The following is a 57,671-nucleotide window of genomic DNA, read 5'->3' on the forward strand; positions in this document are numbered from 1 at the left end:
GTTCTTAATACTCCAAGCAGAATACCAGCGTCTGGCTCTTTTACTGATGTCTCTTGTAACCGCATTCGGGTAGAGTTTGCTGTAACAACTAGGTGTTGCCAGACCTTAGGGACAATTGGCTTGATGTTATCATCAGACCATTTAATGAGTTGCTGACTCATAAGTAGTGGAAAGAGTAATTTACAATTTTCTATTCCAATTTGTCTCGCTGCTACTTTTGGATCCAGCACCACTTTCGATTTTTTACCGTATTTTTCTGTAAATTCCGGATTCGACACAAACTCAATAAGACTTGAACTTAGCGGCCTACTTTCAGCTGAAATTTGATGTAACTTGGAAAAGTTCAAAGATGACGAATAAGCAACACTAGCGAAATGGTTAAAATCCGGAAGTTCAGAAAAAAGAGAGCTCATCAATGTTTGTTCAAGCTTTTCGATCATCAACTCGGAAGCTGTATTACACACATCATCTATGACGTAACGTAATGTCTTTTGCTTTGCGACGACTTTTTCACGACGAGCACTGACTCTGTCTTGTTCACATCGCAACAGAATTCGCTGATTGTGAGATATTCGATCATTCTCATCGAAAATAACGCTATCACAATAGCGATTTTCCAAACTTAGCAGTGTGTCTACTGTCGTTTGTTTGAGTTTAAACTTTCGAGAGACCAACCACTTATTGAAGTGTTTTTCTACGTTAATTGAAAGCTTTCTCGATATTTCAATAACTTCAGGGGTGTAAACTTTGTTTGCTAACAACAACCGTGATTTTCCTTGACCTAATCTTTGCTACTCATCGTATTATATCCTAGCTATATATAATTAAGTCAATATTAATAGATATTTAAGATGCGCGAAGAACTTAGACTTTACAAAGTACCTATGGGGATTTAGTTATAGTGCCTTGAGTATGCACCTAGAAAGATTGAGAGCGTTATCTAGCTTTTGATTTGTAAACGAATGTACTTTTCAGGGAAGCTGTATTTAAACTTTCGATTATCAGGCAAGTTTTTTTGCGCTTGTTTGCATACACGACTATCACCGGAAGTCCTAACTTTTTTAATTCGAGCATAGCCTTTTGAATGGCGCATTTCGATCATTAAATCGCAGTACCCTTCAAGTTCGATCGAGCTTTTATTCATTCCTTTGAGGATTGAAGATTTGATTGTCTTTGCAACGGGATTAATTAATGCATCATCACTGAGTACGCTCGGAGACGTAAAGCACAACAAAAATACAAGATATTTCATACTGTTCTCAACTATGTGGTGTTGAAAACAGTATGCAAATTATTATGGCAAGTATGAGGTTAAATTAGTACTAGAGATTAGTAAGCAAACCACGGTTTCAAAAGTTATGCCTTCTTGGAACCTTTAGATTTGAAGCCATTATGAGGAAATACGTTTCGAATACGTTGTTGAATATTCTTAGGAATATCTTTCGTGAACTTCAGGTTATAACCTGAACGCTTTGCGTAAACCTTAAGCTCTCCTTGAAATGCATTGTTATGACCGATTTCTTGAAGGTTGTGCTTAAAGCTAGGTGGTAAATGCCCTTTTACTTGTTCAATCGCACCTTCTTTGAACTTTATCTTCAGTACCGGTCTATCAATTGCGACGAGCCAAAAAACCAATACGGCTCCGATTAAGATTACATACATCATAATGCCACCACTATTGCTGCTTATTTGTCGTCGGAAAGAAGTTTACTCAAATCTTCTTTGAGACTGGTTACTGTTTTGCTGGCCTGCTCACTTCGAGACGCTTCACTAACCAAATACTCTATCGCGTCAGATAACGTACAACCTAGCTCGTTTGCTCGTTGAGATAGCTTTTCCCAAACGCGATAATCAAGATCGATAGATTTCTTTTTAGTATGAACTTGTTCAGCGTTGAAGTGACGTTTACGCTTGGCTCTGATCGCTTGTTTAAGCTTGTTATCAAGCTCTGGCGACATGTTATTTGAGATCCACTCAAGAACCCCTGTAGGTTGGTGTTCTAGCTTCAACAAAGCTTGCACGGCAACATCAGCTTCACTTGAATCAATATGGCAGGTGATCGAATCGCCTTCTTTCCATTTTTTTACCAGGTAGTTCCATTTCCAACCACATTCTAAATTTTCAAGCTGCTGATATTTCATGTCTAATCTCGAGAGTTAACCTAGTGACAGCGTAACCCATAATGGGCTATTTAACAATTTTTGTCTTGAAAGAATAGACCAAGATCATACTTATATTAGCTTAGTGTTTAGTAACTACAACATAGACCTATATGACTCCACTCTTTTTCTATATACTCCCTACCTTATTATCATTATCAGACATTTAAATGACTCAAGTAGATTGGCGACATGTAACGCCTCAGTACGATGAATATAGCGCTCAACTAGAGCAATTCCCTGACATCTCTCCTTTCATATTCTCAGATATTCAACATAGATTTAGAGATGCGCTAACCCGTTTTGTACGCCTATCCAATCTTTCACGAGTTCTACTTGTTAATGCGCCTGACAATTCGATCTATCGTCAACTCATCGTTGAATCTTTAACGTCGGAGTTAAACAACGACGCTCAGCCTGTTATAAAAACCGAATCTTTAAATGCAGCCGCTTTATTTGACCAAGTTCAGTCTAAAGATGGTGAAGTAGTTGCAACAAAGCCGGGACTACTTTCTAAAGCAAACAACGGTTATCTGGTTGTTTCAGCTAATCTGATCCTTGCAAACCCCGGAAGCTGGCTATTATTGAAATCAGCGCTTCTCGGTGAAGCTGTTGAGCCAATTAGCAGTTTTCCTGAGCATCTAAATCAGGCACCTGTCGAAGCACTGACATACAACATTAAGTTAATTGTTGTCGGAGACCGCGCTCAACTTGGTGATCTGGATTATCTAGATGGCGATATTCAAACAGGATTTTGTCTATTCAGTGAAATAGAACAAGATATTAAGCTCTCCAATGAGAGCCTAACGCAATACCTTGGCTATCTTAAATGGTTGCAACGTCGCTATAACCTTCCAACGATAACTCAAGAAGCTTTGGTTGGGATCCTAACGGCAGGCGCAAGAGAAACGGAAGATCAGAGCTACATACCGCTATGTCCGATTTGGCATAACGCGCTGTTGAATGAAGCACTCATCGAAGCAAATGGTGGTGATATTGATATTCACCATATTCAGCAAGCTCAACAACACAAATACAACCGCGAGTCTTACCTTCCTGAACGTGCTCTCGATGATATTCGAGATGGCCAAGTCATCATCGAAACAGAAGGTGAACAAGTAGGACAAGTTAACGGCCTGACGGTCATCGACGTTCCTGGACACCCTATTTCTTATGGTGAACCGGCTCGTATTTCCTGTGTTATTCATTTTGGCGATGGCGACATTACCGATGTAGAACGAAAAGCAGAGCTTGGTGGCAACCTTCACGCTAAAGGCATGATGATTATGCAAGCATTCGTCAGCAGCGCGCTTAACCTTGAAGATCCGTTGCCATATGCTGCTTCTGTTGTGTTTGAGCAATCATACTGCGAAGTTGATGGCGATAGTGCCTCTCTTGCTGAGCTTTGCTCTCTGGTAAGTGCTTTGTCGGAATACCCTATCAATCAACAAATAGCGGTAACCGGTGCTGTCGACCAATTCGGTCGTGTACAAGCCGTTGGTGGGCTAAACGAGAAAATCGAAGGCTTCTACCATGTGTGTAAACATAACGGGCTAACTGGCGAACAAGGTGTGATTCTTCCAAGATCTAACTTAAGACATCTTGCTCTGAAGCCAGACCTAATTGAAAGCATCAAAAACAAAGAATTCCATATTTGGTCTGTCTCTAATGTAGATGAAGCTATTCCTCTTATTATGAACGCACCATTTAGGGACGAAGAACAAGAAAGCGTTCTGAGTAAAATCGCGGAACGTATTGAAAACTTTGAAAGACATGAACACCCAATTGGAATTGTTGGACGCATTAAAAACTGGTTTGTCTAGTACTGATCGGACTTGTTTAGCGTACACCTGTTCACTAATATGCACCTATCAAAAATCGGAGTAATTGATAATGCAAAACAAACGTGATTCTTACACTCGCGAAGAGCTTCTAGCATCAAGCCAAGGCGAACTATGGCCAGAAGGCCCTCAACTTCCAGCACCAAACATGCTAATGATGGATCGCATCACTAAAATGTCTGAAACTGAAGGTGATTTCGGTAAAGGTTTGATTCTTGCTGAGCTGGATATTACTCCTGACCTATGGTTCTTCGATTGCCACTTCCCTGGTGACCCTGTAATGCCTGGTTGTCTTGGCCTAGATGCAATGTGGCAGCTTGTTGGCTTCTACCTTGGTTGGGTTGGCGGTAAAGGCAAAGGCCGTGCTCTAGGTGTTGGTGAAGTTAAATTCACTGGCCAAATCCTACCTACAGCTAAAAAAGTAACTTACGAAATTCACATGAAACGAGTTGTTAACCGTCGCCTAGTAATGGGCCTTGCAGATGGTCGCGTTCTTGTTGATGGTAAAGAGATCTATGTGGCTAAAGATTTGAAAGTTGGTCTTTTCCAAGACACATCAGCATTCTAGTCTAATAGTTTGATTTTTAATAAAGCAGCCAATGGTTGCTTTATTTTTACTTCAATACATTTAGTTATAGTGCGCTAGGTTGTAATTAGGTAGCTCTAAGCAATTATAGTTCCACCAGCGAAACAATCTTAAATCACTTTATAAGCGACCAATTCACGGTTTAGAAGGCGTTGTATAGCTCTCCGAAACTACAAAGCTCCAGTTGTTTAATACAACATGGAGCCTTGACCTTTGAATATGTTTGCCCTATCTACTTATAGAGACCCGAATGCTTATCATCTTTGGCATCACGCCAACCACCTAACCAATATGATTTAGAATCCATTTGGCTATATGGGCAAGCTTCTTGTGACCTGCCATTTAAACCAGCTTTGTAACCTTGAGATTGTGCTCGTTCTAGGCGATCACGCTTTTGTCTCTTCATAGTGCAGTCCTCATACGGGTGTTCGTTTACTAACATACAATGATTACAACTTCGTGGAGTTTGGTTGACTCCAACTTTAAGAATTGACCACTTTTGAGCTTTTCTCAAGGCGAAAAAAAGCCCGAGTTCAGAATTGTGAACTCGGGCTCAAGGGATAAATTATTTAAATTTTCTACGGAACCCTAACAGACCAAGCACGGTCAAACCTAACCAACCTAACCCAGCACCTTGGCGGTCAACTTTTACTGAATCTGTGCTACGAGTCTGGATATCTTTTTCAGTAGCACCGCGAATAGGAACTAACTTTACCGCGACAACTTCTTCGACTGCATTAGATGACGCCCCACCACAATATGAGTTGTGAGACGTTGTGTCATACGGTTGAGTCGTTCCTCCAACTGTACATTTAATAGCAGTAGCAGAGATCACACCAGCATCGTTAATGTCAGTTGCATCAATAATTCGGAACTTGTTGTTTTCTCCAGAAGCATTGCCATCGTTCGTTAGATCATCTAACCACCAAGCCTGGCCATTGAAGATGTTTACACGACGCTCATTTTTCGATGAAGCAACATCATAAGGATAAATAAAACCTCGGTGTCCTCGCTCGCTACCATTAACTTCTCGAGTCGTATCAAAATCAATTTGCCCAACAATCTCGTTGAAGTTGTTAACTGCCTTAGCTTCACCGCTAGAGCCACTAAAGAAGATACCTCCGGTCAAAAATGTAGCTTTCGGATTTGCTGCGTCTTTAACCACAAATATCTTATTGCCGGCACTGCCACTCTCTGGCACATAACCGTTACGCTTAGCATAGCCAACAGCAAACAGGTTCTCGTTAATATCGGTCGCTACAGAGTTACTGTAAAACGCATCGTCATTAGATGATCCAGATTTAACCTCTGCACCACTAATTGCTTTAGTAGTCCAAGTCGAAGTCGCATCAGAAATATCCAGTGAATCACTCACAAAGACACTTGCATTCATGTCTTGTAGGTCACCACTACCATTCACTGTATCGAAACCAACGCCGTATAACTTTCCAGAGTTTGCTACAAGGCCACGCATGCTTCCTTGTGCGAAGTAATCTCCTGTTTGCGGGATATTACCTTGTGACCAAATAAATTGGTGAACTTCTCCGTCCTTCCAGACAGCAGCTTTAGAACTAAATGTAGTGCTAGAAGTCCCTGTTACAGGCCCTTTTATAGATATGCTACCAAAATTATAAACGATATTATCAACAGTCAGAGCTCCCCAGGCGCGAGATTCAGAAGCGGTATTTAGTGGGACAGTAGTAACAGCCTTGTGTCGTATGTCATGACCATTAGACTCTGTACCTAGAACAGCCCCAGTTTCATCGAGGGCATTAATAATAACGTTAAATTGGCTGATCGATGATGTTCCACCTTCGACGAAAGCTTGAGCGTTAACCTGAGTAAGGTCATTTATTTCACGACTCCAAGTATTCCAACGTTTAGCTGCCCAAGAGTTACAAGTATTGTACCTTAATTCACGGTCACAATACTTTTCAAAATCTTTGGATTCCTGAATGTATTGAAATGCTGCATCCATCGCAAATGGAACTTCTTCACGGTAACTAACAGCTTCTTCAAATACTTTTTTGTTATCTCCGGCTCCTTCTTCTGCAAGCCTCACTTCTACAGCAGCTAAAAACTTATTTTCTATTGGGTTTTCGTTAGGAGCGTTCGAGCAATTTATGGCAGTAGAGTCAAAACAACCTAACAATAAATCATCAGTTCCATCGTTCGCAGAACCCGGTTGTATAGCGACACCATAAGACTTTTGGGCATCACCGAGAACTATTGAAGATGGTACATCAAGCTCAATAACCTTATAAAGCGCAGCATTCGCATTAGTTGCAGCAAAAACTAATGCTGCAACTGTTGTTAATTTAAATATAGTACAAGTCATTATTTACTTCTTAACTTTCCTGTTGTAATGCCTCGAGCTCTTCCCAGCGCTCAAAAGCAACTTCAAGCTCCTGCTCTACTGCAGATAGCTTATTTAAAACTGGTTGTGTCTGCTCTACAGATTTTGAGAAGAAGTCTGGATCATTAACTTCTTGCTGCAGAGTTTCAATCTCGGTTTCCAATTCTTCTAGACGCAAAGGTAACGTTTCTAATTCTCGTTGTAGCTTATACGATAACTTCTTAGGTTTAGCTTTAACTGGCGCAGTTTTGGGAGTTTCCTCAACAACTTTCTCCGCCTTTGCTGGCTTTTCAGCCTGACGATACTCAAGTGCTTGTGCTCTTTGTTTCTGAGCATCGTGGTAACCACCAACAAACTCTTCTACTACACCATTACCTTCAAATATCCAACTCGTCATTACCGTGTTATCAACGAACTGACGATCGTGGCTCACGAGAAGCAACGTACCCTCATAGTTGGCAAGCAAATCTTCTAAAAGTTCCAATGTTTCGATATCTAAATCATTGGTAGGCTCATCAAGAATCAACAAGTTATTCGATTTAAGGAAAATACGAGCCAATAACAAGCGGTTTTTCTCACCACCAGACAGCGCTTTAACCGGTGTACGAGCACGTTTAGGAGAGAATAAGAAATCTTGTAAGTAGCTCAGTGCATGACGCTCACGTCCGCCTACAGTTACTTCTTGCTTACCATCAGCCAGGTTATCAATCACCGACTTCTCAGGGTCTAGAATTTCGCGGTATTGGTCAAAGTAAGCGACTTCTAGCTTAGTACCACAATGTAAACGACCTGAATCAGGTTTAAGTTGATCAAGAAGCAGTTTAAGAACTGTACTCTTACCACAACCATTTGGCCCGATAAGTGCGATACGGTCGCCACGCATGATGTTGAAGCTAAAGTCTGTAACGATCTCTTTGCCTTCAAATGCAAAGTTAAGGTTCTCAGCTTCAAATACGATTTTACCTGAACGTGCAGACGTATCGATTTGGATATTCGCTTTACCCTGTACTTCACGACGATCTTGACGCTCTTCGCGAAGCTTTTTAAGGGCACGAACACGGCCTTCATTACGCGTACGACGCGCTTTGATCCCTTGACGGATCCAAACTTCTTCTTGCGCTAGCTTTTTGTCGAATTCAGCGTTTTGCATCTCTTCAACACGTAGCGCTTCTTCTTTTTCTAGCAAGTAGTTGTCGTAGTCACCAGGGAAAGAACTTAGCTTGCCACGGTCAAGATCAACAATGCGTGTTGCCATTGATTTGATAAAAGCACGGTCATGCGAGATAAAGATGATTGAACCACGGAAGTCTTTTAAGAAAGCTTCTAACCATTCGATCGTTGCTACGTCTAGGTGGTTGGTAGGCTCATCAAGCAGTAATACGTCAGGGTCGCATACAAGCGCACGTGCAAGTGCAGCTTTACGTTGCCAACCACCAGACAGTTCCGTCAGTTTGGTGTTGGCTGTTAGTTTAAGAGCAGCAAGAACATTACTTACGCGATCTTCAAAACGCCAAGCATTCGCATGATCCAATTTTTCTTGAACGCGAGTAAGACGGTTCAAATTCTTTTCGCTGGGATCTTCTGCAATGACATCAAGTAAGTTGTGGTATTCCTTAAGCAGCTCACCAATCTCAGCTAAACCACCGGATACGTATTCGTAAACAGAGCCTTGCTCATTACGCGGTGGATCTTGCTCTAAACGAGATACAACCACATCTTGTGTGATCTGCATCTTGCCGTCATCCATGATGATGTTGCCAGACAAAATCTTCATCAACGTTGATTTACCTGCACCATTACGGCCAACCAAACACACACGTTCGTTTTCTTGCAGTGCGAAATCCGCACCGTCTAATAATGGATGATCGCCAAACGCTAATTGCCCATTATGAATTGTAAGTAATGCCATTCTTCTTTAACCAATCGTTAAGTTCTAACAAGCCAAATGGCCAGTTAAGCTCTGAGTGTTGAGACAAATCAGAGATTTCAAATTTGAGCACCGGAATAGTGACCCCGTAACGGGAAAAGAGCTCATCATCCAATGCGATATCCACCACATTGATCTGATGAGTTATATTCAACTGTTCCGTGAGTTTGAATGCCATCTCACATAGATGGCATCCTTCTGTACTGTAGAGAGTCAGCACTATGTATCCTTATACAACCTCTTAATTACTTATGAGTAATCAACCAGCAGTTATGAATGTGCTTGTTGCGAGAAAAATCCAGTGGCAACGTCTTAGACGAGATATTCTGAGCTTTAAGACCCAACTCTTCCAGACCTTCCATATCCATCTTGAAATGACGCTTGTTGTTAGAGAACACAATTGTGCCTTCTTCTCTTAGAATACGCTTTAGGTCTTCCATCAACTGGATGTGGTCACGTTGAACATCAAAAGATTGATCCATACGCTTAGAGTTTGAGAACGTTGGCGGATCAATAAAGATCAAATCGTAAGATCCTTGCTCTTTCGCCAACCATTGTAAGCAGTCAGCTTGAACAAATTGATGTTGACGACCAACGCGACCGTTCAGTTCCATGTTCTCTTTTGCCCACTCAAGATACGTGTTCGACATATCAACAGTCGTTGTAGAGCGAGCGCCACCTACTGCTGCATGAACAGAAGCACTGCCTGTGTAAGCAAACAGGTTCAAGAAGTCTTTACCACCAGCGATCTCACCAATACGACGACGAGTGATCTTATGATCTAAAAACAAACCTGTATCTAGGTAATCATGAAGGTTAACAATCAGCTTAACGCCATATTCGTTTACTTCTAAGTTAGAAGAGTCTTGAGCCATCTTCTGGTATTGAGAACGACCCTTCTGCTTCTGACGAACCTTGAGCACGACATTGTTTGCTTCAACGCCAGTTACTTGAATAGAAGCGCGGATGATATCGGTTAAGCGACGCTTCGCTTTGTCTTCCGGCACATCTTTCGGCGCTGCGTATTCTTGAATCACAAGATGACCTGGGTATACGTCAATCGCTACATTGTATTCTGGTAAGTCTGCATCGTAGATACGGTAGCAATCTAGTTGCTCTTTCTTAGCCCATTTACCGATCTTGCCGATGTTCTTTTTAAGACGGTTCGCGAAATCAGGTGCAATTAGCTGTTCTTGCTCGCCAGTTGGACGCTCAGACATAGGACGGTCTGAAATTGAGTAGTTTTTTTGGTGACACGGTAACGCGCCGTTATTCAGTTTGAACTGTTTATCTGCACGCATACGCAAGCAGCTAAGTAATTCATCAGAACTTGAGAAGATAGAAGCCTTGCAACCGCCAAACTCAGCCTTCAGTTGAGCACCAAATGCTGTGTACAGTGCAATCAAGCCAGGCTCTGTACCTAAACGCTCACCATAAGGAGGGTTGGACACAATCACACCATCATTGAACTCTGCAGGGCGTTTAAGCTTTGCAGCATCACCTACTTCGAATTCAATCAACTCTTCAACGCCAGCACGACGTGCATTGTCACGCGCCGTTTTGATCATGCGCTCATCATTGTCGTAGCCATAGAACTTACATTCTACTTTCTTAACGCCACGACGGCCTTGAACATTAGCTTCTGCTTTAACTTCAGCCCAAAGCTCTGGTTCGAAATCTTCTAGTGACTCAAAACACCATTTCTGACGTTTCACACCAGGTGCCATGTTTGCAGCCATCATCGCCGCTTCAATGACTAACGTACCTGAACCACACATAGGATCTAGGAAAGGTTTCGTTGCATCCCAACCACTACGAAGAAGAATCGCCGCAGCAAGGGTTTCACGCAGTGGTGCGCGACCTGATTCCGGGCGGTAACCACGTTGATGAAGACCAACACCTACCATATCAACACCAAGGATTGCTTTGTCACGATGCAAACGAACATGGATACGAATATCTGGATTTTCTTTGCTAATAGATGGGCGCGGTAAAGACTTCTTCTCGAAGCAATCTACGACGGCATCTTTTACTTTCATTGCACCGTATTGGCTATTCCGGATTTCATTATTCGTACCGTTGAAATCAACAACGAAACGCTTAGTGCTATGGAATTGATTTACCCAATTAACCGCTGTGGTTGATAGGTAAAGATCCATGTCGTCCATACAAGTGAATTCTGAAAGGACACGTACAAATCGAGAAGCCAAACGACTCCACAAACAACAACGATAAATTTGCTCATTAGTGGCTTTGAATTTAACACCTGCTTGAACAGGTTTTGCATTTGTAATCCCTAGTTGGGTTAGTTCTTCAACTAATAAATTCTCAAGGCCGTTTGAGGTAACCGCTAGATATTGATTCATAGTGTTCTTTTATTGGTAAAAATGAGCTCGATTATACCTGAATTTGCTACTAGAGCATCACACTAAACTCGTCTTTTCATTGAATCTTTCGACTAACTGCTTAGCAAATGCTCAGCCATGAAGCGATCGCTTACCCGCACTCCCTTACAACACAACAACGCTCAATCTCACAGAAATAACACTCATCAATAGGCTCAAACCATCGAGTGCATTTATATTCACTCCAATAATGGTATATACCAAGATAAAATTTAGGTTGGAACTTAGCAACAAAAGACCAAGAACAGGGAATAAACAGAGGAAATCCGCTATCGATAGTGGGGAAATCGGTCGAAATTGAGGTTAAAAAAGATACTTTTTTTACAAATTAAATAGGTGAACAACGTCATTCAAATGAATGAACTACGTCATATTTATTGAGATAGGCTTTTTTAGGCACAAAAAAATCGGCTATTAAGCCGATTATGGGGAAGGTATTACAGGTTTATTTATAGCGATGATTGGCGAAATAATGCTCTAGTGATGATTTAGGTTAGAGATTAGAGATTAACCCACCATCGCAATATGCGTTTGATGAAGGATGGCATTCGCGTCAGTCATTCTATCGTGCATGACTTTAATCGAATCTCCAAAGCGTAACCCTTTTGAAGGCGTTAGGAGGAACTCTTCTAAGTCTACAAATGCACATAAGCTCGCACACTCTCCGACTTCTAATACAATGAAGTAACCAAGGTTATGCTCGTTATTCATTTGTACAATATCCCCTTCTTGAGGATATTCATGGCCCGCACCTTGTGAGTCAAAGAACCAGCTTTTAGGCTGTACAGGCTTATGAAAACGCTTTGCGGCCACACAATAAAGTGCAAGCTCGGCTTGTCGCGGCTCAGACAACTCTAAGCCAGAAATTTGTTCTTTGAAGGTTTGGTAAGAAGATGCATCGTCAACAGTGAATTCATTATCTTTAAAAGCGCAGTCCACCAGCTTATTGCGGACCAGATTCGTTTTAAAAATCATATCCTCTCCGAGGTTTAGCATCAATGAACATTGCTGCTCATCGTAATACCAACTCCATGTATCGCTAGGTTTAAGCATCATTTCGTCTCACACTGTTGAACCATTCCGTTAGGTAAAACGCAAAATTACCTCTAATTACAGTAATTTTACTGCGCAACAGGCAAAAAAAAAGAGGAAATGAATTCCTCTTTCTTATCGCTTTTCTCTACAACTCAGTGAGTTACAGTGTCTCTTTTGTCAAGACGGTGCCGGATCATAGCTTAAGCTTTTACGGACTACAGGTTTTTAACGATGTCACGAACAAGGCCTGGGCCTTTGTAGATGAAACCAGAGTAAACTTGTACAAGTTTAGCGCCTGCCATCATTTTCTCTTTTGCAGCAACGTAAGAGTCAACACCACCTACCCCGATGATCGGCAGTTGGTCACCCAGCTCTTCGTGAAGTTTGCGAACAACTTCAGTACTTCGAGATTGAACTGGACGTCCGCTTAGGCCACCCGCTTCGTCGCAATGCTTCATGCCTTCAACGATACTGCGATCCAATGTCGTGTTGGTTGCGATCACACCGTCGATCTTATTTTTGATCAATGATTCGCAAATCTGGCTGATTTCGTCATCACTTAGATCCGGAGCGATCTTAAGAGCAAGCGGAACATATTTGCCATGCTTCGCTTCTAATGCAGATTGCTTGGTTTTTAGTTCAGACAACAGATCATCAAGTGCTTCGCCATATTGTAGCGAACGAAGTCCTGGAGTATTTGGTGAAGAGATATTTACCGCAATGTAACCTGCGTATTGGTATACCTTCTCCATACAGATAATGTAATCTTCTGCGCCCTTTTCAATTGGCGTGTCTTTGTTCTTACCAATATTGATACCTAAGATACCGTCATAGTTAGACTTCTTAACATTCTCAATTAGGTTATCTACGCCTAGGTTGTTAAAACCCATGCGATTGATAATACCTTCGGCTTCAACAAGACGGAACAAACGTGGTTTGTCATTACCGGCTTGTGGGCGAGGAGTAACAGTCCCTACTTCTACAAAACCAAAACCCATTGCACCAAATGCATCAATACATTCGCCGTTTTTGTCTAGGCCGGCAGCAAGGCCAACTGGGTTTTTAAAAGTGAGACCCATGCACTCTACAGGTCGGTGAGGTAATTGTTGGCGATACAAAAGATCAATAGGTGTGCCAGTAAAGCGTTTGAAATTTTGAATTGCAAGATCATGAGCCTTTTCGGCATCAAGTTGAAAAAAGCCAGTTCTGGCTAGACGGTAAAGCATTGTGCCTCCGATAGAAAAAAGCGCCGTGTAAACGGGGCAATATTATTTACTTATTTACCCAACTATTCAATCTATTACTGTCTGTAAGGGTAAGATAATCGAGTTTGCTAACGAATGAGGTTTATTATTAAGCAAACGTTACCGTATACTCCGGTGAATAGCTATTTCATTATTATTCGTGTAACGAGCATAAGTTAACTTGCCCAAGCATAAGTGACTCAACGAAATAATTGGACACGTCATTCACTATTCAGCCAAATGACATTGCTCTGCCAAATAACACTGTTCAGCCAAACGAAAAAGGCAGACCTAATATAGTCTGCCCTTGTTTCTTTTCGTTTTTATCTAATCGCTAGTCTGTCGACATGCAGTTTAGATTCAATAGCATCAATTCACGCAGTGCTACTGAGAACTTAGCAAACTCATGAACTGAACCGACTTTGAATTCGTTCAAGATACTTTCCCAACGATGCAGAGAAACCGAGTTACTTTCCATCCAGTCATCAAGTGCTTTAATCACATCGATATCTGAAGCACAACCGCAGTTAAGTACTTGGCCCGTTAGCTGACGTTGCTGCCAATCCAGATCTTCCCTGAATGCTGCACGTGCCAGCGCTTGCCAGTTGTTGTCTACTGCTTGGCCATTAATTTGCTTCAAGAACCAGTGCAAAGACAGGCGGTCACCAAGGTTAAAGTAAAGCTTAGACGCTTGTTGTACTGTTTTACCTGTTTCGCGAGCCACTGTGGATATATCCAGTGCTGAGTACAAGCTAGACAAACGCGCGACTGAATTAGCCAACTCAGCGTTTACGCCTTGCTCAATCCATAGCTGTGCCATTGCGTTATGCTCTTCTACTTCAGAAGCCACTAGGTTTTCATCCAGTTTCTCTGTGATAGTAAGAACATCGCCTTGGTAAAGTTCAATCAATGCTTTCACTGACTGTTTACCAGTACGGTTTCTTAACAACCAACGAGCCAAACGACGAAGTGTACGGCGAACATGGTAGATCAATTCATATTGAGCTTCAGAACTTGAAACATTGTCCAGTTCACGGATGCTCTTCAGAACTTTACCAAGACCGTAGATTTCACGTGATGCTGCGTAAGCATTTGCAATATCAACGATATTTGCGCCCGTCTCTTCTTGCAGACGAGTAACGAAGTTACAACCCATTTCGTTAACCATTTGGTTAGCCAATGCCGTCGCAATGATTTCAGAGCGTAATGGATGGTTATCCATATGCTGATAATAGTTACGACGTAACGCTGTTGGGAAGTATTGCATAAGCTGTTGAGCATGGAATTCATCATTAGCGATATCATCACTAACAAGATCTTCTTTAAGTACCATTTTACCGTAAGCGACAAGTACAGAAAGCTCTGGTCTTGTTAGGCCTTGGCCCTGCTTTTCACGCTCAAGCAGTGTTTCGTCATCTGGGATGTATTCCAAACCACGATCCAAGTACCCTGCTTTTTCCATTGTATGAATAAAGCGGATTTGCTCTTTTACTAAGCCAACACCTTGATGCTCAGTAACCGAAATAGACTCAGCTTGGCAATATGCGTCGTCTAGTACGATTTCGCCCACTTCATCTTCCATCGATTCAAGCACTTGGTTACGTTGCTTAACGGTTAGATCACCATTAGACACCAAACCATTCAAGAAGATCTTAATGTTTACTTCATTATCTGAACAGTCAACACCGCCAACGTTATCAACGAAATCAGTATTAACGCGGCCACCCGTAAGCGCGTATTCAATACGACCCAATTGAGTCATACCCAAGTTACCGCCTTCACCAACAACCTTAGCTTTCAGGTCACAGCCATCGATACGAAGCACGTCATTTGCACGGTCACCCACATCAGTATGAGTCTCGTTTGAAGACTTAACGTATGTACCGATACCGCCATTCCAAAGAAGATCAACCTGCATAGACAAGATCGCTTTGATCAAGTCATTCGGTGCCATTGATGCTTTCTTGGTCCCCAGCATTTTCTGAATTTCAGGCGTAAGAGAGATAGACTTCGCTCGACGAGAGAAGATACCACCACCTTGAGAGATAAGGTCTTTGTTGTAATCTTCCCAGCTTGATCGAGGTAGATTAAACAAGCGCTCACGCTCTACCCAGCTTGATGCTGATTCTGGATTCGGGTCGATGAAGATATGCATGTGGTTAAACGCAGCTTGTATACGAATATGCTTAGACAACAGCATGCCGTTACCAAACACATCGCCCGCCATATCACCTACACCGATAGCAGTAAAATCCGTTGTTTGACAGTTGATGCCCATTTCACGGAAGTGACGCTTAACAGATTCCCAACCACCTTTCGCGGTGATACCCATCGCTTTATGGTCGTAACCGTTAGAACCACCAGAGGCAAACGCATCACCTAACCAGAAGTTGTATTCATCAGATACTGAGTTTGCTAGATCTGAGAACGTTGCAGTACCTTTATCGGCAGCAACAACCAAGTACGGGTCATCTTCATCGTGACGAACAACACTCTTAGGTGGGATAACCTCGCCTTCAATGATGTTGTCTGATACATCTAGTAATGCACGGATGAAGCGCTTGTAACAACGTTGACCTTCAGCAAAAATTTCATCACGGCCAGACATCATGTGCTGACGCTTACAAACGAAACCACCTTTTGCACCAACCGGTACAATTACTGTGTTCTTAACTTGTTGCGCTTTAACTAGGCCTAGAATCTCAGTACGGAAATCCTCTTGACGATCTGACCAACGTAAACCACCACGGGCGACTTTGCCGCCACGTAAATGCACACCTTCAATGTCTGGTGCATAAACGAAGATCTCAAACGCAGGAACCGGCGCTGGGATGTCTGGAATCTCGCTTGGTCTCATTTTCAGAGCCAACCAAGGTTTAGACTGTTTATTGTCGTCTAACTGATAGTAGTTAGTACGAAGCGTTGCTGTGATCATTTCCATGTAGCGACGAATGATGCGATCATCATCCAAGCTTTCTACATGATCCAACTGTTCAGTGATCTTCTTGATAAGATCTTGTTGGCCTTTCGCGCTGCCCTTCAATTTAGGATCAAAACGCTTGCCGAATAAGCTCACTAACCCTTTTGCTAGATCTGGGTAATGAGACAATGTGTCTTCAATGTATTGTTGACTGAATGGGAAACCAACTTGACGCATGTAACGCGCATACGCACGTAAGATTGAGATTTCACGGCCTGAAAGACCTGCACCTAATACCAAGCGGTTGAAACCATCGCTGTCTAACTCACCCGCCCAAATCGCAGCAAAGGCTTGTTGGAATAGATCGCGAGCTTCACGAAGATCAATCGTCTTGTCACTCTTATGCAGCATCGAGAAGTCAAGGATCCAATAAGTCACCCCATTGGTCTTGCGCACTTCATACGGTGATTCACCAATAACGCGCAGACCGAAGTTTTCAAGCATTGGCATAACATCAGACAGGTGAATCGGCTCATCACTGTGGTAGAACAATTTTAAACGAACGGCTTTAGAGTCTGCCGCCTCTTCTTGAGGACGATAGAAAAGCATGCCAAGTTTGTTGTCTTCACTCAGAGCTTCTAGACGTTCGATATCTGCAACCGCAGAACCAGGCATCATGTCTTCTTTGTACGAACGTGGGAATGCACGCATGTACTCTTTCGATAACGGAAGACCTTTGCTCTCACCGAAGTTAGCAACGATTGATCCAGACAGGCGGTCATCCCACGTAGACGATACTTCCATTAAATTTTGCTCAATTGTTTTCACGTCCACATCCATGTTGTTGTTATCAACACGAACAATATAATGCGTTCTTGCCAGTGGGCTTTCAGAGAAGTATGTCGTGAATTCGACTTCTTCTTTGCAACCGAAGTATTGCTTCAAAATACGTTGGGTTTGACGACGAAGCTCGGTGTTGTAACGATCTTTTGTTACGTAAACCATACAGCTGAAGAAACGGCCAAACGGGTCTTTACGAACAAACAAACGCAGAAGATCGCGATCTTGCATTTGTACTACGCCAGTACCCACTTCAAGTAACTCTTCTTCTCTAGCTTGAAGCAGTTCATCACGCGGATAGTTTTCTAGAATGTTGTGCAGAGCTTTGTAAGAATATGAACCCTTACGGTAACCACTTGCATCTAAGATACGCTCAACTTTCTCTCGAACGAGAGGAATGCTCTCAACCGTTTGGTTATAAACGGCAGAAGTGTAAAGACCCGAAAAGCGGTGCTCACCAATGACCTTACCGTTTTTATCAAACTTCTTGATACCGATGTAATCATTGTAAGCTGGGCGGTGAATGCGTGAAGCCGTGTTGCCCTTGGTAACGATCAGTACATACGGTTTTTTTGCTTCCAAGCGTGCCGAGTCTGAAAACTCAGATAGCTTAACGTTACGTACACGATCTGAATTTGCGAACAAACCAAGGCCTTGCTCCTTGGTCGGTTGTAGCTCAGTATCGCCATTCACAGAAACAAGGTCATATTCCTTGTAACCCATAAACGTAAAGTTGTGCTCGCCTAACCAACGAAGAAACGCGAGAGTTTCATCAAAGCGCTGGCCATCGACTGGAATCGTCTCTTTTTGCTCTTCAACTTGATTAGTGACTTCTTCAAGTCGTTCTACCATTTTCAGCCAATCATTAACCACAAGACCAGTATCGGTAAAGATATCCAGTAGTTCGGTTTTAAGTGCTGTCATTTCAGCTTTGCTGCTAAGACGGTCAACTTCAATATGGAAAAGCGATTGGAAAACACCTTCATTATTGCTGACGCCAACAACACTTCCCTTATCAGAACGGGAGATTTGTGTAGGGTTGTGAAGCATAAGGTGAGAAGAGAGATCGAGGCGAGTTAATGCCATTTTTACAGAATCAACGAGGAATGGGCTATCTGGTACCACTATCTCAACGATAGTGTGAGTCGATTGCCAGCCTTGGCGACTTACTGTCGGGTTAAAAACACGGACAGAAATTTCGTCGGCTTTCTTTTCATTGATGTGATGCCATAAACTAACTACAGCACCGTATAAATCGGATTCGTTTCTCTGAGTTAGGTCGTCTTGAGAAACGTTACTAAACAAGTGTTGAGCAAGTTGAGTTACGAGAGGTCGATGAGCAAGGTCAAGTTTGTCTTGAATCAGTTTGTACACTTTTTCAAGTAAAACTGGAACCACAGTTTCACGTGCGGTCATAGTCACACTCCACAATTAGAATTATATTTTATTATTAGGGGGCTTACTTAAGCTGGTGTTTGAATTGAGCCGTTGAGCTCTTTCCTACTAACGAGTTAAGTAAAGGTAATGCATCCATTTATTGTAAAAGCATTATTGAGAAATGGTTAATTGTTTTGGAGGTGGTAAGAGGTGAAATGTTTGATTATGTGATTAAGATTCCTTTTAACTCACTAGGCACGCCAAGGTTTACAGAGCTTCCAACTTAATAAACTTATTTTTTTGGTCAGTTGTCAGTCTAAATTGCCCTCTAACCCCTATTTGTGTAAGAAATGGTCTGAACCGAGTTGCAGGTAACTGTAGACGCAATCCAGTGGTCGTTATCACTTGAACTTTACTTGCTGCACCAGAATAGCTAGCCAAAAACTGTTGATATGAGATGTTAAGTTGGAAAATATAGCGATTCATACGATACCTGTGTAAATATACAGTGCCGGTGTTTTTTGGCACTTAATAATGTCTGACTGTAGAACTTAGCTTGAATACTTCTCTAGCTTATCGAAAATTCGATGACCCAGAAACAAAAAATCAGTGGCAGATGACCTCTACCACTGATGAATTTTTCTTCATTGGTAAACATTTTATTAGCAAGCCGCTTATTATCAAACAGCTTATTAACAAACAGTTACCTGAATGAGCGACTGACTTAAGCCTCGAGTGCTTTCGTCACTTTCTCAAATAAGTCTTTAGCTAGATTATCCATACCCTTTAAAGCCTCAAGCTGCTTTTTAATCAAAGCTTGGCGTTGATCATCGTACTTACGGAACTTAAGCAAAGGATCAATCAGACGTGATGCTACTTGTGGGTTGCTACTGTTAAGCTCACGTAAGATTTCGCCTGCAAACTCATAGCCCTGACCTGACTTGTCGTGGAACTGAACTGGGTTCATGTTTAAGAATGAACCGACCAAGTTACGAGTACGGTTCGGGTTTTTCAAACTAAACGCTTGGTGTGACATAGACGCCTTGATCACTTCAAGTGCGTTTGAACTTGGGTTCGCTCCTTGAAGAGCAAACCACTTGTCCATGACAAGACCATCGTGTTTCCACTTATCGCTGTAATCCGCCATTAAAGTTTCACGACATGGAAGTTGTGCACTGTTCGCGGCGCCCATTGCTGCCATTGTGTCTGTCATGTTGTTTGCTTGCTGGTACATAGCAACAACCAAGTCATTACCCTTTTCAGTATGAGCTAAATAACTTAGACACACTTTACGCAAAGTACGCTTACCAATCGAATCATGGTCAATCGTGTATTCTGCTAATGCATTGCTGTGGTAAACCGCAGCAAGTTCATCTTCAAGCTCTTTTGCTAACATCACTTTCATTGAATGAAGTACTGACGCAACCGCATCGATGTCGACACGCTCGTACCAACCCGATACTTCATTATGGCTTGGTAGTGAAAGCATCTCTGCAATAAATGCAGGTTCTAACGAATCACTGAGCAATACACCACGGAATGCATCAACCACTTCAGAAGAAAGTGCAAACTTTTGGCCTTGTTGAACGTTATCTACGTTGCTACGGATGTATTTCGCTAGCAGCATTTGCCCTGCATCCCAACGAGAGAATTCGTTGCGAGCATTCACCATCAAGAAGATCAGCTCTTCGTCTGAATAGTTGTATTCAAGTTTCACCGGTGCAGAAAACTCACGCAGCACAGATGGAACTGGTTGCTCGTTTACATTCTCAAACACAAACGTTTGTTCTGCTTCTTTCACATCTAATACATTATGAACTGGCTGACCGTTACATTGTAACTCAATCACATCACCCGACGCTGTGTATAGCTCGATATCTAGAGGGATATGCAGAGCTTGCTTTTCGGTTTGCTCATGAGTTGGCGTTGTTGCTTGGCGAGTCGTTAACGTGTACTCTTTTTTCTCTGCGTCGAAATGGCTTTCAACAGAAAGCGTTGGCGTACCTGATTGGCTATACCATAAACGGAACTGAGACAGATCAACACCCGATGCGTCTTCCATTGCCGCGACGAAATCTTCACATGTTGCTGCCGTGCCATCGTGACGTTCAAAGTATAGCTTCATGCCTTTTTGGAAACCGTCTTCACCCAACAATGTGTGGATCATTCGGATCACTTCACTGCCCTTTTCGTATACCGTCAATGTGTAGAAGTTATTCATTTCTATCACTTTTTCTGGGCGAATTGGGTGAGACATTGGGCTCGCATCTTCTGCGAATTGTGGACCACGAATAATACGAACATTATTGATGCGGTTTACTGCGCGAGAGCCAAGATCAGAAGAGAACTCTTGGTCACGGAAAACCGTTAAACCTTCTTTCAAACTCAGCTGGAACCAATCACGACAAGTGACTCGGTTACCTGTCCAGTTATGGAAATATTCGTGGCCAATAACGGCTTCAATACCTAGGTAGTCGGTATCTGTCGCGGTTTGGTCATTCGCTAAAACGAATTTAGAGTTAAATACATTCAGGCCTTTATTTTCCATCGCACCCATGTTGAAGAAATCAACGGCTACGATCATGTAGATGTCTAAGTCATACTCAAGATTGAAGCGCTCTTCGTCCCACTTCATTGAATTAATCAAAGAAACCATCGCATGGTTTGCTCGGTCGAGGTTACCTTTGTCGACAAAGATTTCTAAGTCAACATTACGACCAGATTGCGTAGTGTATGCATCACGAAGTACATCGAAGTCACCCGCAACTAAAGCAAACAGGTACGCTGGTTTTGGATGTGGGTCTTGCCATTTCACCCAGTGACGGCCGTTTTCAGCTTCGCCTTTGTCGATACGGTTACCATTACTTAATAAGAATGGGTTTTCAGCTTTGTCTGCGATGACCGTTGTCGTGAATTTCGCCAACACATCCGGGCGATCCATATAGTAAGTAATGCGGCGGAAACCTTCAGCTTCACATTGAGTACAGAACGCACCACCCGACTTGTACAAACCTTCAAGTGCGCTGTTCCCTTCAGGGTCAACTTCCGTCACGATCGTTAATGTAAAATCATTCGGAAGATCATTCAAAGTAAGTAGAGTTTCAGACTGTTCGAACTGCGTCCACTCCTTACCTTCAACCAAAATAGACACCAACTTCAAGCCTTCACCCTCAAGTACTAATGTCGAGCTTTCTTTCTCCTGCTTAACACTAGAAACAGCAGTAATGATGGATGCTGAATCGTACAAATCGAAAGTCAGATCGATTTCAGAAATAGTGTGAGATGGTGATTGATAATCTTTACGATATTTGGCTTGAGGTGTATGTGCCATGACGGGTTCCTTTTGATCGTTATACGTAATTATTTTTAACTGTATATATCTAAAGGTTGAGCGCCAATAAAACAAGGGGAATATTAAAAAAAGAAGGCATTGTAGGAAAATGCCTCCATATTTTACTATTTTATGAATAAAATCTGATGGGAACGCCTAATAAATAAGCAACAAACCATATTATAAACGAGTTCAATTTTAGGGCTAAAAATCGGACTTATCGAATACGATTGAGCACCGCAAACATGTCTCCTTCTTCACCTTGAAGCGTCAACACATCACTATTTAATGTGTAACGAGTGCCGTGTTCACCGTTCTCATAAAGTAAAACCAACTGATCACCTTCAGTGTAATACACTCCGCGACGAATGACTTCACCACCTTCTTCATCTGATACTCGGAACATAAAGATAAAGTCAGGTTGAAGCACTAAATCCATTTTTTGAATGTTACTGGCACGTAAATCGCTTCCGGAAAGTTCTGCGCTTGACCATATTCCCGCCAATGCGTTTGGTAAAGCCTTGGTGAACATAACACCGTTAAGGTTCAGCATATTATGGTTACTACTGTAAGCATAAACTTGGGGTTCTGAAGTATTCAAACCCAGAATGAGCGTATCTTCATTGGCGTTATATAAACCTTCCCAATGATAGACACTGTAGTCTTTCTTTTGGATATCAATAGTGAATGAGTAATTTGAATCGAGAGTGAGTTTGATTGCTCTAAAGTTTTCAGTGCCTTGCTCAGGATCTGGATTCATCAAATACCAATCGCCAAGCAACAGAGGAAGGTCAAAATGAGATAGATTACTATCACTTTTTGATTGTTGGCTGCTCGAAGCTACCTCGCTCCCAAAAGCAACAAAACTTAAACAAGATAAAATTAGTAAAATCCATTTCATATGCGCCCCCTCTTTTTCTTTAAGCTTAGGCACATAATGAATAGAAAGCGAAAAAATATGATCCAAGTCACTAAATTTTAAGTGCAAAGTAACTTAAATGTTATTGTTCGACGCAAAATAGAGCAAAATAACCCTGAGTATTGAGTGTTCTTTGCAAGAATCTCAACGGTTACAATCAGGTATTCCTGTCAAATCATAGACACAAAAAAAGCGAGCCTAGGCTCGCTTTTTAAATTTTGCATCTCTAAACAATCACCTTTTAACCGGTATTTGCTCTATTTCTTGAGCATATCCAGCATGATAGCAACTGACTCTTCAAGATAAGCATCCGGGGCTTCATAGTCTTTAGGAATATCATCTAACGTTTTAAATACCTCTGATTTAGCGGCTTTTTGACGTTGGTTGATACGCTCTAGACGAAGCACATCCGCATCATCACTCTCTTGCTGACGTACCTTTTCATTCAAAGAAAGGTCGTTATTGTCTTTATCTGCCTTGTATTTTTCAATATCTTGCGCGATAAAGCCAAATTCCATGTCAGTAGCAATACGAGCTTGATGTTGAGCAGTTAAAGCAACTATCTTTTCATCATTACGCTGTAACACTGAGTAGCTTGCTTTATCAATACTATCCCAAGGCAGAGCATTATCTTCAACACTTTCACCTGTATCTGCTGGATCAATTGGCGTTGGGTACGCAATATCAGGTACTACACCTTTGTTTTGCGTACTGCCACCATTGATTCGGTAGAATTTCTGAATTGTGTATTGAACGTAGCCCAACTCTTTGTCAAACAAATCATAGATATGATTCAAAGAGCGATGTTGTTGCACCGTTCCTTTACCGAAAGAGTTTTCGCCAAGAATAATTGCACGACCGTAATCTTGCATCGCTGCTGCAAAAATCTCAGAAGCTGACGCACTGTAGCGATTCACCAATACCGTTAATGGGCCTTGGTAGCTGATTTCGCCGTCGGTGTCACTGTTCACTTTGACACGACCGTAACTATCGCGAACCTGAACAACGGGTCCCTCTTTGATAAATAAACCAGAGAGTTCGGTTGCTTCAGTCAGTGCACCACCACCGTTGTTTCGAAGATCAACGATAATACCTTCAACACCTTGCTTTTTAAGCTCAGTGATCAGTTTATCAGTATCTTTAGAAAGGCCAACATAGAAACTTGGTACTTCAAGAACACCAATCTTCTTGCCATCTTTCTCGATAACTTCAGATTTAACAGCACGGTCTTCTAAACGAATCTTGTCTCGTACAATTGTGACAACGTGGCTTTTTGCGTCATTACCTTCAGGCAAGATCTGTAGCTTAACTTTGGTCCCTTTCGGGCCCTTAATCAGCTGTACTACGTCGTCTAAGCGCCAGCCGATAACATCAACAACCTCTTCGCCATCTTGGCCAACACCGACAATGCGGTCACCATCGCTCAATTGTTTGCTGTTTGACGCAGGGCCACCAGCAACTAACGAGCGAATAACGGTATAGTCATCAGTCATCTGAAGCACAGCACCAATACCTTCCAAAGATAGATTCATCTCTGATTGGAATTGCTCTGCATTTCTTGGAGAAAGGTAACTGGTATGAGGATCAACTTCACGCGCAAATGCGTTCATGTAGATTTGGAAAGCATCTTCATTATGCGATTGCGTAATACGCTTAATTGCATTGTTGTAACGCTTTTCCAAAACCTCTTGAATCTCTGGCCACTCTTTACCAGTGAGTTTTAGATTCAACGCGTCGTATTTGACACGCTTCCTCCAAAGCTCATTCACTTCGGCGATATCTTTCGGCCACTCTGCTTCACTACGATTGAGCTCAATACTTTCATCAGTATCAAACTTAATCTCAGTATCTAACAACGACAACGCATACTGAAAACGTTCAAAACGCTTCTGCATGGAAAGATTATAAACATCGAAAGCAATCTGGTTATTTCCCGCTTTCAGCTGATCATCAATTTGCACAGATGATGAGGAGAAAAAGTCAATATCAGCTTGAGTGAAGATATTACGATTATAATCCAGCATCTCTAAATAACGATTAAAGATAGCTTGAGAGAAATCATCGTTGAGATTGAAGTGTTTATAGTGAGAACGAGTAAATCGAGAAGTAACACGTTTACTAGCAGTTTCGTGTTGGACCTCAGGAGCGAGTAAAGGTAAATCGTCCTGATCTAATTTGGCTTCAAGAGCCTGAACTGAAGCTGCTAGACAAAAGCTAGCAGCAATCAGTGTCAATTTTGAACGGCATTTCATGCGTAGGAGTATCTCCTTTAAGCGCGCAAGTGCTCCGCTTTAACAACCATTTGTAGGCCGTTTGCTAACTGAACACGTACATCTTCCTTATTGATTTCAACAATGGTCGCAGCCATGTTTCCTGTACCCATGTTCACATTTACTTCTTTGCCAGCGATGAATTCATCGGCGTTCAAAGCGCGTGTTTCTACAGGCTTTTCTACTTTGGGTGCTTTAGGCGCTTGGCGACGAGGCTGTTGAGCTTTCTTCGCCTTAGTTTTCGCTTTGCCTTCTTCACGAGCTTTCTGTGCTTGTTCTTTACGACGAGCCTGAACTTTCGCTTTGCTTTCTGCAAGTGTAGCTTTAGCGTGTTCTACGTGCTCTTCTTCTAATGTGCCACACGCGTTGCCGTCTAGGTCAACACGATCTGCGCCAGCTTTTACGCCGTGCAGGTAACGCCATGATGATGTGTACTGTCTTAACGCTGCACGAAGCTGAGTCTTACTTACTTTTTCGTCTTCATTTAGACGTTCAGCAAGATCTTGAAAAATACCAATTTTAAGTGGTTTTGCTTCACCTTCTAGAGTAAAGCATTTAGGGAAACATTCAGCAACATATGCGATAACTTCTTTGCTGTTTTTTAACTTTTCAGTGTTTTCCATGTGGGTTCCTGGTTTTTGCGGTTTTCCGCGAGCATTAAGAAAATATTTTTACGTATTATAGAGAGATGCTTGGGAAAAACCACAGTAAGAGAATAATTTATGCTTTGTTCGCGTGCGAATTAAGCACCTTTTCCACTTCAGCCATAAAAAATGTCAATCCGTCTTCATCAATTTGAGAAAAACGACCAATATTTGGACTATCGATGTCAAGAACACCCACGACTTTACCATCGATAGAGAATGGAATAACGATTTCTGAGTTACTTGCAGCGTCACAAGCGATGTGACCTTCGAACTCATGCACATCATGAATGCGCTGAACTGTATTCGTCGCAATCGCAGTTCCACAGACTCCACGCCCTACTGGAATTCGAACACACGCTGGCTGACCTTGGAATGGACCAAGCACAAGCTCATCTTGTTGCATTTGCTTATCTTGCTTTATTAAGTAAAAGCCAGCCCAATTAAGTTCATCTAATTCCATTAACAATAGTGAGCTAATATTTGCAAGATTCGCGATTAGATCGGTTTCTGATTCAATTAATGCAATGGCTTGTTTGGTTAAGCGTTGGTAATGTTCTATTTTCATATTAACTTCCAATTAAATTGAGACTTCCATTATCAAGAGAACGCAGTAAAATGCGGCCATCAAACTAAATAGGACTTATTCTCATTACAATGAACAATTCAGAAGATACTATTAGCCGTTCTTGGTTGATAACTCAAGTAAAAAAACACAAGTCCAAATTACTATTTGCTAACTTTGTTGCCATTCTTGCAACCTTAATTAGTGTCCCTATCCCTCTGCTTATGCCACTTATGGTTGATGAAGTTTTGCTTGATAAGCCAGCTTCAGGGTTAGAGATGATGAATCACCTACTTCCAGCCTCGCTACAAACGCCAACTGGCTATATTGCTCTTACTCTCTTGCTGGTCATCTTGATGCGCTCTGCCAGTCAAGCGTTGAATATTCTACAAGGTCGTCAATTCACTTTAGTTTCCAAAACGATCACCTACCAAATGCGTAGCAAGATGATTGATAAACTTGGCCGTATTAGCATCCGACAATACGAGACCAAAGGCAGCGGCGGTATTAATGCTCACCTTATTACAGACATAGAGACTATTGATAAGTTCATTGGATCGACCCTCTCTAAATTTATCATCAGCTTCTTAACAGTGCTCGGCACCGCTATCGTCTTACTATGGTTAGAGTGGCGTTTAGGGCTATTCATTCTACTGGTCAATCCTGTTGTTATTTATTTTTCTCGTAAACTCGGTAGCCGTGTTAAACACCTTAAGAAATATGAAAACCAGTCTTTTGAGCGTTTTCAGAGTCGCCTAGTCGAGACTTTGGATGGTATCTATCAACTTCGTGCCGCTAACAAAGAGCGTATCTTTCTTGACGAACTGAAAGTTCAAGCAAACCAAGTAAGAATCGATGCCGATAAATACGCATGGCAATCTGAAGCCGCAGGTCGGGTGTCCTTTTTACTATTTCTATTAGGCTTTGAGCTATTCCGCGCCGTCGCAATGTTGATGGTTTTATTTAGTGACTTAACCATTGGCCAAATTTTCGCAGTCTTCGGCTACTTATGGTTCATGCTCGGTCCTGTTCAAGAGTTATTAGGCATTCAGTTTTCGTGGTATAGCGCGAAGGCCGCGCTCCAACGCATTAACGATCTACTGCTACTTGAAGAAGAACATCGTCCGGTGAGTAAAGTGAACCCGTTCAATGAACATCAAGAAGTGACCGTCGACATTGAAGATGTTACATTTTCCTACACATTAGAAAACACTGTTTTAAATAAGCTATCCTTACATATACCCGCGGGTAAAAAGGTCGCTCTTGTCGGTGCCAGCGGTGGAGGTAAATCGACGTTAATACAGCTGCTGATTGGGGTTTATCAAGCAGACTCTGGGTGTATTCGTTATAACGGAGAAACAACCGACGACATCAGCTTTGATGTCATTCGTAATCAAATTGCCGTTGTTTTACAGCAACCTATACTTTTTAATGACACATTGAGGCATAATCTGACCCTCGGCGCCGAATACGATGAAATGTCGCTATGGCGTGCGCTTGAAGTGTCTCAGATGCAAGATGTAATTAAGCAGCTAAGTAACGGTTTGGATACTCAAATTGGTAGGAATGGCGTTCGACTGTCTGGTGGCCAACGACAACGACTGGCCATCGCCCGTATGGTGTTGAGCAATCCGAAGTTTGTTATTCTAGATGAAGCAACATCAGCACTTGATACAGCGACAGAGTCAGCTCTGCACAAAGCACTAAGCGAATTTTTGAAAGATCGCACAACTTTGATTGTGGCACATCGATTATCAGCAGTGAAACAAGCTGATCTGATCTATGTTTTAGAAGATGGACAAGTCACACAGACGGGAACACATGGTGAATTGGTTGAACAACAAGGACTTTATCAAACACTCTATGGCAGTGTGCAATCGCACGCCTAATGTTTGTCGTTCTAGTAAGTTAAGTCACTGCGATGTTTTGACCAACGTTTCAACTCGGGAGGTCTTGTGACCTCCCAGTCTAACCCTGTCACGGCTGAGCCATTACCGAGCGATCAGCCATCATCCGAACCTTCACAAGGTAAACACTCGTGCGACAACAGTTCTGTACGACTATGCCAAGGCTGTGAACTCCCAGTCGACAAGATAGACATCCCACATGGGAAGTCAGCTTACTGCCCTAGGTGCGGGACTCAGTTATACCGCGGAGGCACAACTGGTCTCTCTGGAAACCTAGCCATCGCAATCACCTGCTTATTGCTATTTATTCCTTCGCACTTCTTTGACTTCATCAGTATCCGTCTCATCGGCGTCATGATACCAGCAACACTGCCATCGGGTGTGTTCACCTTAATGGGAGAAGGCTTCCCACTGCTTGGATTACTCATTTTATTTTGTAGCTCTATCGCGCCGTTCCTTGTCTGTACTTCTGTACTGATAACACACGCATCATTGCGTTTTAAAATTTTCACACTATTTCGTTACTCATTAGCGATTATCCAAACCTTAAAGCATTGGATGATGTTGGATGTGTTTTTGGTGAGTGTGGCCATCTCGTGTTTCAAACTACAAGACTATTCCGATATTTTTGTTGGCCCCGGTTTAATTGGATTGATTCTACTGCAGTTATTCAGCGTTTTACTGGTGAGCCGCATTAGTGTGCGTCGTTACTGGGAAGCTTGGGCTCAAGAATCAGACTACTCTTTTATAGAGAGCAAAAATGTTCACTGTCACAACTGCCACCTATCTCAGCCTGAAGGTGACGCTTGTGTACGTTGCCACCATAACTTATATCACCGCAAGCCATACTCTATACAAAAGACTTGGGCACTGTTATTTGCGGCTTCCGTTGCCATAATACCAGCGAACGTCATTCCAATTTCGATCGTAATCACCAACGGACAAAGGCTAGAAGACACGACCATTTCGGGTATCGCTTCACTCATCAATACGGATATGTACGGCATAGCAGCAATTATCTTTATTGCAAGTATCGTGGTTCCAGTAGCTAAGATTCTCGGGCTTACGTACATATTGCTTTGTATACAGATGAAGCGAGCACGCTATCACAGGCAAAGAATGACCATCTATTTCATTGTGAAATGGGTAGGTAAATGGTCGGTAATGGATCTCTTCGTTATTTCGATCATGATGACCTTGGTCGACCGTGGACAAATTTTAAACTTTACACCAGGTTATGGTGCTGTGGCTTTCGGTGTCGTTGTTGTTATGACCATGCTGGCAGCGGAAAGCTTAGATCCTAGGCTAATTTGGGATAACCACACCTCTAAAAATGAGTCAGTGAATGAACAACAATAACCAATCACAAACGTCATATTTACCAGAAGTAAAAAAAAACAAAGGGATCTCACCTTTGTGGATTCTGCCGATTCTAACCGTAGCACTTGCTGGTTGGCTGGTTATGAAGTCAGTACACGATGCAGGACAACGTGTGCAGATCTACTTCTCGGATGCCGCGGGGTTAGTCGCAGGCCGAACCACGATTCGCTATCAAGGCTTAGAAGTGGGTATGGTTCGCGACATCACGTTGTCCAAAGACTTATCAAGCATTTATGTTGATGCAGACATCTACCCTGAGGCTCAAAAGCTTCTTTCGAAGGGAACGCGTTTCTGGCTAGTAAAACCCACAGCCAGCCTATCTGGCATTTCTGGTTTAGACGCCCTTGTTTCCGGTAACTATATTGCGATTCACCCTAGTGAAACCAAAGAAAAAGCAGAAACGGTGTTTCAGGCCTTAAAATCGTCACCTTCTGACTTATTGGCTTCCGAAGGCCTCAATATATCGCTGACGACTAAAGACCTTGGCGGCGTATCTGTCGGTTCACAAATTGTTTACCGTAAAATCCCGATTGGTGAAGTTTATAACTATCAACTCAATGAAAATGCTAAGTCGGTAACCATTCAAGCGGCCATCAAAGATGAATACAGCCATATCATTACCGACCAAAGTCGTTTTTGGAATGTCAGCGGCTTGGGGGCGAGTATCGGCTTTACTGGTGTTGACGTACGATTAGAGAGCTTAAGTGCCCTACTTGGTGGTTCGATTGCGGTCGACTCCCCGGGAGAAGGCCAACCGGTAGATATGAACACTGAATTCAAACTCTACCCCGATCTAAAGACCGCAGGTCGTGGTATCTCAATCAAGATCGCAGTGCCAGACGACAACAAGATAAGTGCAACCGGTGCACCTATAATGTACCGAGGCATCGAAATTGGTCAGATTACCGATTTATCGTTGAGCAAAGGTCGTGAAAACGTGGTGGCTTCTGCCGCTATCCAACCGGCATTCAGTGACTTTTTGAACAGCGGTAGTAAATTCGTTCTGGAAGAAGCTGAACTGTCGCTAACAGGTATGAAGAACATTGCTAACTTGGTGACAGGTAACTTCTTAACATTAGTACCTGGTGAAGGTGAAAAGTCTCGTCGGTTTACCGCTATTCGCAAGAACGAGTTCAGCCAGGTGCAAGAAAAGTCTGTTGCGATTCGTCTAACCTCTAACAATTCATTTGGTTTGGATGTCGGAACCCAATTGCTTTATAAAGGCATCGCCGTTGGTTCAATCATTGATGTTGGGCTGGTTGAGAGTGTTGGAACTGGTAACGACAAGCATGAAGTATTCATGGATGCGCTGATCGACAACCAATATGCGCACCTGATCAAAAGTAATAACCGCTTCTTCGTAACAGGCAGTGCGACGGCAGAACTTACAGAGTCAGGGCTAAGCGTCACAGTACCACCAGCCAAACAACTGTTGAGTGGCTCTATTAGCTTTGTGAGTGAAGGCAACAGTAAGTCTCGCTCTAACTATCAATTATTCCAAAGTAAGTCATTAGCAGAGATCGCCAAGTTCAATCAAACTGGCTCTAAAAAGATGTCGTTGTTTGCCAGTGAACTGCCTTCTATTTCGAAAGGAAGCCCTCTTCTCTACCGCAACCTTCAAGTCGGTAGCATTTCTAACTTTCAACTTGCAGATGGTGGCGTAAGAATCGAAGTAACCATTGAAAACCGTTACACACACTTGATTAACAAACACACGGTTTTCTGGAATCGTTCAGGTGTTGAAGTCGATGCCTCTTTATCAGGTATCAGCATTAAAGCCGCGCCGGTTAAAACGCTGATTCAAGGCGGTATTGCCTTTGACTCACTACCTGGGATCGACAATAAGCTTGGTAACGCTTGGAAGCTATACGCCGATTCGAAATCGGCGAGAAAGTTTGGCCGTGCGATTACCATCACCTCTTCTGGCGACCAAGAAGTCAGCAAAGGCATGGCGATCAAGTATCAGGGCGTAACAGTTGGTGAAGTCACTCTAGTGATTCCGAACTTTAACAAAGGTGGTATCGAAATTACCGCTCGCGTTTTACCGGAATACGTTAAGAAAATTGCAGTCGCAAACAGCCACTTTTGGTTAGCAGAACCGGAGATCAGCCTAAACGGTATCAAAAACGTATCGGCACTGCTCTCTAAACACATCAATGTTGAACCAGGAAAAGGCGACAAAACCACGGCATTTAAGCTCAGCCAAGGCCCCGTACAACCTGAAGGCAAAGTATTTACGTTGCAGAGTGAAACAAGAGGTTCGATATCTGAAGGCACACCAATTCTATTCAGAGAACTAGAAATTGGTTCTGTGATTGACGTAAAACTGGGTGAATTTGCAGACCGTATTATCTCAACCATTCAGATCAAACCTGAATACGCCTATCTGATTCGCTCAAACAGCGTTTTTTGGAATGTGTCTGGGGTTGACGTCTCTATCGGTTTGTCTGGCGCAAACATCAAGGCAGGAACAGTAGATAGCTTGTTAAGAGGTGGGATTACTTTCTCAACGCCCCCAACGAATGAACTACAACCGTTGGCAGAAGAAAACCAATCTTTCTATTTATATCCTCAAGCCGAAGATGAATGGAAATCTTGGAGAACCGCTATACCTCGCCCTTAGTGAACTAAGTTTCCACACTGAAACACACATGATTCAATTTAAAATGCAGCCAAAAGGCTGCATTTTTATTGTTTAAAACAAATTTGGTTTAGGACAATCTCATTTTGCTTTAAACTGCGCGCAATAACGCTATCAATCGAGATACCCTTTTGCACGCTAACGTATATATCCCAGAAGAATTCCTTACTCATATTGAAGGCATAATGCCAAGCCATCTAGATATGGTTTCGTTTGTCGCTTCTTGTCAAAAGCCACTTCGTAAAAGTATTCGAGTGAACACGCTGAAGATCAGTGTTGATGACTTCCTCGTACGCGCTAAAGACAAAGGTTGGGAGCTGGTAGCAGTACCTTGGTGTGAAACAGGTTTTTGGATCACTGCAGATGAAAGTGAAGCTCCTTTAGGCAATACAGCGGAGCACATGTCTGGCCTATTCTACATTCAAGAAGCCAGCTCGATGATGCCACCGTCCGCTCTATTCCAAGGCGAAGAGAATTATCAAGCCGTGTTAGACACCGCTGCTGCTCCAGGTTCGAAAACGACTCAAATAGCAGCCTTGATGGATAACCGTGGCGTACTGGTTGCTAATGAATATGCAGCAAGCCGAGTAAAAGTCCTTCACGCTAACATAGAGCGCTGTGGCGTGCGTAATGTAGCACTAAGTAACTTTGATGGCAGAGTCTTCGGTGGTTGGCTACCAGAGCAATTCGATGCTGTGTTGTTAGACGCACCCTGCTCTGGCGAAGGTACCATTCGTAAAGACGCTGACGCGATGAAGAACTGGACTTATCAGTCTGTCGTCGATATTGCTGACACTCAAAAAGATCTGATTGAAAGTGCCTTTCACGCTCTCAAACCTAATGGTGTGTTGGTTTACTCAACCTGTACATTAAGCACCGAAGAGAACCAACAAGTATGTCATCACCTAAAAGATACCTTTGGTGACGCAGTTGAGTTCGAATCTTTAGAAAACTTATTCGACAATGCAAAAGCGACCACGACTGAAGAAGGCTTTCTTCACATCTTCCCACAGGTTTATGACTCGGAAGGTTTCTTCGTTGCACGTATCCGTAAACTCGCTTCTGTGACACCACCAGAAGTGAAGAAACGCTTGGGTAAATTCCCATTTGAAAAAGCCAATAAAAAAGCACAGGAAGAAGTTGCGGATCAGCTTTTAGGCGCGCTAGATATCGAATTACCAAGTGATACTCAGGTATGGATTCGTGACAAAGACGTTTGGCTATTTCCTGAAGCACTGGAGCCGATGATTGGTAAGTTCCGTTTCTCTCGTATGGGCATTAAGATTGCTGAGACTCATAAGAGAGGCTACCGCTGGCAGCATCAGGTAGCCACAACACTGGCTACAGGTAACGAAGCCAACGTTGTAGAGCTTAACATCGAAGACGCGCGTGAGTGGTTCATGGGACGAGATGTGCGCCCAGAAGGCTTGTCAGGCAAAGGCGAAGTGCTAGTTAAATACAACGGCGCGATCATCGGCCTTGGTAAGTGGGTAGGCAACCGAGTGAAGAACGGTTTACCACGAGAGCTTGTACGCGATAAGAACCTGTTCTAATTGTGCTTAACTGCTTAAAGCATACGAATAAACAAAAAGCCCAAACAACGTAAATTGTTTGGGCTTTTTCTATTCACATCAGATAACTCGGTGCGATTAAAAATAATGTCGAATCAACGCTTAAAAACATAAATATCAATTCAACTCACTATTTGAGTTATAGAAAATCGCTTATTGAGGAATTTAAACTAGACTTCAGTCTATCAGACAAAGAATTACAACAATTAGCGTAGGCTCTTCGGAGCCCTTTCCCCTAAGCCCAAACAGGAAAGTTTGGGCTTTTTTTTAACCGAGAAACTCGCTTATTCAGCTAAGCGAATACCTTCTTTATCAATAGAGATTTTACCTGACTTGTACAGGCCACCGATGGTCTTTTTGAACGTACCTTTACTGGTTCTGAATGCGGTGAAAATCGCTTCAGGTGAAGACTTGTCGTTCAGTGGTAAAAAGCCGCCTTTCTTCTCAAGCAGCTCTAGAATCTTAGTGCTCAAGTCATCCATCTTCGCAACACCGACTTTTTGAAGAGACAAGTCAATCTTACCGTCTTCTTCACGGATGTTTTTGATGTAGCCTTTTAGTGACTTACCAATGAATAGCTTACCAATAATGTCTGATGGGAAAATCATTCCCCAGTGCTCGCCATTAACGATCGCTTTGTAGCCCAATTGGCTGCGCTCTGCGATGATAAGATCAACTTGTTCGTTTTGCTTATAAGTCGCAGGTGTGTTGTCTAACCACTTGTTGAACTTAGTTGTTCCAACAATACGGCTCGATGCTTTATCGATATACACATATACTAAGATTGACTGACCTTCGTTTAAACGGCCACGCTGCTCGCTGAAAGGAACCAGAAGATCTTTGCCTTTCACACCCCAGCTCATGAATGCACCGGTGCTGTTTACACCTTCAACCGTCATCAAGCCAAACTGCCCTACTTGAGCGATAGGTTTTTCAGTGGTTGCAGCGATCTGGTTGTCAGAATCAATGTATAAGAAAACATCTAGCTTTTGACCAATTTCAACACCTTCAGGAGTAAATCGTTCCGGCAGCAACACCGTTCCATAGTCGCTAGCGTCAAGGAATACACCGAAGTCTGCTTGTTTTACTACTTCTAGGTTGTTTATTTGACCAATATTAATCATCAAGATTGTCTCTACTTTAAATTTGGCGGTGATTATACGTGATCTCTGATATGCTTTCGCTAGTTTCATTCATATTTTTATATTCTAGGAGACATCGTTGATCACCGTTGATAAACAAGATGCGATAACACTTAAAATTAACCATGCGATGGCTAAGACAAAAAAGCTCGATATGGACGTTTATCTATTCATTCCCGGTGAACTCGGACTGACACCTGAAGTCCTTTCTGAAAGCGCATTTTTCTACAGTTCAATTACTCAGAAGCGCGCTTACTACAGTGATAAAACGCTGCTACCTCTAGTACACAGCCGTTTAGCGAAACGTGGTCGACTCTCCATCACGCAGTATCGTGTCAGTTTGAGTTTGTTCGCTTATCAATATGTTATCGCGTTAGACAAAGCCGTCAGCAGCTTGAATAAAAATGAGAGTGACAATGTCACGGCTGATGAAGTAGATGAAGTCATCGAACTGGCTCTCGATATTTTAAAGAAACTGCGCCGAAGCATTCCTTATGAAGAAAATCTTAAACGTTACTATGCCAATATAGATAACTACCTGTCTTGGTACACAGAGCAGAAGTTTTTATCACTGGTTTCCCACATGCCACGCGGCAGTGAGTATTCGACCATCAAAGAACGTCTATTAACGCTTTGTGATAAAGAAACCGCCCATCGTAAGCTTAATCGATATAACTCGACCAAGGTTAGAGAAGATGTCACTCGTTTGAGCAACAAGATGCGATTGCTGCGTCGTTTGATTGAGCACCCTATCGTCCTCAAAGAAAAGACGACATCGATGGGTAAGAACGTGAAGCGAGCCGTTAAAGGCATCGCAACGGGCTTAGTCATGGTGGTGGTTACCACGACCGTTATATTGGCTCGTGACTTTTTAGGAGAGATTACCGCGTCTTTCATCGTGTCCATGTCATTCATCTACGCTTTGCGTGAAATCTTCAAGGATGATTTAAGGGACATACTTTGGCGTTGGCTCCGTAAAGGAAAACCAAAGTGGAAGCGTCGCTACTTTGACCCGACAACAAATAAGTCAGTTGGTCACAAACTTGAATGGTTGGATTACGCCAATTTCTCTAAGTTAGCGGACAAAATTCAGTTGATTCGCAAGAAGCGAGTTGTTCAGCGCGAAGAACAAATTTTGCATTATCGTTCTCAAACCGAAATGTCGACATCGACGTTTATGAGTGGTTATGAAGAGACGCGTGAAACACTGTCCGTCAGCCTGAGAGCTCTAACTCGTTTGATGGATAAGCGTTCAAACAACGTATATCGACTAAATGAAGGTCAAGTAAGTCGTGAATCGGTAGAAAAACGACACCTGCTAAACTTGATCATCAAAGAGAACAATCATGATAGCGAACCGACTTATTACCGTTGGAAAATCGTAATGAACCGTTCGAAAATCGTTGATATTGAGCAGATCACTCAAGAGTCATAGTATTTAGGGGATGTGGGTACGAAATAAGGTATGTTGATATGAAATACACATACCTTATTTCATTTATCAATCGTTTGTTACTGCTTCCACAAAGCATTTAACTACTTTCTAGAAGGCACTTTCTTAATAGAAAGCGTTAGCGTGAATTCAGCCATCGGTTCATCACCATGTAGAGACGGACAAGTCGCGATAATCGTCACAGGTTGGTTAACACGCTCTCCAGTCGACATGGTTTCAGCCAACATGGTATTGATTAGATCTCCGTCGTGACACGTAAAATGCACATCTCCCTCAGGGCGCTTCAAAAAATTTCCCGTCACCTCTTTAAAGGCCAGCGAGATTTTTTCACCTTGCTGCTGCGACTTGCTCATGGCAAGAAAACCACCTGCGACATCAGCACCCACAGCCAACACACCAAAATACATGCTATTAAGGTGATTCTTCGTTCGCCTTTTAAGAGGGATTTTCACTTCAACATGTTGGTTATCCAATGCGAGCAGCTTTGGGCGACACAACCAGATCAATGGCACTTTGAAAAAGCCAAACATACTTAAATAGAAATTTGCTTTTTGTAGAGGGGTCAACATTCGGATTACCTAATCAAATCAGTCATCAGACCAGTTAATCCGTTAGCGATGCAGATGTCAAAAAAATGTTACAAAAAAGAGATATCACGTCTCCATGATATCTCTTCATTTTCAAACTCTTCAACAAGGGGGAAATTAAGCCGTAATAACGGTATCAACCCCTTCCAGATCCGCAATATAACCTTGAAGTCTTGGGTAATCGACCAAGTCTTTAGTCACAATCAGCACAGGCTTCTTCGCGTGTTGAGTCGCTTTTACGATGCTAGAGATTAACGTAATCACAGCTTCGTTTTGTGGATCAAAAGCGTGTTTCTGAGCTTCATTGTCCTTATCTATACCTAAAGTGAAAGACGCTAAGCTATCAACGTTTACCACGACACCATCAAAGTAATGCAATAGACGTTCACTTAGTAGAACAGCAGATGGCACATCACACGAGAACAGTACTTTCAAACCATTAAGGCCGCGTGGTAAGCCTTGCTCTGCAAGCAGATCAATAATCTTAGCGGCATCGCTTAATGCTCGCACGTACGGTACAACCACTTCAACGTTAATACCCTGCTCTCGCAACGTTTTAATGACCTGACACTCTAAAGCGAAAGCCTTGCTGTACTCTGGTGTAGCATAACGAGCTACTCCGCGAATACCGAGCGCTGGGTTAATCTCTTCAGCTTCACAGTTGCCGCCTAGCAGTGAACGGAAGCCATAGCTGTCTGCACTGCTTAATGCGATACGAACAGAAGTGTGATTTGGCTGAACGGCAGCTTGAATCGCAATCACTAAGGTCGAAACAAAATGCTCATCGACTGTTTTATCGCCAAGAATCGCATTTAAAGACGTTTTTTCAATATCAGACAGCGCATCCAAGTGGCTTTCAATACTTGGATGATAGAAGACACGATCCATCACTAATTCCGATAATGAAACGTACAAGTGGTTGGAATTATTATTATCGTTATAAGAAGGCAGCACAGCACCTAAAACAAGTTCTGGGTGCAAAGTGCTTTGATTTTCTTGAGTCATTGCTGCTCCAGCATTTTTATGTTGTGTTCAAACGAAAATACCGATAGCTGCCTGTTAATACAAGTGAAAATCCCCTATTTGACGCTGGCCTGCTGATAAAAATAAGAATATTAGCAATAACTGAGATAACTTTGACTTAAGAGAGTTTATTCCTCTGTTCAATTCCGTTATCTTAACCACTTCGCAATAGAATAAAAAAGCTATCAAATGCCATTAAAAACTGATGAGTTGAGAACCCAAGCTCTGGGTCCTATGCCAACTCCTGCCGAACTAGGCAATGCACACCCTATTACTGACGACATTGCTGAGCGCATTAAAAATTCTCGCCGCCAGATCGAAGATATCTTAACTGGTCGTGATAACCGCCTATTAGTTATCGTAGGCCCTTGCTCTGTTCACGATACAGATGCGGCACTTGATTACGCTAAACATCTTAGTCAAATTCAAGACCAGTACACAGATGAACTGTTCGTTGTAATGAGAACCTACTTCGAGAAACCTCGCACCGTTGTAGGCTGGAAGGGTTTGATTACCGATCCTAATCTTGATGGTTCATACGCACTTGAAACTGGCTTGAACAAAGCACGTAAGCTGCTGCTTGATATCAACAAGCTTGGCCTAGCTACAGCGACTGAATTCCTTGATATGATCACAGGTCAGTACATTGCAGACCTGATCACTTGGGGCGCAATTGGCGCTCGTACGACAGAATCTCAGATTCACCGTGAAATGGCTTCAGCACTTTCTTGCCCAGTCGGCTTCAAGAACGCAACCAACGGCAACATCAAGATTGCAATCGATGCGATTCGTGCTGCGCATGCTTCACACTACTTTTATTCTCCAGACAAGAATGGTCGTATGACTGTTTACCGCACTTCAGGTAACCCATACGGTCACGTAATTCTACGAGGCGGTGATAAAGGTCCTAACTTTGACGCTGAATCTGTTGACAACGTATGTAAGCAACTGGCTGAATTCGATCTACCTCAACGTTTAGTTGTAGACTTTAGCCACGCAAACTGCCAAAAGCAGCATCGTAAGCAGTTAGAAGTGGCACAAGACATTTGTGAACAAATCAAATCTAACAAGAACCAAATTGCAGGTATTATGGCAGAAAGCTTCATTATAGAAGGTAACCAGCCAATGACTGACCTCAATAACCTAGAATACGGTAAGTCAATCACTGACCCTTGCCTAAGCTGGGAAGATACTGCAACCATGCTAGACATGCTTGCAACTGCAATTAAAGATAGAAATTTAGCTTAAGGAACGAACACAATGCCATCATTTGACATTATCTCTGAAGTAGAAGCAGTAGAACTACGTAACGCTGTAGACAACGCAAACCGTGAGCTATCGACTCGTTTCGATTTCCGCGGCGTTGAAGCTAGCTACGATTACAAAGACGAATCAGTAAAACTGACAGCGCAAGATGACTTCCAACTAAAGCAGATGCGCGACATTCTTCGTAGCAACCTAACGAAGCGCAACGTTGATCCTAACGCGATGGAAGCGAAAGCAGCAGACCAAACAGGTCGCACTTGGCACCAAACGGTTATCTTCAAGCAAGGTATCGAAACGGATGTAGCGAAGAAAATCGTTAAGCTAATCAAAGATAACAAAGTGAAAGTTCAAGCTTCTATCCAAGGCGACAAAGTTCGCGTAACAGGTAAAAAGCGTGACGATCTTCAAGCAGTTATGGCTCTAGTTCGTAGCGGTGAACTTGGTCAACCTTTCCAGTTTGACAATTTCCGCGACTAATTCACTCTAAAACCGCAAGCCGTCGATAATAGATGTGTTTGTAGAGTTGATTGGGTTGAATTAAAACGTTGAATTTCAAATACTAAAAAGCCTCTGCTTCAATAAAGCAGAGGCTTTTTTATATCTTTGGTGATAACTGCAGTCGTCGATTAGCTTACAAAAACCAACCTACCCATGCTGTAATTGGCTGAGGCATGCTGCAATCAACTGACAGACGCTTTAGTTAGCTAATGACTTTTGCTGTAGACAGTTTCAAATCACGGCCAACAAGTAAATTGAACTCAACGCTTGCTGGTGGAATATAAACACATACGCGTAAGTTCTCTGCCCTTGCCTTCTCAAGCTTTGTCGATAACTCTCCACTATCACTGAAACTCTCTCTTTCGGCGTCTCTGCGGCACAAGTCAATGTAATCAAATGGGCACTCTTTTGGTAACAGCACCAATTCTGCTTCTTGCATCAGGCGCAGCGCCTTCATTGAAAGAAGTTCTACATCATCTTCGAATTCAATCCAAGTCACTTGCCCTTTATTATCGACAGGTTCCGCCAAAGATTGCTGATAATAAGTTTCCAGTTGTTCGCGTTCGGTGACTTGATTGATAAAACTGGAAGACAAGAAGCGCTCCCAGAATTTGCGGCGTTCATCAACCGTAGGAAAGAACTCTTTAATCGAATTGCGTTTTGATGCACCAAAGTCTGCGATCAAACCAATATTTTGAGACAAGACGGTTTCGAGTTTTTCTCTAATATTTCTCACCAAAACAGGTGATGCCCCCCCACTTGAGATCGCAATTTGGATTCTTCCGCGATTTATCATTGAAGGAGTGATGAAGTCACAATAGGGTAAGTCATCGACCACATTGACAAGAATACCCATTTCTTTTGCATCATTATGTACTTGATGATTTAGATCTGGGTTGTCTGTGGTTGCCCACACTTGTAAGTAGTTTTGCGAGATAAGTTGTGAAGAGTAAAAGTTTTGAACCCAACGGACTTTATTATCATCAACAAGCTGCTTTAAGTAAGGCTCTACCTTGGGGGACACTAAAGTGACATCTGCCCCAGCTCTTAACAAGCTATCTACTTTTCGGCAAGCAACCTCGCCCCCACCTACCACTAAGATCGGCTTATTTTCTACATCTAAAAACATTGGGAAATAACGCATGTTCTTCCTTGAGATGACTTCAATAACTATTCAGCCATGCTACCAAATTTGGAGCATATTAATAACTATCCAAGTGCAATAAAAATATTTATTCACCAAATTTCAATTTTTCTGAAGTTTAATGTTTCATCATTGTGATGTTGATTCAGAATATTTATCTAGTCAATTGTCAATATAAAAATCTAAATCTCGTTGCACCAACAGTGTGAAGTACTGCACTATTTACATTAAGTTAACATTTGGTCATTCTAATTGTGTTCGGATTTGTGATTTCATTCAAAATTCTTTTTAAATTATACATTTGTGAAAATACAGATCCTTTCCTAACCTTATAAACAGTTATTTAAATCGCATACAGTTTCATTTGCAAAATGCAACCAGTTTGATTTAAGTAACAAGGTCATAGAAAACGCAACACATATAGAAAAACTCAAATGAGCACGAGTATCAGGTGTCACCTGGTTAACAAGGAAGGATACAAATGACAAATAAACTAACACTTCTTGCTTCAGTAGTAGCTGCATCAACTGCAATGATGGCAACATCAGCATCAGCGGCAGAAAGCACTCTGGACAAAGTCACATCTCAAGGCTTTTTAACTTGTGGTGTAGGTACAGGTCTTCCAGGGTTCTCTAACCCTAACTCGAAAGGTGAATGGGAAGGAATCGATGTTGAGTATTGTCAAGCTCTTGCTGCGGCTGTACTCGGTGACAAGACTAAAGTTAAGTATGTACCTTTAACAGCGAAAGAGCGTTTCACTGCCCTTCAATCGGGTGAAATCGACGTACTATCTCGTACCACAACATGGACACTACATCGCGACACTGCTCTAGGTCTGAACTTCGTAGGTGTTAACTACTACGATGGTCAAGGCTTCATGGTTAAGAAAGAACTTGGCCTGACAAGTGCTCAAGAACTTGATGGCGCTTCAGTATGTGTGCAATCAGGTACAACGACCGAACTTAACCTAGCTGATTATTTCCGTAACAGTGGTATGTCTTACAAGCCAGTGGTATTCGATACGGCAGCACAAACGTCAAAAGGTTTTGATGCGGGTCGTTGTGATGTTCTTACAACAGACCAATCTGGCCTATATGCACTTCGCTTGAATCTAGCCGATCCTAAATCTGCACAAGTACTTCCTGAAATCATTTCTAAAGAGCCACTAGGTCCTGTTGTTCGTCAAGATGATGACAAATGGTTCAACGTAGCTAAATGGACGCTTTCAGTGATGATTAACGCGGAAGAGTACGGTATCTCTTCTAAGAACGCTGATGAAATGCTTAAATCAAAAGATCCAAACATCAAGCGTATTCTTGGCGTTGACGGTCCTAAAGGTAAAGGCCTAGGTATTCGCGACGATTGGGGTTACCAAGTAATTAAACAAGTTGGTAACTACGGTGAGAGCTTCGAACGTACTGTTGGTACAGGTTCACCACTACAGATCTCTCGTGGCGTAAATGCACTATGGAATGCGGGCGGCTTTATGTACGCTCCACCAATCCGTTAATAAATTTTCAAGCATCAATTAGGGCGGACTTTTCCGCCCTATTTATTAAATGGATTTGAGGTTATAGCAGTATGAAACCTAGTAAAACTATTTCTCCAACTCAGGCAAAGCCACAACCCAAAAGTGCCAACCTTTTTTACAACCCCACTTTTCGCTCAGTAATTTTCCAAATTCTCGCCGTCGGAGCACTCTGTGCTTTCTTTTACACGATCGTAAATAATGCACTCACCAACTTAGACTCCCGTGGTATCGCCACTGGTTTTGATTTTCTATCCCAAGAAGCTGGTTTTGGTATCGGCTTAACTCTCATCGAATACGACGAAACCTTCTCATACGGTCGTACTTTCTTTATCGGTCTTCTCAATACCGCTTTAGTTTCTGTTCTAGGCATCATGTTAGCCACGGTACTAGGCTTTAGTATGGGCATTGCTAGACTCTCTTCAAACTGGCTAGTGAGCCGATTTGCAGCGGTCTACATAGAAGTATTCCGAAATATCCCTCTTCTTCTGCAAATATTTTTTTGGTATTTCGCCGTTCTACAGGCATTACCGTCCGCTCGTCAAAGTATGAGTCTTGGTGAAGCTATTTTCTTGAATGTACGTGGTCTGTACTTCCCCGCCCCTGTCATGGAACAAGGCAGTAGCATTGTGATCGCATCACTAATTGCTGGCATCATCGCTACATTTGTTATCAACATCTGGGCGAACAACAAGCAGAAGTTAACTGGTCAGCAAACACCGATGGTGCGTATCGCTGCGGCATTAATTGTCGGCTTACCTTTGGTAACTTACTTTGTTATGGGCATGCCTATTTCTGCTGAGTACCCTGTTTTGAAAGGGTTTAACTTCAAAGGCGGTATTAGCATCATCCCTGAACTTGCAGCATTGATGCTTGCTTTAAGTATCTACACAGCAGCGTTCATCGCCGAGATTGTGCGTTCAGGTATTAACGCGGTAAACCATGGACAAACAGAGGCCGCGATGTCTCTAGGTCTCCCAAGAACACGAACCCTCAAGCTGGTGATTATTCCACAAGCATTAAGAATTATTATCCCACCATTAACCAGTCAGTATTTAAACCTGACCAAAAACTCATCACTTGCGATGGCCATTGGTTACCCCGATCTTGTCTCTGTATTTGCAGGAACAACATTGAACCAAACTGGACAAGCTATCGAAGTAATCGCGATGACAATGGGCGTCTACCTGACTCTAAGCCTATTAACATCGGCTCTAATGAATATATACAACCGCAAAGTAGCGTTGGTGGAGAGATAAGATGAGTACACATCAATTTCAACCTGATCTTCCGCCTCCAGCGAATACCGTTGGACCTGTCGGTTGGTTAAGAAAAAATCTATTTAATGGACCAGTTAACAGTGTCGTCACTGTGGTGCTTGCTTATTTTGCTTTCACTTTATTGTGGGCAATAGCAGATTGGGCATTCATTAATGCTGATTGGATAGGAACAACACGAGATGCCTGTACAAGTGATGGTGCTTGTTGGGTGTTTATTAGCGTGCGTTGGGATCAATTCATGTATGGCTTCTATCCAGAAGCTGAACTGTGGCGCCCTCGCTTATTTTATATCACGCTAGCGATATTTGTTGTTTTACTGGCATACGAAAGAACGCCAAAGCGCACTTGGATTTGGTTATTTTTTGTAAACATCTACCCTTTCTTGATTGCCGGTCTTTTGTATGGTGGCATCTTCGGACTTGAAGTCGTCGATACACATAAATGGGGTGGATTGCTAGTTACACTGATCATCGCGCTTGTGGGTATTGTGGTATCACTGCCTATTGGTGTCGCACTCGCACTGGGTCGACGTTCAGAGATGCCAATCATCCGCAGCATGTGTACCGTTTACATCGAGATTTGGCGTGGTGTACCGCTGATTACGGTTCTATTTATGGCCTCGGTAATGCTTCCCCTCTTTCTATCTGAAGGGACAGAAACCGATAAGCTGATCAGAGCGCTTGTTGGGGTTGTACTATTCAGCGCAGCTTATATGGCAGAGGTAATCCGTGGTGGTTTACAAGCAATACCAAAAGGTCAATACGAAGCAGCTGACGCCCTAGGGTTAAGCTACTGGAAAAAAACCGGGCTTATCATTCTGCCTCAAGCTCTAAAAATCACAATCCCTTCAATTGTGAACACCTTCATTGGTTTGTTCAAAGATACCAGTCTAGTTTTGATTATCGGTATGTTTGATGTATTAGGGATTGGCCAAGCCGCGAATACCGACCCTGAATGGCTTGGTTTCTCAACAGAAAGTTATGTATTTGTCGCGTTAGTGTTCTGGGTGTTTTGTTTTGGCATGTCGAGATACTCGATTTGGCTAGAAAACAAACTTCACACCGGTCACAAACGATAATTAACAAGATCAAGGACGTATTATGACGCAGCAAACAGAAAACAACTCTCAAGGTCTTATGATCGAGTTAAAAGACATGAACAAGTGGTACGGTGAGTTCCACGTTCTTAAAAACATCAACTTAGAAGTTAAAAAAGGCGAGAAGATCGTTATTTGTGGCCCTTCGGGTTCAGGAAAATCAACGATGATTCGTTGTATCAACCGCCTAGAAGAGCATCAAAAAGGCCATATCTTTGTATCCGGTAATGAGCTAACGGAAGACCTGAAAAACATTGAAGCCGTTCGCCGCGATGTAGGTATGTGTTTCCAGCACTTCAACTTGTTCCCTCACCTAACGGTATTGGAAAACTGCACCCTAGCACCAATCTGGGTGAAGAAGATGCCGAAAGAGGAAGCCGAAGCCATAGCGATGAAATACCTAGAGCGTGTAAAAATACCAGAGCAGGCCGATAAATTCCCAGGGCAACTATCTGGTGGTCAACAGCAACGTGTGGCAATTGCTCGTTCTTTATGTATGAACCCGCAAGTTATGCTGTTTGATGAACCTACATCAGCACTCGACCCAGAGATGGTACGTGAGGTACTCGATGTAATGGTCGAACTCGCAGAAGAAGGCATGACGATGCTATGTGTAACCCACGAGATGGGCTTTGCTAAAGAAGTTGCTGACCGCGTTATCTTTATGGATGCGGGTGAGATTATCGAAGAAAACAACCCAGTCGATTTCTTCGAGAACCCACAATCGGATCGAACTCAGAACTTCTTGAGTCAAATCTTGCACCATTAATGTGATACTATACTGATATAGACAGAGGCGGCTTCGGTCGCCTCTTCGTTATTAAAGCTTCTTAAGATTGTAACCACGAAACGCTAGTAACAATTTGTTACACCTTGAGAAACACTTAAACGACTATTTTGATTATTATTTTAAGTATACAGAAGGAATGAAAGACTTGATTTATCGAACTTTCGGCCCCATAAATGTACTAATAACTATTGAAGTCACCTTACGAGGAAGTTTATGAACAGCCCTATGTTTTCACGCACAGCAACTCAAGAGAATGCTCTGCAAACCAATAAAGTTTTGCGTAACACATACGCACTACTGTCTATGACACTACTTTGGTCTGCTGTTGTAGCAGGCGTATCTATGGCGATGAACCTTCCTCGTCCTGGTCTTATTATCATGCTAGTTGGGTTTTACGGCCTGCTATTCCTAACAGAAAAGAACCGTGACAACGGTATGGGTCTTGTATTTACGTTCCTATTTACAGGCTTCTTAGGCTACACCATCGGTCCAATCTTAAACATGTACGTTGGCGCAGGTATGGGTGATGTCATCCTAACTGCACTTGGCGGTACTGCGCTTGCATTTATGGCAGCGTCAGCTTACGCACTAACAACTAAACGCGACCTTTCATTCCTTAACGGCATGTTAATGGCTGGTTTCGTTGTGCTGCTAGTCGGTATGGTTGCAAACATCTTCCTACAGATGCCACTGCTATCATTGGCAATGAGCGGTATGTTTATTCTGTTCTCGACTGGTGTTATCTTGCTAACAACGCAAAGCATCATCCGTGGCGGTGAAACGAACTACATCTCAGCAACGATCAGCTTGTATGTTTCGATCTACAACATCTTCATCAGCCTACTAAGCATCTTAGGCATTATGAACAGCAACGACTAATCTAGTTCGTTCAAAATCGAGCCCAAGAGCCTGTCTCTTGGGCTTTTTTTATCCATAGAAACAATATTCCTAGAGATAACGACAATATTTCTTGAGAAAGGTAAACGTGGTCATGTACCCTATTTGCTGAGTTAAACTGATTCTGGACTAAACATGTTTGAATATAACGGCAAACAAATTGAAATCGACGCTCAAGGCTACCTATTGGACTACACACAATGGGAAGAAGGTATGATTGAAATCCTAGCTAAAGACGAAGCGATTGAACTGACTGAAGCACACTTGGAAGTCGTCCATTTTGTAAGAAGCTTTTACGAAGAATTCAAAACATCTCCAGCCGTTCGTATGCTCGTTAAAGCAATGGAAAAAGCCCACGGCCCTGAAAAAGGTAACAGTAAATACTTGTTTAAATTATTCAAGAAAGGCCCAGCTAAACAAGCAACAAAGTTAGCGGGTTTACCTAAACCAGCGAAATGTTTATAAGCTCTATCCGCTAAAGATAGTTACCTGTAAATACTGTAGTAACAGCACTACAGTATTTTAAATTCTCCAACAGAAACAGTCCGCTTCTCCGCCTCACTGATTTTATGCTTAACAACCTGGTCTACTGTGGCACTAGACGGCCCTAATTGTAACCAAGCGTATAACCTCTCTATCTGCTCCAAATCCCCAAGCGCTAATACTTCAACACGACCATCGTTTAAATTTTTTGCATAGCCCGAAATCGACAAGGCTTGTGCTTGCCTGCTCGTGTGATGACGAAAGCCAACACATTGAACTCGGCCTGATACGACAAATATATTTTGAATCTTTCATAACGTTGCCTCATAAATTATATGAATGATATAGTTGAGACTCTATTCATTCACCGTTTGGCGGTGGCATTACTTCGAGTATAACGATTATGAAAGAAATCCCATTTCGTTGGATTGACAAATACCTCATTCACCTAAAAATCCAAGAAAAGTTCTATCTACTCTTCTTATTACCTCTTCTCGCTCTAGTTATTTTAACGCTTGTTTTAGATAGTGCTGCGGACTCTTTACTTACTCACCTTTATCAAGAAGAGATGCTCTTAATGAAAGGGCTAATCGAGGCCGGTCAACTCACCAAAGGCCAAGTGGCTCAGCTTGTCAGTAACTCTGACACCATCTCCCTAGGTTATGGCGCAGGCTCTGTCTCGGTCATGAATGGTGCATTCAGCTTGATCGCCAACCAAGATCAAAACCTTTGGTCAGCGCTCTCAGCGACTCAAGTTTCAATCATTGCCGTTACTCTATCTCTGATTGCGCTAGGCGTTTATTACATCATGACGTTCATTGGCGGTGCGATGTTCTCAATGAACAAAGCATTAAACACGTTAGCGAATGGCGATCTCACCTGTCGCATGAATTACTTCCTCGTTCGTGATGAATTCAGTGAAATCGCAATTACTATTGATAAAGTAGCAGAACGTGAACAAAACATGGTGTTATCGATTCAAGAGTCTGTTGCACTAATGCAGCAAATCAGTTCTGACTTAAACCAATCGACACAACAAAGCTCAGACATCTCAGGTAATCAACAAGAACACCTGAATAGCCTAGCAAGCGCCACGGAACAAATGGCAGCAACGATTCGCGAAGTCGCAACACTTGCTCATGAGTCGAGCACTCAAACGATGGACGCTCGTGGTGTTGCGCAAAGCGGACAATTGAAGGTTTCTAATACTCTAGAGTCTATCTCTAACCTATCTCAAGAGATCCAATCGGCTTCGCAAGCGGTGGAAGAACTTGATGCCAACACAACACAAATCGATGAAGTAGTGGCAACCATTAATGGTATTTCAGAACAAACCAACCTATTAGCACTCAACGCGGCTATCGAAGCCGCTCGAGCTGGTGAACAAGGTCGTGGGTTTGCTGTTGTTGCTGACGAAGTTCGCGCTCTTGCGGGACGCACTCAACAAGCTACCGTCGAAATTCAAAGTATGATTGAATCATTACAACGTAACAGCCAATCGCTCACCAAACTGATGGAAGTGACGGTTAACAACGCGAACGAAGGTCAAACGTTGATGTCAGAAGTGAACGTTGAGATCGGCTCGTTAGCTGAGAAGAATCAGTCAATATCTGACAGCAGTACCCAAATCGCGACCGCCTCTGAAGAGCAAGGCGTCGTTGCCGAAAATATTGCACAGAGTGTTGCAGAAATTCGTCACCAATCAGCTAGCATTTGCGAAATGATCAGTAAGAGTAATTCCAATGTCGATCAGCTGCGCAAGCAAAGCGACACCATGGAAGGCCTACTTACAGGTTTGAAAGCTTAATCATTAAGATCTGAACATAAAATATCGATAATTGGGCTGCTTCTGCAGCTCTTTCTTATTTGCTTTTCGATTTGTCTTCCCCGACAATACGTCTCCTTCAAATTTCAACCAACAGAGTAAATCATGACTCCTTCTATTCATCTAGCTAAAGCCCGAGACAAATCGTTACGTCGTAAACACCCATGGGTATTTTCACGCGGTATCGATAAGGTTGAAGGCGAGCCACAACAAGGTGAAACTGTAGACGTATATGCTCAAAATGGTCAGTGGCTTGCGAAAGCAGCTTACTCTCCTGCTTCTCAAATTCGAGCTCGTGTTTGGACATTTGAAGAGGAAGAAATCAATAAAGCGTTTTTCATCAAAAGATTTAAAGACGCACAGTCACTGCGTGAAGATATTATCGAACGCGATGGTTTGACAGGGTATCGCTTAACAGCAGCTGAATCTGATGGCCTGCCAGGTATTACTATCGACAAATACCAAGACTTCTTAGTTTGCCAACTACTGAGTGCTGGCGCTGAGTTCAACAAGAGCATCATAGTTGAAGCCCTAGTCGAGTGCTTCCCTGATTGCAATATTTACGAACGCTCTGACGTAGCGGTTCGTAAAAAAGAAGGCTTAGAACAAACTGTCGGTGTACTGCATGGCGAAGAGCCACCTAAGTCAATAGTCATTGAAGAAAACGGCGTGAAGATCAGCGTGAACATCATGGAAGGCCATAAAACAGGCTTCTATATGGATCAACGTGATAGCCGTAAAGAGTCAATGAAATACGTTAAAGGCAAAGATGTTCTTAACTGCTTCTCATACACTGGTGGTTTTGGTTTGTATGCCCTTAAGGGTGATGCAAAGCGTGTAATCAACGCAGATGTATCTCAACTGGCTCTTGATACCGCAAAGTTCAACGCTGAACTGAATGAGTTCGACATCTCGAAAAAGCGTGCTGTATTCTTAAACGCAGACGTATTCAAACTACTTCGTGAATACCGAGATCAAGGTACTAAGTTTGATGTTGTTATCATGGATCCACCAAAGTTCGTTTCAAGTAAAAACAACCTAACATCAGGTGCTAACGGCTATAAAGACGTTAACATGCTTGCGATGCAAATCCTTAAGCCGGGCGGAACACTACTCACCTACTCTTGCTCAGGTTTAATGGGTGCTGACCTATTCCAAAAAATCATTGCTGACGCAGCTCTAGATGCAGGCAGGACAGTGAAATTTGTTGAACGCTTCGAGCAAGCTGCCGATCATTTGATCGATACCGCTTACCCAGAAGGTTTCTACCTAAAAGGTTTTGCTTGTAAAGTGCTTTAATACTAGTGCTTTAGAGTCTAGATTTTCATATCTAAAATCGAGTAGGAGGAGGCCTCGCAGCCTCCGTCCTCTCACACCACCGTACAAGCGTGGGTCGCATACGGCGGTTCCGAATATACTTTCAGTGACTCGTACCCATCTCTTAATGAGTACAGCCCCAACCCCTCGAACCATTTTATTGGCATGGCGTGATTAACCTGTGGCGTTAAAGCTAGATGCCACCAACCCTTATCTGACATCGCTAGCTTCCACGCATTACGCTCCGTTACACCTTGTCGCTGTAACCATGTCGCTATGCTGTGTCTGCGTTTGCGCTGCTTTAGTCGGTAGCACCTTAGTCTACGCCGTATCCATTCATCTAAGCGCTGCATTGCACTTTTACGAACAGTAAGCTTGAAGTAGTGTTGCCATCCTCTTAGATATTGAGTTAACTCCGTGATTATCACCTGTAACTCTCGTCCTCGATTTCGCTTCGTTATCTGACGTACTCGCTTCTTCATTTGAGCTTGTGCCGTCTTCGATATCCCGATTGTTCCGTCTATCTGGAAGCGATGGCTTAGGTAAGTTCGCTTTGTCACTCTCGTTGCTGCACTTTTCTTACGGTTTACCGTCAGCTTTAGTTTCTGCTCCAAGAACTCCGTTATCGACTCTTTGACTCGATGAGCGGCTTCCTCACTACGCACGTAGATTTGACAGTCATCTGCATATCGACAGAACTTATGCCCTCTACGCTCTAACTCTTTATCCAGTTCATCTAATACAATATTTGATAGTAGCGGAGATAATGGCCCACCCTGGGGTGTGCCTCGTTGTCTCTGCTCAACTAGTCCATGTCGCATTATGCCTACCTGTAGGTATGACCTAATTAGCTTTAACACGCGTTTATAAGCAATATCTTGTGACAGCCTGTGCATTAGCCTATCGTGATTCACTGTATCGAAGTATTTTGCTAGGTCTATATCTACTACATAACCTCGACCCTCTCGGATGTAGCGACTGGCGGCCGCCAATGCATGGTGCGCACTGCGGTTGGGTCTAAACCCGTAACTATTGTCGGAGAACTTCGGCTCATAGATACATGACAGCACTGATGTGATTGCCTGTTGGACTACCCTATCAAGGACTGTTGGGATACCTAATTGCCTTACGCCACCACTAGCTTTGGGGATTTCTACACCAAGAACAGATTGAGGTTGATAGCTTCCATCCAGAAGAATCTGGCGAAGCTCTTGCCCGTTTGATGCCTGTCGAAGTCTTGAGATAGTGGCGTTGATGTCGAGCTTGTCGACTCCTGCACACCCTTTGTTCTTCTTCACGCGTCTAAGAGCTTGATTCAAATTGGTTGAAGAGCAAATTTGCTCCATCAACGAAGTTGAGGTCACCAAGACTCGCCCTCCTGTCTACGCCGACCATGCTTGTCATTCTTCGTATCCATGAGCTTTACTTGCGGTATTGCCCTTTGGGACGTAGAGATGAGTTTCATCTTGCTATGACTCCACATGATTGAGTGTCTAGTGACTGCTTCTTGATATATTCAGTTCAGGCCTTCCTTTGAGTTGTACATTCTCAAAGTACTATGCCTTCTGCTGACTTCTTATTGTCCATCACACAACATCACTGCTGTATTAGTCTCTATTGAGACAAACAATAAGATCTCCCGAGGTAAGGCGTTGTTCTTTCCCTTGGCTGTGCCTGATTTACCACTACACACTTCCCGTCGAGGCATTGGACTATTCTATCTATGGCTAGGTTGCCCAAGTTGTAATGGCCTACTATCAGATTTCTGTTCGTCACAACCAAGTTTTGCCATTTGCTTCCTTCAGATTTCACCTCACGGTGAACACCCTTGCATAGGCTAACGGTTCTCGCTCGACTGAGCCCGTAGAGGACTTTCACCTCCTAGATCAACGCCATGCTCGGCGCACCATAAAAAAACGCCTTTATTATTTCTAATAAAGGCGTCTAAATTTAGGTTTGTAAGTCATCTACTAGGTTTGACTAGACGGCATCTACCGCATGAAATTAACCGCGGGCTTTCAAGAATTCAGCGTAAGTACCGCGGAAATCGTTGATTTTGCCATCTTTGATTTCAAGAACACGAGTCGCTAGAGAGTCTACGAATACGCGGTCATGAGATACGAAGAACAATGTGCCTTTGTAGTTCTCAAGAGCCAAGTTAAGCGCTTCGATAGATTCCATATCCATGTGGTTCGTTGGTTCATCCATTAGCAGGATGTTTGGCTTGTGCATCATGATCTTGCCAAGAAGCATACGACCTTGCTCACCACCAGAGATAACCTTTACAGATTTCTTGATGTCGTCTTGGCCAAACAGCATACGACCTAGGAAGCCACGAACCACTTGCTCGTCTTCGCCTTCTTGACGCCATTGGCTCATCCAATCAAACAGGTTCATGTCTTTTTCAAAATCATGTGCGTGATCTTGAGCGTAGTAACCGATGTTTGAGTTTTCAGACCACTTGTACCCACCTTCGCGCGCTTCTAGTGCACCCGCTAGCGTGTTAAGAAGCGTTGTTTTACCTACGCCATTCTCTCCGATGATAGCAACACGCTCACCAACTTCGAAAATCGCATCGAACTTGTTGTATAGGTCCTCTTCAAAACCTTGAGATAGGTTTTCAACCACAAGTGCGTTACGGAATAGCTCTTTAGACTGTTCGAAACGGATGAATGGGTTTTGACGGCTAGATGCTTTCACTTCGTCTAGTTGGATCTTATCGATCTGCTTAGCACGAGACGTTGCTTGCTTCGCTTTCGATGCGTTAGCAGAGAAACGAGAAACGAACGTTTGAAGTTCAGCAATTTGTGCTTTCTTCTTAGCATTGTCAGACAATAGGCGCTCACGAGCTTGAGTCGCTGCCGTCATGTACTCATCGTAGTTACCAGGGAATAGACGAAGTTCGCCGTAATCAAGGTCAGCCATGTGTGTACAAACAGAGTTTAGGAAGTGACGGTCGTGCGAAATGATGATCATTGTGCAGTTACGTTGGTTTAGCGTATCTTCCAACCACTTGATGGTGTCCATATCCAGGTTGTTCGTTGGTTCGTCAAGAAGCATGATATGCGGGTCTGCAAACAGTACTTGAGACAATAGAACACGAAGTTTCCAACCCGGTGCTACTTCGCTCATTAGACCGAAGTGCATTGATTCTTCAATACCTACCGCAAGAAGAAGCTCACCCGCTTTTGCTTCTGCCATGTAACCGTCCATTTCAGCGAACTGAACTTCAAGATCAGCTACTTTCATGCCGTCTTCTTCGCTCATTTCTGGCAAAGAGTAAATGCGATCACGCTCTTGCTTAATAGCCCAAAGCTCTTTGTGACCCATGATAACCGTGTCGATTACCGTGAACTCTTCATAAGCAAATTGGTCTTGATTTAGCTTAGCAACGCGCTCGTTTGGATCGTAGCTTACGTTACCAGCACTTGGTTCAAGTTCACCTGATAGGATCTTCATGAACGTCGATTTACCACAGCCATTCGCGCCGATTAAACCGTAACGGTTACCTTCGCCGAACTTAACTGAAATATTTTCGAAAAGTGGCTTAGCGCCGAATTGTTGAGTGATATTTGCTGTGGAGATCAATGCCTTTACCTTTTTAATGTGAAAAACGCCGCAACGGTACTTCTTCGGGGCTTTAACTTCAAGTATTGATTGCAATTACAGGCCATTAAGTGAGTGATAACCTAGCTAAATCATAATTTGAGCTGACTCACACTTTTGATTTTTTCTTTGTGTTCATAAAAACGCCACAATACGTAAAACACAAAATAGCGAACAACCACCGTAGTAGAGCTTATATAGCGGCTTGAATCTGCTCCTTCGAAAAAGGGTTAGATTTCACAAAGCACCATAACCTAACTATAGTAATCCTAGCCTCATAATTCTAAGAGACTTTTATGCGTTCACTATCGCGCTTCTTATTGTTCACTTTAGCCATGCTCTCTTGGCCTAGTGATGCCAAGTTGGAATATGACTTGCAGTCACTTCCTCAAGTGTCTGACATTGCCCAAGAGCTGGATCAACGTATAAATGCACTCCCCGATCCTCTGTTTATGGAGGCGGCAGATAAACGTAAGGTCAATGTTTTATTAGCCGAAGTACTTCGAGTCCAAAACCAACAAATCGCAACCTTTGATCAACAGCTTCTGGATTATCGAAAAAACAGCGATGCGGATTTGTGGTTTGACGTTGAATCGAGCTACGTCACGTTAAACAGTTTAAATGTGAGTAAGCAGCACTTACTTGAGCAGACCACTACCGCGAACAAAGAACGCCTAACGGGGTTTGGTCCTTATGGTGTCACGCAGTTTAAGCAAGAGTGGCGATTGACTAAGCTCAACATTGAATATTTGGTGTATTTCCAAACTCGTAGCTTCAAAGCGCTGATCACTGACATCTTCATTTCGCCAGTGCCCGTTATTTGGGCCTCTTTGAAAGTGCTGTTTATTTACTTTGCTTTAGTGTGGTGGTTATCAAACAGTACACGCCTGATTGAATTGTTCCGAGTTAATTTCTTGGAAGCGAAACAGAACCCTCCCTTCTTAGTACGTTTGATTTGGTACGTGAGCCGTGCCCATCGCGCCATAGCATGGTTAATCGCGACTACCATCTCATTGCGTATTCTCTCAAGCATACCGAGCTTACAGCACCTTATTTTCCTAGAGATCTTTACATGGTGGATTCTTGGTGGCTCGATAGCCATTAGCTTTATTCTAGAATTCGCGTTCCGTATTAGCCGAACTTCAAACCAAGAAGTCATCGCGCTACGACTTTCAACGATTCGCCGTTATGTATTGAGTTTTATCGTTGCAGGTGTGATTCTTCAGATTTCAATTCGTACGCTAGGTAAAGGCACGATTTACAGTTGGATCTACAGTGCGCTGTTCTTCTGGTTTGTTCTTGTGACCATATCTGTGTTTAGGCTATGGCGTGCGAAGGTATTTGATGCGTTGCATCATATTTCAGACCGCCCTGTTTGGGTGAATTGGGCGGTAAATCGCCAAGACACATTCATTCTCAACATACTGGCGACCGCAATTGGCATTGTATGGCTATCGGTGTATACCTTTCAGCATCGAATCATGGTGTTGCTATCTGGTTATACCCTGTTTAGCCAAGCGTTGGCTTATTTGTTCAGAATTGAAGTCGAAAAACAGTCCGACCTTGATAAAAATCAACAAAATCTTGTGAGAATCAAAGGCGACCAAACCTTTGAATTCGTGCTGCCAGGTTCTATCGATAGCACCTTGATTGACTACGCGGGCGATGAAATTAGACAACTTAATCGTTATCTGATGTCTGATAACCCTACTATTTGTATTTTATCTGGTGAAAGAGGTGTTGGCTCTACAACGCTACTCTACACATTGCTACATAAAGTCACCAATGCGGAGCCAATCTACGTTAGCTGCCCTTATGCCGGTTACAAAGAGCTTCTTTGCCACTTGGCTGTAAGTATCGGACTGGAAGAAGAAGCGACCGAAATCCAGATACTTGCTCATTTGCGTAAAAGTGAAACCACTTACCTGATCGCGATCGACAATGCACAACGACTTGTTAAGCCGATGGTTGGCGGTCTATCAGATTTGATTCGCTTAACCAACTTACTGCGCCGCTCTAAAAAGAATCACCGTGTGGTGATGTCGATTGCTAAATCAAGTTGGCGATTTGTGGATAGAGCTCGTGGCGAGCGTCTACTGTTTGATTTCGTGTGTTTCTTACCTAGTTGGACTGAGAAGCAAATCGGTGAGCTCCTAACAAGCCGTATCAATACCGAGTTAGAAAAACCATTGTCGTTTGATGGATTGGTGGTTCCTAAACAGTGGGATCAAGATGAGATGACTGAAGAAGAACGAGCTCGCCAAGGCTTCTATCGAATTCTATGGCATTACTCTGATGGTAATCCAACAGTTGCTCTACGTTTTTTCCGCTTATCTCTTAATAGAAACAAAGACACCGACCAAGCTGTCGTCAGGCTGTTCCATGTGCCTGAAGCGCAAGAGTTAGAGAACATGCCCAAACCAATGTTGGCCGTGCTTCGCTCGATTGTTCAGCTCGAAATAGCCTCGCCTGAAGTTCTGTCTGACTGTACTCAACTGAGTATTGCTGAGATTACGGGCATTTTGCGCTACTTCGAAAGTCGAGGTTACATTGGTTGGAGTGAAGAGAAGGCAAAGATTTCTGATCACTGGTTCCGCCACATTACGAACGTTCTGGACCGTCAACATCTACTGGTGAAGTAAAATGAAGAAATTATTTATCCTATTACTTGTTGGCCTTACGACTATTGTGAGTTTTCCGACTTTAGCGACGGAAGAGTTTGCTAACGTAGAAAACATCTCGAAGATTGCGAGTTTAGTGCGATGGAGTGGTGTGTTTTTCTCCGCTATCGTCATTGCCGCAATGTGGCTATTGCTCAAATTCATCAACTCCTTGGTAAGGAGCTTTGGTAGCCAATTTGTGCAATATCGGATGCTACTACAAAAGCTTCAGTCGTTTATGCAGTTCTTCATCTATATGAGCACGGGTCTAATCGTGTTTATGATGAGCTTTCGTATCAACGACCAAATACTGGCTCTGATTGGCGGTACCCTCGCCGTGTCCGTTGGCTTTGCGCTTAAAGACTTGGCGGCCTCTTTCATTGCTGGTATCACGGTGATGATCGATAGACCCTTTCAGGTTGGTGACCGCGTCACGTTCGAAGATAACTACGGAGACATTATCACTATTGGTTTGCGTTCTGTTCGTATGAGAACGTTGAATGATGACATCATCACCATCCCGAACAACAAGTTCTTAAATGAAGTGACGACGAGTGGTAACTATGGTGCATTAGATATGCAGGTGGTGATTCCGTTTTACGTAGGAATGGATGAAGACATCACCTTAGCCCGAGACTTAATTCAAGAAGCCGCTTCTTCAAGCCGTTACATCCACTTGCCGAAGCCAGTTACTGTTCTGGTTAAACAAACCATTACCGACAACTATCTAGCGATACAACTGACTTGTAAGGCTTATGTGGTCGATACGGCGTACGAGAAATTGTTTGAAACCGACATTACCCTTCGAGTGATGAAAGAGTTTAAGAAACACAACATCAATCCTCCGAAGATTTCAGTGACGGCACATTAACAAGATTGGCTTACCGCGCTTCTTTTTCTTAACGCTCTTCTTTTGTTGATCGAGTTAGCAATCCAGTCATCTACAAACGAAAAAACCTCCGAACTTGAGATAAGTTCGGAGGTTTTTTTATGAGGTTTGAGCTCAGATCTTGCTCGGCAAAACCTAAGTTGGGATTAAACCTTAAAGTACTTCAACTGATCAGTAAGGTGTTCTGTGGTGTTGGCCATTTTCTGGCTGTCTTCTGCCAGCGACTGTGAAGCTTGCAGTACTTCGTTAGCCGCCAGGTGAATCCCAGT

45 protein-coding genes (2 of these 45 cut by a window edge) are annotated in these 57,671 nt (G+C 42.9%); 19 read left to right on the plus strand and 26 right to left on the minus strand.

Features of this window, described 5'->3' with window-relative positions; all coding sequences use genetic code 11:
* The 4 genes from ACMAZD_RS08910 to matP all read right to left on the minus strand — a co-directional run.
* On the minus strand, window positions 1-764 hold the 5' portion of the coding sequence (locus ACMAZD_RS08910) for a hypothetical protein (protein WP_435246962.1). It extends 457 nt beyond the left edge of the window; the window shows 764 of its 1,221 coding nt (coding positions 1-764); its start codon is at window positions 762-764; its stop codon lies beyond the left edge, outside the window.
* A 176-nt stretch (window positions 765-940) separates the two neighbouring features.
* The gene (locus ACMAZD_RS08915) at window positions 941-1,252 is read right to left on the minus strand and encodes a hypothetical protein (RefSeq protein WP_435246963.1); all 312 of its coding nucleotides are present in this window, start codon (window positions 1,250-1,252) and stop codon (window positions 941-943) included.
* Between the two features lie 104 nt (window positions 1,253-1,356).
* Window positions 1,357-1,665 (minus strand): DUF3634 family protein, encoded by a 309-nt coding sequence (locus ACMAZD_RS08920; protein WP_076672107.1) that lies wholly within the window; start codon window positions 1,663-1,665, stop codon window positions 1,357-1,359.
* 20 nt (window positions 1,666-1,685) lie between these two features.
* Window positions 1,686-2,141, minus strand: coding sequence for a macrodomain Ter protein MatP (matP, locus tag ACMAZD_RS08925; RefSeq protein WP_017106977.1), 456 nt, complete (start codon window positions 2,139-2,141; stop codon window positions 1,686-1,688).
* Between the two features lie 188 nt (window positions 2,142-2,329).
* On the opposite strand from matP, the gene ACMAZD_RS08930 reads away from it, so the two are divergent.
* Complete coding sequence (locus tag ACMAZD_RS08930) at window positions 2,330-3,982, plus strand: AAA family ATPase (protein WP_435246964.1); 1,653 nt, start codon at window positions 2,330-2,332, stop codon at window positions 3,980-3,982.
* A gap of 70 nt (window positions 3,983-4,052) precedes the next feature.
* Window positions 4,053-4,568, plus strand: coding sequence for a bifunctional 3-hydroxydecanoyl-ACP dehydratase/trans-2-decenoyl-ACP isomerase (fabA, locus tag ACMAZD_RS08935; protein ID WP_029223508.1), 516 nt, complete (start codon window positions 4,053-4,055; stop codon window positions 4,566-4,568).
* Window positions 4,569-4,818: 250 nt separating this feature from the next.
* On the opposite strand, the gene rmf is transcribed toward fabA, so the two are convergent.
* The 14 genes from rmf to ACMAZD_RS09005 form a co-directional block, all read right to left on the minus strand.
* Entirely contained in the window at window positions 4,819-4,992 is a 174-nt protein-coding gene (gene rmf / locus ACMAZD_RS08940) for a ribosome modulation factor (RefSeq protein ID WP_017074275.1), read from the minus strand.
* 159 nt (window positions 4,993-5,151) lie between these two features.
* On the minus strand, window positions 5,152-6,924 hold the full coding sequence (locus ACMAZD_RS08945; protein WP_435246965.1) for a DUF3466 family protein: 1,773 nt from the start codon (window positions 6,922-6,924) through the stop codon (window positions 5,152-5,154).
* 10 nt (window positions 6,925-6,934) lie between these two features.
* Complete coding sequence (locus ACMAZD_RS08950; RefSeq protein ID WP_435246966.1) at window positions 6,935-8,851, minus strand: ABC transporter ATP-binding protein; 1,917 nt, start codon at window positions 8,849-8,851, stop codon at window positions 6,935-6,937.
* The gene (locus ACMAZD_RS08955; RefSeq protein ID WP_435246967.1) at window positions 8,829-9,089 is read right to left on the minus strand and encodes a glutaredoxin family protein; all 261 of its coding nucleotides are present in this window, start codon (window positions 9,087-9,089) and stop codon (window positions 8,829-8,831) included. Before ACMAZD_RS08955 ends, ACMAZD_RS08950 begins: the two co-directional genes overlap by 23 nt.
* Window positions 9,090-9,114: 25 nt before the next feature.
* The gene (rlmKL, locus tag ACMAZD_RS08960; protein ID WP_435246968.1) at window positions 9,115-11,235 is read right to left on the minus strand and encodes a bifunctional 23S rRNA (guanine(2069)-N(7))-methyltransferase RlmK/23S rRNA (guanine(2445)-N(2))-methyltransferase RlmL; all 2,121 of its coding nucleotides are present in this window, start codon (window positions 11,233-11,235) and stop codon (window positions 9,115-9,117) included.
* Between the two features lie 546 nt (window positions 11,236-11,781).
* The gene (locus ACMAZD_RS08965) at window positions 11,782-12,330 is read right to left on the minus strand and encodes a cell division protein ZapC (protein WP_435246969.1); all 549 of its coding nucleotides are present in this window, start codon (window positions 12,328-12,330) and stop codon (window positions 11,782-11,784) included.
* Between the two features lie 194 nt (window positions 12,331-12,524).
* Window positions 12,525-13,535, minus strand: a complete 1,011-nt coding sequence (gene pyrD, locus ACMAZD_RS08970; protein ID WP_435246970.1) for a quinone-dependent dihydroorotate dehydrogenase — start codon at window positions 13,533-13,535, stop codon at window positions 12,525-12,527.
* Window positions 13,536-13,887: 352 nt separating this feature from the next.
* A complete protein-coding gene (locus tag ACMAZD_RS08975) occupies window positions 13,888-18,729 on the minus strand; it encodes an NAD-glutamate dehydrogenase (protein WP_435246971.1) in 4,842 nt (1,613 codons plus the stop codon).
* Window positions 18,730-18,957: 228 nt separating this feature from the next.
* A complete protein-coding gene (locus ACMAZD_RS08980; protein ID WP_004733645.1) occupies window positions 18,958-19,176 on the minus strand; it encodes a DUF2835 domain-containing protein in 219 nt (72 codons plus the stop codon).
* Window positions 19,177-19,414: 238 nt separating this feature from the next.
* Complete coding sequence (gene pepN, locus ACMAZD_RS08985; RefSeq protein ID WP_435246972.1) at window positions 19,415-22,021, minus strand: aminopeptidase N; 2,607 nt, start codon at window positions 22,019-22,021, stop codon at window positions 19,415-19,417.
* A gap of 217 nt (window positions 22,022-22,238) precedes the next feature.
* Window positions 22,239-22,922: a hypothetical protein gene (locus ACMAZD_RS08990; RefSeq protein ID WP_435249353.1), complete on the minus strand. Its 684-nt coding sequence runs from the start codon at window positions 22,920-22,922 to the stop codon at window positions 22,239-22,241.
* A gap of 275 nt (window positions 22,923-23,197) precedes the next feature.
* Entirely contained in the window at window positions 23,198-25,192 is a 1,995-nt protein-coding gene (prc, locus tag ACMAZD_RS08995; RefSeq protein WP_435246973.1) for a carboxy terminal-processing peptidase, read from the minus strand.
* A gap of 17 nt (window positions 25,193-25,209) precedes the next feature.
* Entirely contained in the window at window positions 25,210-25,833 is a 624-nt protein-coding gene (proQ, locus tag ACMAZD_RS09000; protein ID WP_017106990.1) for an RNA chaperone ProQ, read from the minus strand.
* A gap of 97 nt (window positions 25,834-25,930) precedes the next feature.
* Window positions 25,931-26,422: a GAF domain-containing protein gene (locus ACMAZD_RS09005; RefSeq protein WP_435246974.1), complete on the minus strand. Its 492-nt coding sequence runs from the start codon at window positions 26,420-26,422 to the stop codon at window positions 25,931-25,933.
* An 89-nt stretch (window positions 26,423-26,511) separates the two neighbouring features.
* Here ACMAZD_RS09005 and ACMAZD_RS09010 point away from each other — a divergent pair, with 89 nt between their 5' ends.
* The 4 genes from ACMAZD_RS09010 to rsmF all read left to right on the plus strand — a co-directional run bounded on the left by ACMAZD_RS09010 (window position 26,512) and on the right by rsmF (window position 33,900).
* On the plus strand, window positions 26,512-28,308 hold the full coding sequence (locus ACMAZD_RS09010; protein WP_435246975.1) for an ABC transporter ATP-binding protein: 1,797 nt from the start codon (window positions 26,512-26,514) through the stop codon (window positions 28,306-28,308).
* Window positions 28,309-28,374: 66 nt separating this feature from the next.
* Window positions 28,375-29,685, plus strand: coding sequence for a PqiA/YebS family transporter subunit (locus ACMAZD_RS09015; protein WP_435246976.1), 1,311 nt, complete (start codon window positions 28,375-28,377; stop codon window positions 29,683-29,685).
* A complete protein-coding gene (locus ACMAZD_RS09020) occupies window positions 29,672-32,329 on the plus strand; it encodes an MlaD family protein (RefSeq protein WP_435246977.1) in 2,658 nt (885 codons plus the stop codon). The genes ACMAZD_RS09015 and ACMAZD_RS09020 overlap by 14 nt, the downstream gene beginning before the upstream one ends.
* 149 nt (window positions 32,330-32,478) lie before the next feature.
* Entirely contained in the window at window positions 32,479-33,900 is a 1,422-nt protein-coding gene (gene rsmF, locus ACMAZD_RS09025) for a 16S rRNA (cytosine(1407)-C(5))-methyltransferase RsmF (protein ID WP_435246978.1), read from the plus strand.
* A gap of 302 nt (window positions 33,901-34,202) precedes the next feature.
* On the opposite strand, the gene ACMAZD_RS09030 is transcribed toward rsmF, so the two are convergent.
* On the minus strand, window positions 34,203-35,111 hold the full coding sequence (locus ACMAZD_RS09030) for a CvfB family protein (protein WP_435246979.1): 909 nt from the start codon (window positions 35,109-35,111) through the stop codon (window positions 34,203-34,205).
* A 28-nt stretch (window positions 35,112-35,139) separates the two neighbouring features.
* On the opposite strand from ACMAZD_RS09030, the gene ACMAZD_RS09035 reads away from it, so the two are divergent.
* Window positions 35,140-36,495 (plus strand): hypothetical protein, encoded by a 1,356-nt coding sequence (locus ACMAZD_RS09035; RefSeq protein ID WP_435246980.1) that lies wholly within the window; start codon window positions 35,140-35,142, stop codon window positions 36,493-36,495.
* 101 nt (window positions 36,496-36,596) lie between these two features.
* Here ACMAZD_RS09035 and ACMAZD_RS09040 read toward each other — a convergent pair whose 3' ends face one another.
* Window positions 36,597-37,082 (minus strand): PaaI family thioesterase, encoded by a 486-nt coding sequence (locus ACMAZD_RS09040; RefSeq protein WP_435246981.1) that lies wholly within the window; start codon window positions 37,080-37,082, stop codon window positions 36,597-36,599.
* A gap of 135 nt (window positions 37,083-37,217) precedes the next feature.
* Window positions 37,218-38,105, minus strand: a complete 888-nt coding sequence (locus ACMAZD_RS09045; RefSeq protein ID WP_435246982.1) for a putative PEP-binding protein — start codon at window positions 38,103-38,105, stop codon at window positions 37,218-37,220.
* 207 nt (window positions 38,106-38,312) lie between these two features.
* On the opposite strand from ACMAZD_RS09045, the gene ACMAZD_RS09050 reads away from it, so the two are divergent.
* Together ACMAZD_RS09050 and ACMAZD_RS09055 are read left to right on the plus strand one after the other, a co-directional pair.
* Window positions 38,313-39,371, plus strand: coding sequence for a 3-deoxy-7-phosphoheptulonate synthase (locus tag ACMAZD_RS09050; protein WP_435246983.1), 1,059 nt, complete (start codon window positions 38,313-38,315; stop codon window positions 39,369-39,371).
* Window positions 39,372-39,383: 12 nt separating this feature from the next.
* A complete protein-coding gene (locus ACMAZD_RS09055; protein ID WP_435246984.1) occupies window positions 39,384-39,866 on the plus strand; it encodes a YajQ family cyclic di-GMP-binding protein in 483 nt (160 codons plus the stop codon).
* Window positions 39,867-40,089: 223 nt separating this feature from the next.
* Here the strand turns inward: ACMAZD_RS09055 and ACMAZD_RS09060 are convergent, their stop codons facing one another.
* The gene (locus ACMAZD_RS09060) at window positions 40,090-41,031 is read right to left on the minus strand and encodes an NAD(P)-dependent oxidoreductase (protein ID WP_435246985.1); all 942 of its coding nucleotides are present in this window, start codon (window positions 41,029-41,031) and stop codon (window positions 40,090-40,092) included.
* 481 nt (window positions 41,032-41,512) lie between these two features.
* On the opposite strand from ACMAZD_RS09060, the gene ACMAZD_RS09065 reads away from it, so the two are divergent.
* The 6 genes from ACMAZD_RS09065 (at window position 41,513) to ACMAZD_RS09090 (ending at window position 47,087) form a co-directional block, all read left to right on the plus strand.
* Window positions 41,513-42,541 carry an amino acid ABC transporter substrate-binding protein gene (locus tag ACMAZD_RS09065; protein WP_435246986.1) on the plus strand — a complete coding sequence of 343 codons (1,029 nt, stop codon included), beginning with the start codon at window positions 41,513-41,515 and terminating at the stop codon, window positions 42,539-42,541.
* A gap of 71 nt (window positions 42,542-42,612) precedes the next feature.
* Window positions 42,613-43,818, plus strand: a complete 1,206-nt coding sequence (locus ACMAZD_RS09070) for an amino acid ABC transporter permease (RefSeq protein ID WP_435246987.1) — start codon at window positions 42,613-42,615, stop codon at window positions 43,816-43,818.
* 1 nt (window position 43,819) lies between these two features.
* Entirely contained in the window at window positions 43,820-44,917 is a 1,098-nt protein-coding gene (locus tag ACMAZD_RS09075; protein WP_435246988.1) for an amino acid ABC transporter permease, read from the plus strand.
* A gap of 22 nt (window positions 44,918-44,939) precedes the next feature.
* Complete coding sequence (locus tag ACMAZD_RS09080) at window positions 44,940-45,704, plus strand: amino acid ABC transporter ATP-binding protein (protein ID WP_017059704.1); 765 nt, start codon at window positions 44,940-44,942, stop codon at window positions 45,702-45,704.
* A gap of 234 nt (window positions 45,705-45,938) precedes the next feature.
* Window positions 45,939-46,604, plus strand: a complete 666-nt coding sequence (locus tag ACMAZD_RS09085) for a Bax inhibitor-1/YccA family protein (RefSeq protein ID WP_017110713.1) — start codon at window positions 45,939-45,941, stop codon at window positions 46,602-46,604.
* 153 nt (window positions 46,605-46,757) lie between these two features.
* Window positions 46,758-47,087: a TusE/DsrC/DsvC family sulfur relay protein gene (locus tag ACMAZD_RS09090; protein WP_435246989.1), complete on the plus strand. Its 330-nt coding sequence runs from the start codon at window positions 46,758-46,760 to the stop codon at window positions 47,085-47,087.
* Window positions 47,088-47,134: 47 nt separating this feature from the next.
* On the opposite strand, the gene yccX is transcribed toward ACMAZD_RS09090, so the two are convergent.
* Window positions 47,135-47,413, minus strand: coding sequence for an acylphosphatase (gene yccX / locus ACMAZD_RS09095; protein ID WP_435249354.1), 279 nt, complete (start codon window positions 47,411-47,413; stop codon window positions 47,135-47,137).
* Between the two features lie 95 nt (window positions 47,414-47,508).
* On the opposite strand from yccX, the gene ACMAZD_RS09100 reads away from it, so the two are divergent.
* Together ACMAZD_RS09100 and ACMAZD_RS09105 are read left to right on the plus strand one after the other, a co-directional pair.
* Window positions 47,509-48,912 carry a methyl-accepting chemotaxis protein gene (locus ACMAZD_RS09100; protein WP_435246990.1) on the plus strand — a complete coding sequence of 468 codons (1,404 nt, stop codon included), beginning with the start codon at window positions 47,509-47,511 and terminating at the stop codon, window positions 48,910-48,912.
* 123 nt (window positions 48,913-49,035) lie between these two features.
* Window positions 49,036-50,229, plus strand: a complete 1,194-nt coding sequence (locus tag ACMAZD_RS09105) for a class I SAM-dependent methyltransferase (RefSeq protein WP_435246991.1) — start codon at window positions 49,036-49,038, stop codon at window positions 50,227-50,229.
* 71 nt (window positions 50,230-50,300) lie between these two features.
* Here the strand turns inward: ACMAZD_RS09105 and ltrA are convergent, their stop codons facing one another.
* Window positions 50,301-51,593 (minus strand): group II intron reverse transcriptase/maturase, encoded by a 1,293-nt coding sequence (ltrA, locus tag ACMAZD_RS09110; RefSeq protein WP_435249355.1) that lies wholly within the window; start codon window positions 51,591-51,593, stop codon window positions 50,301-50,303.
* A 658-nt stretch (window positions 51,594-52,251) separates the two neighbouring features.
* The gene (locus tag ACMAZD_RS09115) at window positions 52,252-53,835 is read right to left on the minus strand and encodes an ABC-F family ATPase (RefSeq protein ID WP_435246992.1); all 1,584 of its coding nucleotides are present in this window, start codon (window positions 53,833-53,835) and stop codon (window positions 52,252-52,254) included.
* Window positions 53,836-54,149: 314 nt separating this feature from the next.
* Here ACMAZD_RS09115 and ACMAZD_RS09120 point away from each other — a divergent pair, with 314 nt between their 5' ends.
* Together ACMAZD_RS09120 and ACMAZD_RS09125 are read left to right on the plus strand one after the other, a co-directional pair.
* On the plus strand, window positions 54,150-56,495 hold the full coding sequence (locus ACMAZD_RS09120) for an ATP-binding protein (RefSeq protein ID WP_435246993.1): 2,346 nt from the start codon (window positions 54,150-54,152) through the stop codon (window positions 56,493-56,495).
* A 1-nt stretch (window position 56,496) separates the two neighbouring features.
* Window positions 56,497-57,384 carry a mechanosensitive ion channel family protein gene (locus ACMAZD_RS09125; protein WP_435246994.1) on the plus strand — a complete coding sequence of 296 codons (888 nt, stop codon included), beginning with the start codon at window positions 56,497-56,499 and terminating at the stop codon, window positions 57,382-57,384.
* Between the two features lie 164 nt (window positions 57,385-57,548).
* Here ACMAZD_RS09125 and ACMAZD_RS09130 read toward each other — a convergent pair whose 3' ends face one another.
* Window positions 57,549-57,671: the end of a methyl-accepting chemotaxis protein gene (locus tag ACMAZD_RS09130; RefSeq protein ID WP_435246995.1), read on the minus strand. It continues 1,497 nt past the right edge of the window; only the last 123 of its 1,620 coding nucleotides appear in the window; the start codon falls outside the window, past its right edge; it ends in the stop codon at window positions 57,549-57,551.

Origin of the sequence: Vibrio sp. nBUS_14, assembly GCF_051201655.1 — a bacterium.
Lineage (GTDB): Bacteria > Pseudomonadota > Gammaproteobacteria > Enterobacterales > Vibrionaceae > Vibrio.

Coding starts and splice junctions, on each gene's coding strand:
- ACMAZD_RS08915 (WP_435246963.1), bottom strand. CDS start 1,252: ATGAAATATCTTGTATTTTTGTTGTGCTTTACGTCTCCGAGCGTACTC.
- ACMAZD_RS08920 (WP_076672107.1), bottom strand. CDS start 1,665: ATGATGTATGTAATCTTAATCGGAGCCGTATTGGTTTTTTGGCTCGTC.
- matP (WP_017106977.1), bottom strand. CDS start 2,141: ATGAAATATCAGCAGCTTGAAAATTTAGAATGTGGTTGGAAATGGAAC.
- ACMAZD_RS08930 (WP_435246964.1), top strand. CDS start 2,330: ATGACTCAAGTAGATTGGCGACATGTAACGCCTCAGTACGATGAATAT.
- fabA (WP_029223508.1), top strand. CDS start 4,053: ATGCAAAACAAACGTGATTCTTACACTCGCGAAGAGCTTCTAGCATCA.
- rmf (WP_017074275.1), bottom strand. CDS start 4,992: ATGAAGAGACAAAAGCGTGATCGCCTAGAACGAGCACAATCTCAAGGT.
- ACMAZD_RS08945 (WP_435246965.1), bottom strand. CDS start 6,924: ATGACTTGTACTATATTTAAATTAACAACAGTTGCAGCATTAGTTTTT.
- ACMAZD_RS08950 (WP_435246966.1), bottom strand. CDS start 8,851: ATGGCATTACTTACAATTCATAATGGGCAATTAGCGTTTGGCGATCAT.
- rlmKL (WP_435246968.1), bottom strand. CDS start 11,235: ATGAATCAATATCTAGCGGTTACCTCAAACGGCCTTGAGAATTTATTA.
- ACMAZD_RS08965 (WP_435246969.1), bottom strand. CDS start 12,330: ATGATGCTTAAACCTAGCGATACATGGAGTTGGTATTACGATGAGCAG.
- pyrD (WP_435246970.1), bottom strand. CDS start 13,535: ATGCTTTACCGTCTAGCCAGAACTGGCTTTTTTCAACTTGATGCCGAA.
- ACMAZD_RS08975 (WP_435246971.1), bottom strand. CDS start 18,729: ATGACCGCACGTGAAACTGTGGTTCCAGTTTTACTTGAAAAAGTGTAC.
- ACMAZD_RS08980 (WP_004733645.1), bottom strand. CDS start 19,176: ATGAATCGCTATATTTTCCAACTTAACATCTCATATCAACAGTTTTTG.
- pepN (WP_435246972.1), bottom strand. CDS start 22,021: ATGGCACATACACCTCAAGCCAAATATCGTAAAGATTATCAATCACCA.
- ACMAZD_RS08990 (WP_435249353.1), bottom strand. CDS start 22,922: ATGAAATGGATTTTACTAATTTTATCTTGTTTAAGTTTTGTTGCTTTT.
- prc (WP_435246973.1), bottom strand. CDS start 25,192: ATGAAATGCCGTTCAAAATTGACACTGATTGCTGCTAGCTTTTGTCTA.
- proQ (WP_017106990.1), bottom strand. CDS start 25,833: ATGGAAAACACTGAAAAGTTAAAAAACAGCAAAGAAGTTATCGCATAT.
- ACMAZD_RS09005 (WP_435246974.1), bottom strand. CDS start 26,422: ATGAAAATAGAACATTACCAACGCTTAACCAAACAAGCCATTGCATTA.
- ACMAZD_RS09010 (WP_435246975.1), top strand. CDS start 26,512: ATGAACAATTCAGAAGATACTATTAGCCGTTCTTGGTTGATAACTCAA.
- ACMAZD_RS09020 (WP_435246977.1), top strand. CDS start 29,672: ATGAACAACAATAACCAATCACAAACGTCATATTTACCAGAAGTAAAA.
- ACMAZD_RS09030 (WP_435246979.1), bottom strand. CDS start 35,111: ATGAAACTAGCGAAAGCATATCAGAGATCACGTATAATCACCGCCAAA.
- ACMAZD_RS09040 (WP_435246981.1), bottom strand. CDS start 37,082: ATGTTGACCCCTCTACAAAAAGCAAATTTCTATTTAAGTATGTTTGGC.
- ACMAZD_RS09045 (WP_435246982.1), bottom strand. CDS start 38,105: ATGACTCAAGAAAATCAAAGCACTTTGCACCCAGAACTTGTTTTAGGT.
- ACMAZD_RS09050 (WP_435246983.1), top strand. CDS start 38,313: ATGCCATTAAAAACTGATGAGTTGAGAACCCAAGCTCTGGGTCCTATG.
- ACMAZD_RS09055 (WP_435246984.1), top strand. CDS start 39,384: ATGCCATCATTTGACATTATCTCTGAAGTAGAAGCAGTAGAACTACGT.
- ACMAZD_RS09060 (WP_435246985.1), bottom strand. CDS start 41,031: ATGCGTTATTTCCCAATGTTTTTAGATGTAGAAAATAAGCCGATCTTA.
- ACMAZD_RS09065 (WP_435246986.1), top strand. CDS start 41,513: ATGACAAATAAACTAACACTTCTTGCTTCAGTAGTAGCTGCATCAACT.
- ACMAZD_RS09070 (WP_435246987.1), top strand. CDS start 42,613: ATGAAACCTAGTAAAACTATTTCTCCAACTCAGGCAAAGCCACAACCC.
- ACMAZD_RS09075 (WP_435246988.1), top strand. CDS start 43,820: ATGAGTACACATCAATTTCAACCTGATCTTCCGCCTCCAGCGAATACC.
- ACMAZD_RS09080 (WP_017059704.1), top strand. CDS start 44,940: ATGACGCAGCAAACAGAAAACAACTCTCAAGGTCTTATGATCGAGTTA.
- ACMAZD_RS09085 (WP_017110713.1), top strand. CDS start 45,939: ATGAACAGCCCTATGTTTTCACGCACAGCAACTCAAGAGAATGCTCTG.
- ACMAZD_RS09090 (WP_435246989.1), top strand. CDS start 46,758: ATGTTTGAATATAACGGCAAACAAATTGAAATCGACGCTCAAGGCTAC.
- ACMAZD_RS09100 (WP_435246990.1), top strand. CDS start 47,509: ATGAAAGAAATCCCATTTCGTTGGATTGACAAATACCTCATTCACCTA.
- ACMAZD_RS09105 (WP_435246991.1), top strand. CDS start 49,036: ATGACTCCTTCTATTCATCTAGCTAAAGCCCGAGACAAATCGTTACGT.
- ltrA (WP_435249355.1), bottom strand. CDS start 51,593: ATGGAGCAAATTTGCTCTTCAACCAATTTGAATCAAGCTCTTAGACGC.
- ACMAZD_RS09120 (WP_435246993.1), top strand. CDS start 54,150: ATGCGTTCACTATCGCGCTTCTTATTGTTCACTTTAGCCATGCTCTCT.
- ACMAZD_RS09125 (WP_435246994.1), top strand. CDS start 56,497: ATGAAGAAATTATTTATCCTATTACTTGTTGGCCTTACGACTATTGTG.